This window comes from Nocardia beijingensis NBRC 16342 (assembly GCF_001612785.1).
GTDB lineage: Bacteria > Actinomycetota > Actinomycetes > Mycobacteriales > Mycobacteriaceae > Nocardia > Nocardia beijingensis.
Window position 1 is genome coordinate 56,819 of the sequence record NZ_BDBC01000025.1, and the last position, 56,934, is coordinate 113,752.

General features: G+C 68.6%; 53 protein-coding genes and 1 pseudogene (2 of these 54 only partly in view). 27 read left to right on the plus strand and 27 right to left on the minus strand.

Going from position 1 to position 56,934, the window contains the following annotated elements; translation table 11 throughout:
* A protein-coding gene (locus tag NB3_RS16175) for an indolepyruvate ferredoxin oxidoreductase family protein (RefSeq protein WP_067803396.1) crosses the window boundary here: on the minus strand, positions 1-2,286 show its 5' portion. 1,188 nt of this gene lie to the left of the window's left edge; 2,286 of the gene's 3,474 nt are visible here — the first part of the coding sequence; its start codon is at positions 2,284-2,286; its stop codon lies beyond the left edge, outside the window.
* A gap of 289 nt (positions 2,287-2,575) precedes the next feature.
* Between NB3_RS16175 and NB3_RS16180 the strand changes: the two genes are divergently transcribed.
* Positions 2,576-3,055: a hypothetical protein gene (locus NB3_RS16180; protein WP_067803399.1), complete on the plus strand. Its 480-nt coding sequence runs from the start codon at positions 2,576-2,578 to the stop codon at positions 3,053-3,055.
* A 396-nt stretch (positions 3,056-3,451) separates the two neighbouring features.
* Entirely contained in the window at positions 3,452-4,618 is a 1,167-nt protein-coding gene (locus NB3_RS16185; protein WP_434090537.1) for a lipase family protein, read from the plus strand.
* Positions 4,619-4,670: 52 nt separating this feature from the next.
* Here the strand turns inward: NB3_RS16185 and NB3_RS16190 are convergent, their stop codons facing one another.
* From NB3_RS16190 to NB3_RS16200, 3 genes are read right to left on the minus strand one after another with little or no spacing between them, the layout of a single operon-like run.
* Positions 4,671-5,507, minus strand: a complete 837-nt coding sequence (locus NB3_RS16190; protein WP_067803402.1) for an SDR family NAD(P)-dependent oxidoreductase — start codon at positions 5,505-5,507, stop codon at positions 4,671-4,673.
* Positions 5,504-6,451, minus strand: coding sequence for a patatin-like phospholipase family protein (locus NB3_RS16195; RefSeq protein WP_067803405.1), 948 nt, complete (start codon positions 6,449-6,451; stop codon positions 5,504-5,506). The genes NB3_RS16190 and NB3_RS16195 overlap by 4 nt, the downstream gene beginning before the upstream one ends.
* A gap of 60 nt (positions 6,452-6,511) precedes the next feature.
* Positions 6,512-7,057 carry a histidine phosphatase family protein gene (locus NB3_RS16200; protein WP_067803408.1) on the minus strand — a complete coding sequence of 182 codons (546 nt, stop codon included), beginning with the start codon at positions 7,055-7,057 and terminating at the stop codon, positions 6,512-6,514.
* Between the two features lie 96 nt (positions 7,058-7,153).
* Between NB3_RS16200 and NB3_RS34145 the strand changes: the two genes are divergently transcribed.
* From NB3_RS34145 to NB3_RS16225, 4 genes are all read left to right on the plus strand, one after another.
* Positions 7,154-12,034, plus strand: coding sequence for an ATP-dependent helicase (locus tag NB3_RS34145; protein WP_084486288.1), 4,881 nt, complete (start codon positions 7,154-7,156; stop codon positions 12,032-12,034).
* Between the two features lie 36 nt (positions 12,035-12,070).
* Positions 12,071-12,853, plus strand: a complete 783-nt coding sequence (locus NB3_RS16215) for a DNA-formamidopyrimidine glycosylase family protein (RefSeq protein WP_067803411.1) — start codon at positions 12,071-12,073, stop codon at positions 12,851-12,853.
* A 125-nt stretch (positions 12,854-12,978) separates the two neighbouring features.
* Complete coding sequence (gene hpnE, locus NB3_RS16220) at positions 12,979-14,340, plus strand: hydroxysqualene dehydroxylase HpnE (RefSeq protein ID WP_067803649.1); 1,362 nt, start codon at positions 12,979-12,981, stop codon at positions 14,338-14,340.
* A gap of 56 nt (positions 14,341-14,396) precedes the next feature.
* The gene (locus NB3_RS16225; protein WP_067803651.1) at positions 14,397-14,972 is read left to right on the plus strand and encodes a TetR/AcrR family transcriptional regulator; all 576 of its coding nucleotides are present in this window, start codon (positions 14,397-14,399) and stop codon (positions 14,970-14,972) included.
* Positions 14,973-14,979: 7 nt separating this feature from the next.
* Here NB3_RS16225 and NB3_RS16230 read toward each other — a convergent pair whose 3' ends face one another.
* The gene (locus tag NB3_RS16230) at positions 14,980-16,713 is read right to left on the minus strand and encodes a glycerol-3-phosphate dehydrogenase/oxidase (RefSeq protein ID WP_067803414.1); all 1,734 of its coding nucleotides are present in this window, start codon (positions 16,711-16,713) and stop codon (positions 14,980-14,982) included.
* 897 nt (positions 16,714-17,610) lie between these two features.
* Between NB3_RS16230 and glpK the strand changes: the two genes are divergently transcribed.
* Positions 17,611-19,110 (plus strand): glycerol kinase GlpK, encoded by a 1,500-nt coding sequence (gene glpK / locus NB3_RS16235; protein ID WP_067803417.1) that lies wholly within the window; start codon positions 17,611-17,613, stop codon positions 19,108-19,110.
* 45 nt (positions 19,111-19,155) lie between these two features.
* Here the strand turns inward: glpK and NB3_RS16240 are convergent, their stop codons facing one another.
* From NB3_RS16240 to NB3_RS16255, 4 genes are all read right to left on the minus strand, one after another.
* On the minus strand, positions 19,156-20,334 hold the full coding sequence (locus NB3_RS16240; protein ID WP_067803420.1) for an aminotransferase-like domain-containing protein: 1,179 nt from the start codon (positions 20,332-20,334) through the stop codon (positions 19,156-19,158).
* A gap of 303 nt (positions 20,335-20,637) precedes the next feature.
* Positions 20,638-21,660, minus strand: a complete 1,023-nt coding sequence (locus NB3_RS16245) for a DUF8176 domain-containing protein (protein WP_244891929.1) — start codon at positions 21,658-21,660, stop codon at positions 20,638-20,640.
* A gap of 72 nt (positions 21,661-21,732) precedes the next feature.
* Positions 21,733-22,713 (minus strand): hypothetical protein, encoded by a 981-nt coding sequence (locus NB3_RS16250; RefSeq protein WP_067803654.1) that lies wholly within the window; start codon positions 22,711-22,713, stop codon positions 21,733-21,735.
* 382 nt (positions 22,714-23,095) lie between these two features.
* On the minus strand, positions 23,096-24,499 hold the full coding sequence (locus tag NB3_RS16255; protein WP_067803425.1) for an NAD(P)H-quinone dehydrogenase: 1,404 nt from the start codon (positions 24,497-24,499) through the stop codon (positions 23,096-23,098).
* A gap of 175 nt (positions 24,500-24,674) precedes the next feature.
* Here NB3_RS16255 and NB3_RS16260 point away from each other — a divergent pair, with 175 nt between their 5' ends.
* Positions 24,675-25,148 (plus strand): gamma-glutamylcyclotransferase family protein, encoded by a 474-nt coding sequence (locus NB3_RS16260; RefSeq protein WP_067803657.1) that lies wholly within the window; start codon positions 24,675-24,677, stop codon positions 25,146-25,148.
* 227 nt (positions 25,149-25,375) lie between these two features.
* On the opposite strand, the gene NB3_RS16265 is transcribed toward NB3_RS16260, so the two are convergent.
* The 3 genes from NB3_RS16265 to NB3_RS16275 all read right to left on the minus strand — a co-directional run bounded on the left by NB3_RS16265 (position 25,376) and on the right by NB3_RS16275 (position 29,094).
* Positions 25,376-26,575, minus strand: coding sequence for a M20 family metallopeptidase (locus NB3_RS16265; RefSeq protein ID WP_067803660.1), 1,200 nt, complete (start codon positions 26,573-26,575; stop codon positions 25,376-25,378).
* Between the two features lie 59 nt (positions 26,576-26,634).
* Positions 26,635-27,876, minus strand: coding sequence for a M20 family metallopeptidase (locus NB3_RS16270; protein WP_084486289.1), 1,242 nt, complete (start codon positions 27,874-27,876; stop codon positions 26,635-26,637).
* 513 nt (positions 27,877-28,389) lie between these two features.
* Complete coding sequence (locus NB3_RS16275; protein WP_067803431.1) at positions 28,390-29,094, minus strand: enoyl-CoA hydratase-related protein; 705 nt, start codon at positions 29,092-29,094, stop codon at positions 28,390-28,392.
* A 410-nt stretch (positions 29,095-29,504) separates the two neighbouring features.
* On the opposite strand from NB3_RS16275, the gene NB3_RS16280 reads away from it, so the two are divergent.
* Positions 29,505-30,284 carry a purine-nucleoside phosphorylase gene (locus NB3_RS16280; RefSeq protein WP_067803662.1) on the plus strand — a complete coding sequence of 260 codons (780 nt, stop codon included), beginning with the start codon at positions 29,505-29,507 and terminating at the stop codon, positions 30,282-30,284.
* Positions 30,285-31,781 carry a phospho-sugar mutase gene (locus NB3_RS16285; protein WP_067803434.1) on the plus strand — a complete coding sequence of 499 codons (1,497 nt, stop codon included), beginning with the start codon at positions 30,285-30,287 and terminating at the stop codon, positions 31,779-31,781.
* A 12-nt stretch (positions 31,782-31,793) separates the two neighbouring features.
* Here the strand turns inward: NB3_RS16285 and upp are convergent, their stop codons facing one another.
* The gene (gene upp / locus NB3_RS16290; protein WP_067803437.1) at positions 31,794-32,417 is read right to left on the minus strand and encodes a uracil phosphoribosyltransferase; all 624 of its coding nucleotides are present in this window, start codon (positions 32,415-32,417) and stop codon (positions 31,794-31,796) included.
* Between the two features lie 144 nt (positions 32,418-32,561).
* Between upp and NB3_RS16295 the strand changes: the two genes are divergently transcribed.
* From NB3_RS16295 to NB3_RS16315, 5 genes are read left to right on the plus strand one after another with little or no spacing between them, the layout of a single operon-like run.
* Positions 32,562-32,882 carry a hypothetical protein gene (locus NB3_RS16295; RefSeq protein WP_067803665.1) on the plus strand — a complete coding sequence of 107 codons (321 nt, stop codon included), beginning with the start codon at positions 32,562-32,564 and terminating at the stop codon, positions 32,880-32,882.
* Between the two features lie 4 nt (positions 32,883-32,886).
* Positions 32,887-33,996, plus strand: a complete 1,110-nt coding sequence (locus NB3_RS16300; protein WP_067803440.1) for a C40 family peptidase — start codon at positions 32,887-32,889, stop codon at positions 33,994-33,996.
* Entirely contained in the window at positions 33,993-34,334 is a 342-nt protein-coding gene (locus NB3_RS16305) for a hypothetical protein (RefSeq protein WP_067803443.1), read from the plus strand. Before NB3_RS16300 ends, NB3_RS16305 begins: the two co-directional genes overlap by 4 nt.
* On the plus strand, positions 34,331-34,678 hold the full coding sequence (locus tag NB3_RS16310; RefSeq protein ID WP_067803446.1) for a YbaB/EbfC family nucleoid-associated protein: 348 nt from the start codon (positions 34,331-34,333) through the stop codon (positions 34,676-34,678). The genes NB3_RS16305 and NB3_RS16310 overlap by 4 nt, the downstream gene beginning before the upstream one ends.
* Positions 34,679-34,704: 26 nt before the next feature.
* Positions 34,705-35,961 carry a SatS C-terminal domain-containing protein gene (locus NB3_RS16315; protein WP_067803449.1) on the plus strand — a complete coding sequence of 419 codons (1,257 nt, stop codon included), beginning with the start codon at positions 34,705-34,707 and terminating at the stop codon, positions 35,959-35,961.
* Here NB3_RS16315 and NB3_RS16320 read toward each other — a convergent pair whose 3' ends face one another.
* The 4 genes from NB3_RS16320 to NB3_RS16335 form a co-directional block, all read right to left on the minus strand.
* Positions 35,962-36,618 carry a hypothetical protein gene (locus NB3_RS16320; protein WP_067803667.1) on the minus strand — a complete coding sequence of 219 codons (657 nt, stop codon included), beginning with the start codon at positions 36,616-36,618 and terminating at the stop codon, positions 35,962-35,964. It abuts the gene before it with no gap.
* A gap of 135 nt (positions 36,619-36,753) precedes the next feature.
* Positions 36,754-37,851: an adenosine deaminase gene (locus tag NB3_RS16325; protein WP_067803452.1), complete on the minus strand. Its 1,098-nt coding sequence runs from the start codon at positions 37,849-37,851 to the stop codon at positions 36,754-36,756.
* 529 nt (positions 37,852-38,380) lie between these two features.
* Positions 38,381-39,670 carry a thymidine phosphorylase gene (locus NB3_RS16330; RefSeq protein WP_067803670.1) on the minus strand — a complete coding sequence of 430 codons (1,290 nt, stop codon included), beginning with the start codon at positions 39,668-39,670 and terminating at the stop codon, positions 38,381-38,383.
* A 245-nt stretch (positions 39,671-39,915) separates the two neighbouring features.
* Positions 39,916-40,317: a cytidine deaminase gene (locus NB3_RS16335; protein WP_157111820.1), complete on the minus strand. Its 402-nt coding sequence runs from the start codon at positions 40,315-40,317 to the stop codon at positions 39,916-39,918.
* Between the two features lie 276 nt (positions 40,318-40,593).
* Here NB3_RS16335 and sdhC point away from each other — a divergent pair, with 276 nt between their 5' ends.
* Genes sdhC through NB3_RS16355 form a run of 4 tightly spaced genes read left to right on the plus strand, consistent with a single transcriptional unit; the run spans position 40,594 to position 43,985 of the window.
* A complete protein-coding gene (gene sdhC / locus NB3_RS16340) occupies positions 40,594-40,992 on the plus strand; it encodes a succinate dehydrogenase, cytochrome b556 subunit (RefSeq protein ID WP_083863252.1) in 399 nt (132 codons plus the stop codon).
* 2 nt (positions 40,993-40,994) lie between these two features.
* Positions 40,995-41,426, plus strand: coding sequence for a succinate dehydrogenase hydrophobic membrane anchor subunit (locus tag NB3_RS16345; RefSeq protein ID WP_067803455.1), 432 nt, complete (start codon positions 40,995-40,997; stop codon positions 41,424-41,426).
* A 16-nt stretch (positions 41,427-41,442) separates the two neighbouring features.
* Positions 41,443-43,212 carry a succinate dehydrogenase flavoprotein subunit gene (gene sdhA, locus NB3_RS16350; protein ID WP_067803458.1) on the plus strand — a complete coding sequence of 590 codons (1,770 nt, stop codon included), beginning with the start codon at positions 41,443-41,445 and terminating at the stop codon, positions 43,210-43,212.
* Positions 43,212-43,985: a succinate dehydrogenase iron-sulfur subunit gene (locus NB3_RS16355; RefSeq protein WP_067803461.1), complete on the plus strand. Its 774-nt coding sequence runs from the start codon at positions 43,212-43,214 to the stop codon at positions 43,983-43,985. The genes sdhA and NB3_RS16355 overlap by 1 nt, the downstream gene beginning before the upstream one ends.
* A gap of 271 nt (positions 43,986-44,256) precedes the next feature.
* On the opposite strand, the gene NB3_RS16360 is transcribed toward NB3_RS16355, so the two are convergent.
* Positions 44,257-44,448, minus strand: coding sequence for a hypothetical protein (locus tag NB3_RS16360; RefSeq protein WP_067803464.1), 192 nt, complete (start codon positions 44,446-44,448; stop codon positions 44,257-44,259).
* The gene (locus NB3_RS35040) at positions 44,445-44,705 is read right to left on the minus strand and encodes a hypothetical protein (RefSeq protein ID WP_157111821.1); all 261 of its coding nucleotides are present in this window, start codon (positions 44,703-44,705) and stop codon (positions 44,445-44,447) included. The genes NB3_RS16360 and NB3_RS35040 overlap by 4 nt, the downstream gene beginning before the upstream one ends.
* Positions 44,706-44,915: 210 nt before the next feature.
* Here NB3_RS35040 and NB3_RS16365 point away from each other — a divergent pair, with 210 nt between their 5' ends.
* Entirely contained in the window at positions 44,916-46,280 is a 1,365-nt protein-coding gene (locus NB3_RS16365) for an NsdA family TPR-like regulatory protein (protein ID WP_067803468.1), read from the plus strand.
* On the opposite strand, the gene NB3_RS16370 is transcribed toward NB3_RS16365, so the two are convergent.
* Both NB3_RS16370 and NB3_RS34150 read right to left on the minus strand, forming a co-directional pair.
* A complete protein-coding gene (locus NB3_RS16370) occupies positions 46,264-46,800 on the minus strand; it encodes an NUDIX domain-containing protein (RefSeq protein ID WP_067803471.1) in 537 nt (178 codons plus the stop codon). The genes NB3_RS16365 and NB3_RS16370 overlap by 17 nt on opposite strands.
* A gap of 358 nt (positions 46,801-47,158) precedes the next feature.
* A complete protein-coding gene (locus tag NB3_RS34150; protein WP_084486292.1) occupies positions 47,159-48,817 on the minus strand; it encodes a DUF262 domain-containing protein in 1,659 nt (552 codons plus the stop codon).
* A gap of 255 nt (positions 48,818-49,072) precedes the next feature.
* Between NB3_RS34150 and NB3_RS16375 the strand changes: the two are divergent.
* A pseudogene (locus NB3_RS16375) lies at positions 49,073-49,309 on the plus strand (succinate dehydrogenase iron-sulfur subunit); the annotation flags it as partial.
* A 112-nt stretch (positions 49,310-49,421) separates the two neighbouring features.
* Here the strand turns inward: NB3_RS16375 and NB3_RS16380 are convergent.
* Positions 49,422-49,913, minus strand: coding sequence for a winged helix-turn-helix transcriptional regulator (locus tag NB3_RS16380; protein ID WP_067803478.1), 492 nt, complete (start codon positions 49,911-49,913; stop codon positions 49,422-49,424).
* 94 nt (positions 49,914-50,007) lie between these two features.
* Between NB3_RS16380 and NB3_RS16385 the strand changes: the two genes are divergently transcribed.
* The 3 genes from NB3_RS16385 to NB3_RS16395 all read left to right on the plus strand — a co-directional run bounded on the left by NB3_RS16385 (position 50,008) and on the right by NB3_RS16395 (position 51,483).
* Positions 50,008-50,508 carry a tautomerase family protein gene (locus tag NB3_RS16385; RefSeq protein WP_067803480.1) on the plus strand — a complete coding sequence of 167 codons (501 nt, stop codon included), beginning with the start codon at positions 50,008-50,010 and terminating at the stop codon, positions 50,506-50,508.
* Positions 50,509-50,644: 136 nt separating this feature from the next.
* The gene (locus tag NB3_RS16390; protein WP_067803483.1) at positions 50,645-51,061 is read left to right on the plus strand and encodes a RelB antitoxin-like protein; all 417 of its coding nucleotides are present in this window, start codon (positions 50,645-50,647) and stop codon (positions 51,059-51,061) included.
* Positions 51,058-51,483 (plus strand): cytotoxic translational repressor of toxin-antitoxin stability system, encoded by a 426-nt coding sequence (locus tag NB3_RS16395; protein WP_067803676.1) that lies wholly within the window; start codon positions 51,058-51,060, stop codon positions 51,481-51,483. Before NB3_RS16390 ends, NB3_RS16395 begins: the two co-directional genes overlap by 4 nt.
* Positions 51,484-51,543: 60 nt before the next feature.
* Here NB3_RS16395 and NB3_RS16400 read toward each other — a convergent pair whose 3' ends face one another.
* Genes NB3_RS16400 through radC form a run of 3 tightly spaced genes read right to left on the minus strand, consistent with a single transcriptional unit; the run spans position 51,544 to position 53,947 of the window.
* On the minus strand, positions 51,544-52,557 hold the full coding sequence (locus tag NB3_RS16400; protein WP_067803486.1) for a MerR family transcriptional regulator: 1,014 nt from the start codon (positions 52,555-52,557) through the stop codon (positions 51,544-51,546).
* Entirely contained in the window at positions 52,551-53,237 is a 687-nt protein-coding gene (locus NB3_RS16405; RefSeq protein WP_218020585.1) for a HEAT repeat domain-containing protein, read from the minus strand. The genes NB3_RS16400 and NB3_RS16405 overlap by 7 nt, the downstream gene beginning before the upstream one ends.
* A gap of 38 nt (positions 53,238-53,275) precedes the next feature.
* Entirely contained in the window at positions 53,276-53,947 is a 672-nt protein-coding gene (radC, locus tag NB3_RS16410) for a RadC family protein (protein ID WP_084486293.1), read from the minus strand.
* A gap of 267 nt (positions 53,948-54,214) precedes the next feature.
* On the opposite strand from radC, the gene NB3_RS16415 reads away from it, so the two are divergent.
* A complete protein-coding gene (locus NB3_RS16415; RefSeq protein ID WP_067803489.1) occupies positions 54,215-54,514 on the plus strand; it encodes a DUF6881 domain-containing protein in 300 nt (99 codons plus the stop codon).
* A gap of 18 nt (positions 54,515-54,532) precedes the next feature.
* On the opposite strand, the gene NB3_RS16420 is transcribed toward NB3_RS16415, so the two are convergent.
* Positions 54,533-54,730 carry a type II toxin-antitoxin system VapB family antitoxin gene (locus NB3_RS16420; RefSeq protein ID WP_067803492.1) on the minus strand — a complete coding sequence of 66 codons (198 nt, stop codon included), beginning with the start codon at positions 54,728-54,730 and terminating at the stop codon, positions 54,533-54,535.
* A 107-nt stretch (positions 54,731-54,837) separates the two neighbouring features.
* Between NB3_RS16420 and NB3_RS16425 the strand changes: the two genes are divergently transcribed.
* Positions 54,838-55,359, plus strand: a complete 522-nt coding sequence (locus NB3_RS16425) for a DUF4396 domain-containing protein (protein WP_067803495.1) — start codon at positions 54,838-54,840, stop codon at positions 55,357-55,359.
* A 128-nt stretch (positions 55,360-55,487) separates the two neighbouring features.
* Positions 55,488-56,384 (plus strand): phenylalanine 4-monooxygenase, encoded by an 897-nt coding sequence (locus NB3_RS16430; RefSeq protein WP_067803498.1) that lies wholly within the window; start codon positions 55,488-55,490, stop codon positions 56,382-56,384.
* 21 nt (positions 56,385-56,405) lie between these two features.
* Here the strand turns inward: NB3_RS16430 and NB3_RS16435 are convergent, their stop codons facing one another.
* On the minus strand, positions 56,406-56,934 hold the 3' portion of the coding sequence (locus NB3_RS16435; RefSeq protein ID WP_067803501.1) for an acyl-CoA-like ligand-binding transcription factor. 83 nt of this gene lie beyond the right edge of the window; 529 of the gene's 612 nt are visible here — the last part of the coding sequence; its start codon lies off the right edge, out of view — the gene reads right to left on this strand; the stop codon is at positions 56,406-56,408.

The following is a 56,934-nucleotide window of genomic DNA, read 5'->3' on the forward strand; positions in this document are numbered from 1 at the left end:
CTTCTGGCTCATGCCGATCTGGTCCAGGCTCGCCACCTCGTACCCCGCGCGCATCGCGGCGGTCGCCAGGACCTGGTTCACGGTGACGATGCCGGTGCCGCCGATGCCGGCGAGGAAGACGTTCTGCGTGGTCGCCGGTGGTTCGTGCGGCAGTTCCCGCAGCCGCGGCGGCCGCGGCGCGCGACCGGCTCCGCGCGGCTTCCGCTCGGCCGGATCGGGCAGCTCCACCGTGACGAACGCGGGACAGTCGCCCTTCAGGCAGCTGTAGTCGGTGTTGCACGAGGTCTGGTCGATCCGCGTCTTGCGTCCGAACTCGGTGTCCACCGGCTGCACCGACAAGCAGTTGCTCTGGACCCCGCAGTCACCGCAGCCTTCGCACACCGCTTCGTTGACGACCACCCGGGTGCGGCGCACGGGCAGGGCGCCGCGCTTGCGCTGCCGCCGCGCGTCGGCCGCGCAGTGCTGGTCGTAGATGAGCACCGTGACGCCGGGGATCTCGCGCAGCGCGCGCTGCGCTTCGTCGAGCCGGTCCCGGTGCCACAGCGAGGTGCCGGGCGCGAGATCGCGCTTGCGGTAGCGCTCGGGCTCGTCGGCGCAGACGATGATGCGCCGGACGCCCTCGATCGCGAGCTTGTGGGTGAGCATCGGCACCGTGAGCGCGCCCTCGGCGTGCTGCGCGCCGGTCATCGCGACCACGTCGTTGTGCAGCAGCTTGAAGGTGATGTTCACGCCCGCGGCGACGCACGCCTGCACGGCGAGCTGGCCGGAGTGGAAATATGTTCCGTCGCCGATGTTCTGGAACAGGTGCGGCACGTCGGTGAAGGGCGCCTGGCCGATCCACTGCGCGCCCTCGCCGCCCATCTGGGTGAGCCCCGTGACCTTGCTGTCGACGCGGCCGGACATGGTCACCAACGTGTGACAGCCGATGCCGCCGCCCGCCAATGAGCCTTCCGGGACGGCGGTGGAACGGTTGTGCGGGCAACCGCTGCAGAAGTAGGCCGCGCGCTTGGCGGGCAGCACCGACAGCGACAGCGGCTGCGGCAGTGGACGTTTCAGTTCGAGGTGCCCGTCGAGCAGGCGGCGCAGCGGCGCGGCGATGCGCCCCGAGGTCAGTTCGCCGTCGGCGGCGAACAGCGGGCGGCCGGCGTGATCGCGCTTGCCGAGGATTTCGGGTGCGCCCGCGACGCCGTAGAGGATGTCGCGGATCTGGGTTTCGACGAACGCGGTCTTGTCCTCGACGACGATCAGCCGGTCGAGCCCGGCGGCGAATTCCCGGACCCGGTCCGGCGCGACGGGATACGGCATCCCGATGCGCAGCAGGCGGATACCCGCGCCGTACAGCGCGTCGTCGTCGGCGCCGAGGTCGAGCAGCGCTTGGCGGACCGCGTCGAAGGTGGTCCCGGTGGCGGCGATGCCGATCGTGGCGCGGGCCGGGTCGACCTCGATCACGTCCAGCCCGTTGCGCGTGCTGTAGGCGCGCACCAGCTCCCAGCGGGGACCGTAGAGGTCGGCCTCGGCGAGCAGGCTGTCGGCAGGCGCGGCCATCGGACGCTGCCGGTAGTGGAACGGTCGTCCTTGCCAATCGATTTCGGGCACGACGATATCGATGTCGCCGACCGAACCGTCCACGGTCCAGGCGCCGTCGGCGACGTCGGCGACGATCTTCAACGCCACCAGGCAGCCGGAGGCGCGCGACAGGGCGACTCCGTGCAGGCCCATGGTGATGACCTCGCGGGCGTTGCGCGGGAACAGCACGGGAATGTTCATCGCGGCCAGGGAGCGCTCGCTCACCGCGGGCACGGTGGAGGATTTGGCCGCCGGATCGTCACCGACCAGCAGCAGGACGCCGCCGCGCGGATTCACCCCGTACATGTTGGCGTGGCGCAGCGCGTCGGTCGCGCGGTCGAGGCCGGGGCCTTTGCCGTACCAGACGCCGACGACGCCGTCATGGGTCGCGGTGCCCGCGGGCAGGTCCGCCTGGCTGCCCCACACGGAGGTCGCGGCCAGTTCCTCGTTCAATCCAGGGACGAACGAGATGTCGTGTTCGGCGAGCACCTCCGGCATACCGGACAGCATCTTGTCCACGCCGCCGAGCGGACTGCCCTGATACCCGGACACGAACGTGCCCACCCGCCGCCCGGCGCGCAGATCGCGCACATGCTGCTCGACCAGCTGCCGCGCGATGGCCTGCACGCCGGTGAGGACAACGGTGCCCGAGCCGACGCGGTAACGGTCGGCGAGGTCGTAGGGAGCCGCGGTCAGATCGCGGTCGGCCAGCTCGGTCATACGGTTCCACCCGTCCGCCCGGCGCCGGTCCGACGCTGAGCTTCGTTGAGCACTTGTTGCCGATATGGTGGTCCCGAAGAACTGAACGCACAACCTTCACATGTCAAGTTGAGCAATATGACCAATCTGAAGGGATGGAGATGGGCACAAGCTAAGCACAGTGCGAGGTCTTTGTGACGATGCGCACACCCACGCGTCGCGCCGTCGGGTCGCCCTCCGGCCGAGCCGCACCCGTGCCACACCGCGCATCCTCCGCCGCACCCGCGCCCACCTGTGTGAAGGTGGGAAGGTGGCACTGCGCAGGATGGGCACGGCGATCGTCGCCGCCCTGACGTTCGGAACGCTGACCGCGTGCGGACAGCAAGCGGACCCGGCCGTGCCCGCCACCGCGGAGCGCACCGAGGAGGCGGCGGCGGGGATGCCCGCCGACCCTGGTCCCCGGCGATTCGCGGGCGGGACCATGGTCGTCGTCCCGCATGCCGCGGATCTGGAGTCCAGTTCGGCACTGCCCTTCTCCGAGTACGACACCGAGGACGGGACGGACAAGCTCGGGATCCACATCCCCGGCCCGGTCGGCTGTCCGAGCATCGGATTCACCGCGCGGGTGGAGGAATCGGCCGACCGGGTGAACGTGCGGCTGATCCACGGCCTGCATCGCGGCATGCCGCCGTGCCAGGGCGCGAACCCGGAGCAGAAGCGCGAGTACGGCGTGGTCGTCGTAGACCTGCAACGCCCGCTGGGCGGACGGACGGTGCTCAGCTTCACATGAGCCGCACGACGAGAAACTGGGCCGATGGGCGACCGGGTAGGCCGCCCCCCTTAGTGATCTTGTCGAAGGGCGGGCCGCGGGCATTGTGAGATGTCCGGTTCGTCTGTACCGATGCGGCGCCAGGCGGGGGCGGGCGCTATTTTCGCAGCGGATGGTGCCGCCTTCGCGGCTACCGGCGGTCCCGGAGTCGAAGGAGGTGCGGCAATCCGCCATGATCGACTCGGGGTCGCTGCGGCCGCGGTGCCTTCCGCTCTGCTCCGCAGCGAAGGTTCGCTGCGGCTTTCCGTGTAGTGCCGATCCGTCCGAAGCACCGGCGCCGCGGCCCGCAGGCCGCGCGACGGTGGGTCGGTGACGGCTGACTTTCGAAGGAAACCCGTGTCCAGAGTTCCGTTCCGGATCGCGATCCTGCTGGTGAGCATCGTCTCGCTCGGCCTGCTCGGCCTGCCAGCGACGGCTCAGCCCCTGTATCCCACACCCGATCCCGACCCCTTCTACGCTGCGCCGCCCGACCTGGGGGCGCTCGCCCCTGGCGACGTCGTCCGGGCCCGCAGGATCGACACCGGCATGTATGTCGGGACCGAGGGCTGGCAAGTGGCGTTCCGCTCCACGAATTCGCAGGGCAATCCCGTCATGGGCATCACGACCGTCCTGATGCCCGCCGGGGTGAAGAACCCGCCGCTGGTCTCCTACCAGGCGCTGATCAATTCGCTGGGCGCCCAGTGCAATCCGTCGCGCTCGCTGTTCAACGGCGAACTGCAGGACGCGGTCGGCGCGATGCTGCCCATCGGACGCGGATGGGCGATCTCGCTGCCGGACTACCTCGGCCCCACCTCCGCCTACGGCGCGGCGCGCCTGGCGGGCATGATGACCCTCGACAGTGTCAGGGCCGTTCGCAAGGTCGCCGAACTCGGGTTGTCCGACTCCCCCGTCGCCATCGCGGGCTACTCCGGCGGCGGCATGGCCACCGCGTGGGCCGCCGCCATGCAGCCCACCTACGCTCCGGAACTGAAGCTCACCACCGCCGTGGCCGGTGGCATCCCCGCCGACCTGGAAGAGATGGCGATGTCGCTCGGCTTCCAGCCGCACCCCGGCTTCGGCCTCGCCTTCGCCGCCGCCATGGGGCTGGAGCGGGAGTACCCCGACCGGCTGCCGATCTCGGATCAGCTCAACGAGAACGGTCTGTGGTTCCGGGAATTCACCCACGACGCCTGCCGCAGGTTCCTGCTGTTCCACGGCGCCTTCCGCAGCGCGGAGCAGATGGCGGCGTCCAAGAGCCTGATGGACAGCCCGGAGGCGCACGCCGTCCTGCGCGAGAACAGCCTGCGGTACTTCGACGGCGTGCCCGCCGTGCCGACCTATCTGTGGCAGGGCCGCTTCGACGAGCTCACCTTCTACAAACCCGTCGCCGAGGTCGCCGACCGGTACTGCAAGGCGGGTGCGCCGGTGACGTTCCACACCGTCGACATCTCCGAGCACATGACCGCGGCCGCCGCCGGATTCGCGGACGCGTGGAACTACGTGGAGGCCAGATTCCGCGGCGAACCCGCACCGACCAGCTGCTGAACCCGGACGAAAACGGCCCGAGGGCGCCTGCCCCCGGGCCGTTTTCGTTCCATCAGCTGATGGAGCGCACCGCTTTCTCGTACCGCGCACGGACCTTCTCGTCGGCCGGGTGCAAGGCGCGATCTCCGTCGAGCAGGCCGCGGATCAGGCGCACGGCCCGTTCCGGCGCGACGGCCAGCGCGATGTCCATCGGGCCGAGGTAGTTCGGCACGGCCACTTCGGCTCTGCGGGTCGCGCACGTGCGCACGATCGCGGCGGCGACGTCTTCCGAATCGACGGTCGGCATTCCGTGACCGAGCGCCAACCCCGAGGAGAGGCGGGTCCGTACGGCCGACGGCAGGACGCAGCTGACGCTGACGCCGTGCTCCGCGAATTCCAGGCGGGTCGCCGCCGAGAGGCCGACCGCCGCGAACTTGCTCGCGTTGTACACAGCCAGCCCGGGAATCGGGATCTTGCCCGCCAGCGAGGCGACATTGACGATATGGCCGCGACCGCGCTCGATCATGCCCGGCGCGACGGCGCGCATGCCGTGGATGAGACCCCAGACGTTGATGTCCAGCGTGGCCTGGCCGACCACGTCCGGTTCGTCCAGGAACGCGCCCGCAGGCATCACACCGGCGTTGTTGACCAGCACGTCGATTCCGCCGACCGCCGCGGCGACCGCGTCCCACTGGCCGCGCGAGCGCACGTCCAGCTCGAACGCGGTCGCTCCGATCGCCGCGGCCGCCTCGTCCGCGGCGGGCTTGTCCACGTCGGCGAGCACGACACGAGCGCCCTTGGCGGCGAAGGACTCCGCGGTGGCCCGGCCGATCCCGCGGCCGCCTCCGGTGATCAGGACGGTCGCCTCACTCAGGTCGATCGCGGGGTAGCCGGATCCGAGAAATCTCATACGAATGCTCCTTGCTCGAGCGCGCGGCGGGTACTGCGCAAGCTGTGTTCGAAGGCGGCGAGACGGCGGCGGCCGTCCATGAAGTTCGGTCCCATCACCGCGAGGTCGTCGGCGGTGGCACCCACGAACAGCACTCTCGTCCCCGCCGCGCGCAACCGCGCGATCTCCGCGTGGAGTTTGCCGCTCATCCGGTTGCGCAGCTGCCGTTCCAGCAGGTCCAAGGGGCCGGTGGGCGGAATCGGAGCGGCTGAGGCCATCGGAGCCAGCACCAGCAGCTCGTCCAAGCCCTCGCCGACGAGCAGGTCCACCGAGGCCGTCGAGCCTGCGCCGCCGTCGACGAAGCGGCGGCCCGCGATGGTGACCGGCGGAAACCAGCCGGGAACGGCCCACGACGCCCGCAGCGCCTCGCCGATGACGGCAGCGGGAGCGCCGGGCGCGCCGAACGCGACGCGCTCGCCCGTCGCGTAGTCCATCGCCACCAGGCGGGTCGCCGGATGCGACACCCAGGCCCGGCCGGGGTTCAGGCGCTCGGCCAGCCGTTGCAGCCAGCCCGGGTCGCCGCCGCCTTCCGGCAGCAGTCCGCTGCTCGCCGTCAGTAGCGCTTGGCCCGGCTCGTGGCGGCGCAGGGGCAGTCGGGGCGAGCCGAGCCGCAGGCGCGGCAACGGCGGGAATCGGCCGGGCTCGGCGGCACGGTGCGCACGCAGGATCGGATCGGTCACGGTACCGCGTTGCAGTGCGACCAGGTCGTCCACCGAGACGCCGCTGCCGAGCAGCGTCACCGTCTCCGCGCCCGCGGAGGTGCCGAGCAGCACCTCCGCCTCGCGCGGATCCCAAGCGAGCACGTCCCTGGCGGCGGCGAGGGCGGCGACGATCCACGCCGCGCCCACCGTGCCCCCGCATCCGATGGCCAGGCCGCGACGCTTCGACCCTTTCTTGTTACCCATAGTCTCAGACACTAGCCCCGCGCGGCCCGAAAGCCACCCCCCGGAAGGTCCCGCACCGGCTCAGGCCGTGAAATGCAGTGTCCATTCGCCGCGATAGTGCAGGCGGGTGACGCTGCCGGGAGGGATGTCGATCCGCCAGAACGATTTCGGCGGGGCGTCCAGTGTCACCAGCAGCGCGGCCCGCACGACCGCGGGGTGGGTGACCGCGATGGTGGACACCGAGCGCGCGGCGACCTCGGCCATCCACAGCCTGGTCCGTTCGATCACGTCCAGCACGGATTCGCCGCCGTGCCCGCGGAACGCCGGGTCGGTGAGCCAGGCGTACAGCTCGTCCTGGGGGACCGACATCAGTTCGCCGCCACGCCAGGCGCCCGCGTCCAGGTCGCGCAGCCGGTTGTCCTCCTCGCCCGGCAATCCCAGCAACGCGGCGGTCTCCACCGTCCTGCGTTCCGGGCCGGTGAGCACCCGCTGGGCGGTGAGCGGCCCGCACCCGGCCACCGCCCGCCTGCCCGCCTCGGTGAGCGATTCGTCGACCGGGAAACGTGCCTTCCGCATCGCCTCGGTCATGCCGTGGCTGACCAGGTCGAGTCTGAGCACCTTTTGCACCTGTCGAAGCGTACGGCCCGGCGTCGGCGGACGCTGTTCGTTTGCTCGCGGATCGGTACCGGCGTGCCTGTCGGTGCGCCGGTGCACACTGAATCCATGGCTCAGTTCTCCCGCGCGACCCAGGAGTGGTTCGACGGCGCGTTCCCCGCGCCGACCTCCGCTCAGCTCGGGGCGTGGAAGGCGATCGCGGCCGGCGAGCACACCTTGGTCGTCGCGCCCACCGGGTCAGGCAAGACCCTCTCGGCGTTCCTGTGGGCGATCGACCAGCTGGCGGGCCGGGAGCAGCGGCCGGAGCGGGCGGGCACCTCGGTGCTGTACGTGTCCCCGCTGAAGGCGCTGGCGGTGGACGTGGAACGCAACCTGCGGGCGCCGCTGGTCGGCGTCACGCAGACCGCCAAGCGCCTGGGTCTACAGCCTCCTGAGCTCACCGTCGGAGTCCGCTCCGGCGACACCAGCGCGTCCGATCGCCGGTCCATGCTGCGCACCCCGCCGGACATCCTGATCACCACGCCGGAGTCGCTGTTCCTCATGCTCACCTCGGCCGCGCGCGAGACGCTGCGCGAAGTGCGCACGGTGATCGTGGACGAGGTGCACGCGATCGCCGGTTCCAAGCGCGGTTCGCACCTGGCGCTGTCGCTGGCACGACTGGATCTGCTGACCGAGCGGCCCGCCCAGCGCATCGGGCTGTCGGCGACGGTACGGCCACCGGAGGAAGTCGGGCGGTTCCTGGTCGGCAACGCGCCGATCACACTGGTCGCGCCGCCCGCGCCGAAGACGTTCGACCTGTCGGTGCGCGTGCCGGTGGCGGACATGACCGAGCCGGGTGACTCCGACCAGCCCGGATCGATCTGGCCGCACGTGGACGAGGCGATCGTCGACCTCGTGCTCGAGCACCGGTCCTCGATCGTGTTCGCGAACTCCCGCAGGCTGGCCGAGCGGCTCACCGCCCGGCTCAACGAGGCCTACGCGGCGCGGCTGGGCGAGCCGGTGGAGACCGAGCACAAGCCGCCCGCCCAGCTCGGCCCGTCCACCGAGGTGATCCACGGCGCCGGGCCGTTGCTGGCGCGCGCGCATCACGGTTCGGTCAGCAAGGAGCAGCGAGCGCTGATCGAGGACGATCTCAAGAGCGGGCGGCTGCGCTGCGTCGTCGCGACCAGCAGCCTGGAACTCGGCATCGACATGGGGGCGGTCGACCTGGTTGTGCAGGTGGAGGCGCCGCCGTCGGTCGCGAGCGGGTTGCAGCGGATCGGCCGGGCTGGGCATCAGGTCGGCGAGATCTCGCGCGGGGTGATCTTTCCCAAGCACCGCACCGACGTCATCCACTGCGCGGTGGCGTCGCGGCGGATGACGGCGGGGCAGATCGAGGCGATCCAGATCCCGGCGCATCCGCTGGACATCCTCGCGCAGCAGACCGTCGCGGCGTGCGCGCTGGAGCCGATCGACGTCGACGCGTGGTTCGACGTCGTGCGCGGCACCGGCAGTTACGCGTCGCTGCCGCGCTCGGCCTACGATTCGGTGCTCGACCTGCTCTCCGGGCGGTACCCCTCCGACGAGTTCGCCGAGCTGCGTCCCCGACTGGTCTGGGATCGCGACGCGGGCACCCTCACCGGGCGGCCCGGCGCGCAGCGGCTGGCCGTGACCTCGGGCGGAGCGATTCCCGATCGCGGCATGTTCGCGGTGTACATGGTGGGCGAGAAGGCCTCCAGGGTCGGGGAACTCGACGAGGAGATGGTGTACGAATCCCGGGTCGGCGATGTGTTCGCGCTCGGAGCGACGAGCTGGCGGATCGAGGAGATCACCTTCGATCGGGTGCTGGTGACGCCCGCGTTCGGGCAGCCGGGCCGATTGCCGTTCTGGCACGGTGACGGACTGGGTCGCCCCGCCGAACTCGGCGCGGCGCTCGGCGAGTTCGTCCGCACGGTCGCGCAGGACCGCGCCGCGGGACCGGAGAGTGCGGAGAAGACGTCGCGGCGCGACGGTGCACCGCCGAAAACGTCCAAAACAACTCGCGCGCAGTCGGATTCGAAGAGCATCGACACGGGCGCGGCCGCCGGAGCCGTGCGGGAGCGGGTCGCGGACCTCATGCTCTCCGCCGGTCTGGACGACAACGCGACCGCCAATCTGCTCACCCTCCTGGACGAACAGCGCACCGCGACCGGCCACCTGCCCACCGATCGCACCCTGGTGGTGGAGCGGTTCCGCGACGAACTCGGCGACTGGCGGCTGGTGCTGCACTCGCCCTACGGGCTTCCGGTGCACGCCCCGTGGGCGCTGGCCATCGGCGCGCGGTTGCGGGAGCGGTTCGGCGTCGACGCCGCGCCGAACGCCTCCGACGACGGCATCGTCGTGCGGCTGCCCGACACCACCGACGATCCGCCCGGCGCCGAACTGTTCGTCTTCGAGTCCGACGAGATCGATGACATCGTCACCGAGCAAGTGGGCGGCTCGGCGCTGTTCGCGTCCCGGTTCCGCGAATGCGCCGCGCGCGCACTGCTGCTGCCGCGCCGCGACCCGGGCAAACGAGCCCCGCTGTGGCAGCAGCGGCAGCGCTCGGCCCAGTTGCTGGACGTGGCGCGCAAGTTCCCCGAGTTCCCGATCCTGTTGGAGACGGTGCGCGAATGCCTGCGCGACGTGTACGACCTGCCGTCGCTGCGGGAGCTGCTCGGCCAGGTGGGGCGGCGGCGGATACGGCTGGTCGAGGTGGAGACCGCGACGCCGTCACCGTTCGCCAACGCCCTGTTGTTCGACTACATCGGGCAGTTCATGTACGACGGCGACAGCCCGCTGGCCGAGCGGCGCGCCGCGGCGCTCTCGCTGGATTCCGGTCTGCTCGCCGAACTGCTCGGCCGGGTCGAGCTGCGCGAACTGCTAGACGCCGCGGTCATCGAGCAGACCGAGCGGGAACTGCAGCGGCTCACCCCCGAGCGGCACGCGCGCGACGCCGAGGGTTTGGCGGACCTGCTGCGGCTGCTCGGGCCGCTCACCGCCGCCGAGGCCGCCGAGCGCTGCGACGAGAACCCCGTCGCCTGGTTCGAGAGCCTGGTGTCCGCACGCCGTGCGCTCCAGGTCTCCTTCGCGGGGCGAACCTGGTGGGTGGCGGTCGAGGACGCGGCCCGGCTGCGCGACGCGCTCGGGGTTCCGCTGCCGATCGGCACGCCGTCGGCGTTCATCGAGCCGGTGGCCGATCCGCTCGGCGATCTGATCGGCCGCTACGCCCGCACGCACGGCCCGTTCGGCACGGAGGCGGTGGCGGCCAGGTTCGGCCTCGGCACCGCGGTCGTCGCTACCGCGCTGCACCGGCTCGCCGCGGAGAAACGCGTGGTGGAGGGCGAATTCACGCCGGGGGCGGCCGGGTCGGAATGGTGCGAAGCGCAGGTGCTGCGCCGGTTGCGCCGCAGGTCGCTGGCCGCCGCAAGGCATGAGGTCGAGCCGGTCTCGACCGCCGCGTTCGGGCGTTTTCTCCCGGCCTGGCAGCACGTGGGCAGCGGCGAGCTGCGCGGCGTCGACGGCGTTGCGGCCGTGGTGGAACAGCTCGCGGGCGTGCCGATCCCGGCGTCGGCCTGGGAATCGCTCGTCCTGCCCGCGCGGGTGCGCGATTACACCCCCGCCATGCTCGACGAGCTCATGGCGACCGGCGAGGTGATCTGGTCCGGGCACGGCGCGATCACCGCCAAGGACGGCTGGATCGCCCTGCATCCGGCCGAGCAAGCGCCGTTCAGTCTCGCGCCACCGGACGACATCGACCTCACCGACGTCCAGTTGCGCCTGCTCGCCGCGCTGGGCGCGACCTTCGTGCCGTGGACGCCGCCCGGCCGAGCTGAAGATCGAGTGCCCGTGCCGTTGGACGAGCCGGATCCGTCTTCCGGCAGCGCGGCCGACGGCGCGCACCGGCGATCCGAGGAGGCCGAACCCTCTGGTAGCGCCACACCGAACGGGTCGGGCGACGGCCGACGTGGAAGACGATCACCGGCCGGTCCGGAAGACGGCGCCGATGTGGGGAATTCGATCTCCGGCGCTCTCACGGAACGCCTGATACCCGTGCCACAGGGCGGTGGCGCGTACTTCTTCCGGCAGCTCTCCGACGCCACCGGCCTGCTCGACGACAGCGCGGCGGCCTCGGCACTGTGGGAATTGGTCTGGGCCGGAATGGTTTCCGGCGACACGTTCGCACCGGTGCGGGCGCTGCTTTCCGGCACCACCCGGACCACCACGGCCCACCGCACGCCCCGGCGCGCGCCGCGGGGGCGCGCCTACCTGCCCCGCCCGAGTATGCCCACCCGTTCCGGTCCGCCCTCGGTCGCCGGGCGCTGGTCCCTGCTCCCGGAGCGGATCTCGGACAACACGCTGCGCGCGCACGCGACCGCGGATCTGCTCTTGGAGCGGTACGGCGTGCTGACCAGGGGCTCGGTGCAGAACGAGGGCGTGCCGGGCGGGTTCGCGCTGATGTATCGGGTGCTCACCGAGTTCGAGGACCGCGGCCGCTGCCGCCGCGGCTATTTCGTCGATTCGCTCGGCGGTGCGCAGTTCTCCACCACCGACGTGGTGGACAGGCTGCGCTCCTTCGACCCCGAACGCGCCCGTCCCGAGTCCAGGGAGCCCACCGGCACGGTGCTGGCGCTGGCCGCCTGCGATCCGGCGAACCCGTACGGCGCCGCACTGGCCTGGCCGAAGAGCGACGTCGACGGCGGGCATCGCCCGGGACGCAAAGCCGGCGCGCTGGTCGTGCTCGTCGACGGCGAACTGGTCCTGTACCTGGAGCGGGGCGGCAAGACCCTGCTCACTTTCACCGAGGACCCCGAGGCCCGCCGCGCCGGCGCCGCCGCGCTCGCCGACCTGGTCCGCCGCCGGAGGGTGGACTCGCTGGTGATCGACCGGGTCAACGGCGACACCGTGCACGGCAACACGTTCGCCGGGTTCCTCACCGAGGCGGGCTTCTCCGCCACCCCGCGCGGCCTGCGCCTGCGGAGCCGCCCGTGAGCCCGCGATCCTACGCCGACGCGCCGGAGCCGCCCGATGCCTGAGGGAGACACCGTCTTCCTGGCCGCGAAACGGCTCCGCGCGGCTTTGGCGGGGAAAGAACTGACGCGCAGCGACTTCCGGGTGCCGCGATACGCGACGGTGGATCTGCGCGGACAGGTGGTCGAGAGCGTCGGCAGTTACGGGAAGCACCTGTTCATCCGGACGCCCATCGTGAGCGTCCACACCCATTTGAAGATGGAGGGGAGCTGGCGCGTATTCCACTGCGGTCAGCGCTGGACGAAACCCCGCGTCGCCGCGCGGGTGGTGTTGAGCACCGCGGATGTCGAAGCCGTCGGTTTCTCCTTGGGCACCGTCGAGGTGGTGCGGGCACGTGACGAGCACCTCGTCGTGGACCATCTCGGCCCCGACCTGCTCGGCCCGGATTGGGATGCGGCCGAAGCGGTCCGGCGACTGGAACGGTATCCGGATCAGCCCATCGGCGTCGCCTTGCTCGACCAGCGCAATCTGGCCGGTATCGGGAACATCTTCCGCAGCGAGGTCTGTTTTCTGCGCCGCGTCCACCCCGCGACCAGGGTCGGGGATGTCCCTGACCTGCTGGCCATGGTCAACGAAGCGCACCGCATCCTGACCGAGGCGGTGGCGAAGCCTCCCCGGCGCCCACTGGCCTATGGCCGTACCCATCGCCCGTGCCAGCGCTGCGGCACCCCGCTCGTCGCCGACCTGCTCGGGGACAGCGCGCCAGACTACGACCGGGTGGTGCAGCGAGAACGCGGCATCTTCTTCTGCCCTCGCTGTCAGCCCGCCCCGCCCGGATGATCGAACGTTCCGGCATCCGAACGCGGCGGGAATTCCCTGTCCCCCAGCTGATATCAGCCGACGGCTCTTGACGCGCATCGCCCGCCCACCTAACTTACAAATTGTCAGTTATGGCGGGAGGCGGCATGAGCGACCCACGGCGCTACGTGGTGATCGGTAGCGGACTGGCCGGGCTCGCCTCGGCGGTCTGGCTGGCGGAGGCGGGCAAGCAGGTCACCCTGCTCGAGCGCAGGGGCAGGCTCGGCGGACGCACCCACGCCATGCGCGCCGAGGCGGTGGACGATCCGCCGGACAACGGTCAGCACGTGATCGCCAGCGGATACGACCACCTGTTCCGCTATCTGACGAGTGTCGGCACCCGCCGATACGTCGCTTTCCCGCATGGCGGCACACTGCGCTGGCCCGGCGGCCGCAGCGTCACCATGCGCACCAAAGGAATCGCCGCGCTGCGCACGCTGTCCGGCGCGCATCCCGACGCGAACCCGCTCGAGCGCGTGCGCGCGACGATCGCCACGCTCCGGCTCGGCTGGCAGTGCCTGCGCCAGCCCGCCGACCTGGCCGACCTCACCACCGCACAATGGTTCGACCGGGTCGGCATGCCCGCCAAAGCCCGCGAGGCACTGTGGGATTGGCTGGCGCTGGGCATCGCGGCGGAGCCGGTGCAGCGGGAGTCGGCGAAGGTGTTCGCCGATGTGCTGGCCACCGGCATCCGGCTGGGCCTGCGCCACCGGCAGGCCGTCGACATCGGTTACCCCACCACCGATCTGGACACGTTGTATGTCACCGGGGCGCTGCGGCTCTTCGAGAAGCACGGTGTCCAGGTGCGCTACCGGGCCGTGGCCCGCCGTATCCATATCGCGGACGGCAAGGTGACGGGCGTCGCGTTGGCCGACGGCAGCACCATCCCGGCCGACGCGGTGGTGTGCGCCGTGCCCAACTCGAACATCGGCGGCCTGCTCGACGAGCTGCCCGAGCACGCCGAGATATACGCGGCGGCCGACAAATTGGGCTATACGCCGATCGTCAGCACCAACCTGTATCTCGATCGCCCGCTGGGGACCACGGCCGAGTTCGAGGCGCTGATCGGCGGCACCGGCGTCATCGACGAGGTCTTCGATCGCCAGCGGATGACCGGGCGCAGCACCGAGAAGGCGTGGCTGTACTGCCTGACCACCAGTGGCGCCTACGAGCAGATCCACAAGTCCAGTGAGGAGATCGTCGCCGAGCAGATGGCGCTGCTGCGCCGCTACTATCCGGCGGCGCGAGCGGCGAACGTGGTGCAGGCCCAGGTCGTGCGCATGCCCAAAGCCACCTTCTCGCAAGTCGTCGGCAACCACGCATTGCGACCGGCCCAGCGCACGTCGGTGCCCACGTTGGCGCTCGCGGGCGACTGGACCGCCACCGACTGGTCGGCGACGATGGAAAGCGCGGCGCAGAGTGCGGCGCGGGCGGTCGAACTGCTGCTCGAGCTACCTTCGACGGCGTGACCACGGATCGCTCCACGGCCGAGCGCGGCATCACCGAGGCGCGGCCGAAGCGCAGGATGTCCGCCGCCGACCGCCGCACCCAACTGCTGAACGTGGCGCGCGACATCGTCGCCACCGAGGGCTTCGGCGCGGTGAGCATCGACCGGGTTGCCCGCGAGGCGCGGGTGGCACGCGCGCTGGTGTACCAGCAGTTCACCGATCTGTCCGGGCTGACATCGGCGCTGCTCGACCGCGAATCGGCCATCGCGTTCGCCGGTGTGCGCAGCGTGGACTGGGAGCACGGTGACGTGGACCGCGTCGGCCGCGGCATCCTCGCGTATCTGCACGCCGCGCCGACCAGTTGGCGCATCATGCTCAGCCCGTTCGACGGCGGGCCGCCGGAGTTGCGCGAACGGCTGGCGCTCGGTCGCGCCTACGCGCGTGCGATCGGCGCGCGCCATCTGTCCAGATATCTCGGGGCGACCGTGGATCCGAATGGGCCGACAGAGCGAATCCTGTTGGCCGCCATGGAGGAACTGGCCCGGCTGCACCTCACAGATCCGATCGAGTACCCCGACGAGCTGGTACTGCGCTATCTGCGCTCGCTGGTCGCCTGGGCGATGGGCATGGAAGCGCGCGCAGGCCAGGATTGACCACCGCTCAGCCCTCCGACGGCACCGGCTCCAGAATCTGCGGGCGCGGCTCGGGCGCGGCGATCCGCAGGGCATCTGCGGAGGCGTCGTCCGGTTGGGTCTGCGAGAGGATCTCCGCCTCGACCCGCGCCTGATAGGTGCGGACCTCCCGGTCGATCTCGTCGTCGTCCCAGCCGAGGACCGGGGCGACCAGCCGGGCCACCTGCTCGGCGCAGTTGGCTCCGCGATGCGGATACTCGATCGAGATCCTGGTCCGGCGGGCCAGGATGTCGTCGAGATGCAGCGCGCCCTCGGCCGCCGCCGCGTAGACCGCCTCCACCTGCAGGTAGGACGGCGCGTCCGTGATCGGCTGCAGGAGTTCGGGTTTGTCCTCGGCGAAGGCCATGACGTCGGCGATCAGCGAGCCGTACCGGTCCAGCAGGTGCTTGATCCGGTACGGATGCACCCCGTAGCTCTCGGCCAGCTGCACCGTCTGATTGACCAGCGCGAAATAGCCGTCGGCGCCGAGCAGCGGCACCTTGGCGGTGATCGACGGCGAGACGCGAGCCGGAATGTCTTGCGCCGCTTCGTCCATCGCGTCGATGGCCATCACGCGATAGGTGGTGTACTTGCCACCCGCGATGCCGACCAGGCCGGGCGCGACCCGGGCGACGGCATGTTCGCGTGAGAGCTTGGACGTCTCGTCGCTCTCTCCCGCCAGCAGCGGGCGCAGGCCCGCGTACACGCCGTCGATGTCGTCCGGCGTGAGCGGCTGGACCAGCACCTCGTTCACCCGTTTTAGCAGGTAGTCGATATCGGCCTTGGTCGCGGCCGGATGCGCGAGGTCGAGATTCCAGTCGGTGTCGGTGGTGCCGATGATCCAGTGCGCGCCCCAGGGGATGACGAACAGCACCGAGGTCGCGGTGCGCAGGATGATCGCGGCGTCGCTCACGATGCGGTCGCGGGGCACCACGATGTGCACGCCTTTGGAAGCCCGCACATGGAACCGGCCGCGCTGATGCGACAGAGCTTGGACTTCGTCGGTCCATACCCCGGTCGCGTTGATCACCACATGTCCACGGACCTCGCCCACGCGCCCGTCCTCGGTGTCGCGCACCTTCACGCCGACCACCCGGTCCGCCTCGCGCAGGAACCCCACCACCTGGGTGGACGTGCGGATCACCGCGCCGTAGTGCGCGGCTGTGCGCGCCACCATCATGGTGTGGCGTGCGTCGTCGACGACGGTGTCGTAGTAACTGACACCCCCGATCAGCGAATCGCGCCGCAATCCCGGCGCCAGCCGCAACGCGCCCGCCCGCGTGAGATGCCGCTGGCCCGGAACGGATTTCGCCCCACCCATGGTGTCGTACAACATCAGGCCCGCAGCCACGTACGGACGCTCCCACACCCGGTTGGTCAGCGGATACAGGAAACGCAACGGCTTGACCAGGTGCGGCGCCAGCATGGAGAGCGTGAGCTCGCGCTCGCGCAGCGCCTCGCGCACCAATCCGAACTCCAGCTGCTCGAGGTAGCGCAGCCCGCCGTGGAACATCTTCGATGATCGGCTGGATGTCCCGGACGCGAAATCGCGGGCTTCGACCAGCGCGACCTGCAAGCCCCTGGTCGCCGCGTCCAACGCGATGCCCGCCCCCACCACGCCCCCGCCGACGACGACCACATCGAAATGATCCTTGCCGAAGCGCTCCCAGGCCGCCCTGCGCTGCTCCGGCCCGAGAAGCTGCGGTTCCGGTTTCTTGGCCATGCTCGACTCCTCCAGCCGACGCGGATGTGTCCGATCGAGCGTTCAGCTCCAGGCTAGGCGAACAGCCGCGAATCGACCGCCCGCGCCCCGATCCGTGTCGCCCCGTCCTACTCATCGGTAACAAGTCCAACCCTAACCGAGCGACGAACCATTCCCCGGCCCAGTGAGCTACCCGACACCGCGCCCCACGCACCACCGAAGCCCATCGACCGGATATCCGCGCCCACGCCTCAGCGGTCACCGCACATCGAGTCACGGGCCGCCACCGCACCAGACGAACCCCGTGCGACCGGATCGAGACCGAGCATTGCTCGATTCGCAGCCAAAGCAGTCCGAGCGACTTGCACGAAGTCCTCGCCGTGGAGCGAGCGGGCCGCGGACACGCAGAGCACCACCAACCCGACTCGCACCCAGCAGCCAACACGCACAGACCACCGATGCGGCCTCCCAACCCACCCATGCGCCTACAGACCACCACGGCCCTGCTCCCCACGGCCACCGCGCACGCCATGAGTCCCAGAACGGTCGAGCCGACACCCGACCGCGCAGCGCATGACGTCCAACGAACCAGGCACCGACGCCCCAGCTCATCCCCACCACGTTGCTGAGCGAAGCCAGACCGAGCGTGCGCCGTTCGCGGCCCGGCTCGCGTCCGAGCCGATACCGGGCCACCACAGACCGCGTGCGCTCGATACCGGCCTTCGACACCTACGCGCCCAACACACCGCAACCACGTCTTCGAGCGAAGCGAGACCGAGCATCCGCCGTTCGCGGCCCGGCTCGCGTCCGAGTGACCGCCGCGTCCGCGACGAAGTCGCCAGCGGCGGTCACTCGGACGCGAGCCACAAAGGGGCCGCGAACACGCCGCGCCGAAGGCGCGGCCAATAAACTCAGCCCATGCGTCGCTATGTGGCCGCCATCGACCAGGGCACGACCTCCAGTCGGTGCATCGTCTTCGACCGGCAGGGGCGCGTCGTCGGCGTCGCCCAGCGGGAGCACGAGCAGATCTTCCCGCGACCGGGCTGGGTCGAGCATGATCCCGAAACGATCTGGCGCAATACCGAACTCGTTCTCGGCGAGGTCCTGGAGCGCGGCGGCCTCGGCGCCGACGACATCGCCGCGGTGGGCGTCACCAATCAGCGTGAGACGACCGTGGTGTGGGACCGCGAGACCGGCCGTCCGGTGTACAACGCGATCGTCTGGCAGGACACCCGCACCGACCGGCTGTGCGCCGAACTGGCCGGCGACGCGGGACCGTCCCGCTATCAGGACCGCACCGGCCTGCCGTTGTCCACCTATTTCGCCGGGCCGAAGCTGCGCTGGATGCTGGACAACGTGCCGGGCGTGCGGGAGCGCGCGGAGGCGGGCGAGCTGTGCTTCGGCACCGTCGACAGCTGGGTGCTGTGGAAGCTCACCGGTGAGCACATCACCGACGTCACCAATGCCTCCCGCACCATGCTGCTGGATCTGCGTTCATTGCAATGGGATTCGGCGATCTGCCGGGAGTTCGGCGTGCCCGAGTCGATGCTGCCGCGAGTGCGCAGTTCCTCGGAGGTCTACGCGCCGATCGGTTCCGGACCGCTGGCCGGGGTGCCGGTGGCAGGCATCCTCGGCGACCAGCAGGCCGCCACGTTCGGCCAGGCGTGCCTGACGCCCGGCGAGGCCAAGAACACCTACGGCACCGGCAATTTCATGTTGCTGAATACCGGGACCACGCCGGTGTTCAGTAAGCACGGTCTACTCACGACGGTGTGTTACCGCCTGGGTGACGCGGACGCGGTGTACGCCTTGGAGGGCTCCATCGCGGTCACCGGCTCGCTGGTGCAGTGGCTGCGCGACAATCTCGGCATCATCTCCTCCGCCGACGAGATCGAGCCGCTGGCCCGCAGCGTCGACGACAACGGCGGCGCCTACATCGTGCCCGCCTTCTCCGGGCTGTTCGCTCCGCGCTGGCGCCCCGACGCGCGCGGCGTGATCACCGGGCTCACGCGCTTCGTCACCAAAGCGCACCTGGCACGGGCGGTGCTGGAATCCACCGCCTTCCAGACCCGCGAGGTGGTCGACGCGATGCGCGCCGACGCCGAGTCCCAGCGACTCGGCCTGGAGCTGACCACGCTGAAGGTGGACGGCGGCATGGTCGCCAACGACCTGCTGATGCAGTTCCAATCCGACGTGCTCGACGTGCCCGTGGTGCGCCCGGTGGTCAGCGAGACCACCGCGCTGGGCGCGGCGTACGCGGCCGGGCTGGCTGTCGGCTACTGGTCGGGCACCGACGACATCCGCGACAACTGGACCGCCGACAAGACCTGGCATCCGACCATGCCGGAGGCGGAGCGCGCGGAGCGCTTCGCCGCGTGGAACAAGGCGGTCGAGCGCACCTACGGCTGGGTGGACTGACGAGCGCAGCGAGTCGGTCCACAATCGAGAGTCGCCGCCCCGGATCTATTCGCCGATCGCGCGCGCCAAGCGCGCGACCGCCTCACGCAGCGTCGCCGCGTCGGAAGTGGTGAAGCACAGGCGCATAGAGTTCCGATGACCGCCCGACACCGCGAACGCCTCGCCCGGGACGTAGGCGACGCCGAGATCGATGGCGTGGGGCAACAACTGCACGGTGTCGGTCCCGTCGGTGAAATCGACCCACACGAACATGCCACCGGCGGCATCGGTGCTCACCAGCCGGTCGCCGAAGCCGGTGCGCAGCTCGTCGACCAGGACCCGCGCACGGGCACCGTAGACCTGCCGGATCTGTTCGACCTGCCCGGTCAGCCAGTCCGCGTCGGCGAGCAGATCGGCGGCGATCTGCTGGGTCAGGGCCGAACCGCACAGGTCGGCGCCCTGCTTCAGCAACTCCACGCCCCTGCACACCGCGTTCGGCGCGGTCATCCAGCCCACCCGCAAGGTCGGGGCGAGGGTCTTCGACACGCTGGACAGCCGGATCACGTTGGGTGAATACGTCGCGATCGGCTCCGGTGACGGCCGGTCGAACCACAGCTCACCGTAGGGATCGTCCTCGATCACCCAGAATCCGTACCGGCCGGCGAGCTCGGCCAGTTCCCGTCGACGCCGCGAGCTCATGGTGACACCGCGCGGGTTGTGGAAATTGCTCACCGTGTGCACCACCGCGGGCCGCTCGCCGCGGCCGAGCAGTTCGGCCAGCGCGTCGACCCGCATCCCCTCGGCGTCCAGCGGCACCGTCACGATGCGCGATCCGGCGGCGCGGAACACCTGCAACGCGCCGACGTAGGCCGGATCCTCCACCACGACCAGCGCGCCCGGATCCAGCAGCACCTCGGCGAGCAGCGACAACGCCTGCTGCGAGCCGTGGGTGACGAACACCTCCTCGAGCGGCACCGGCCGACCCAGCCGCTGGGTCTCGCGCGTGGCGAGCACTTCACGCAGCGGGCCCCAGCCCGCCGATTCGGTGTACTGCAGTCGCGCGCGGTCCGCCAGCGCCGACTCCGCCGCCTCGGCGATCCGGTCCCTCGGCATCAATTGCTCGTCGGGCAGCCCGCCGGCCAGGCTGATGATGTCGTCGCGCGCGGCTACCTTCAGCAGGTCCCGAATCGCCGAGCTCGTCAGGCCGTCGAGACGCCGGGCCAGTGGTGGAGTGATCGCCGACATGAAACCTCCAGAAGGACGCCACGGTACGCGTACCCTCACTGTTTCACAGTGGCTACCAAAATATGAAATTCAATTCTCAATATGTGAGAAACAATCATCCCGTGAGGACATCCGGCCGATCAGTCCGATGCACCTATGTGCGAGGCCCAGCCCCAGGAACATGCCACGCGTTCGCTCGGAGTGATGCGCGTCGCCCGGGAACGGTCTACGCACCGTCGCCGTCGGATCCACGGACAGATCGACGCGCGCAGCCGGAATCGCGGAGAGGACCCGGCGGCCAGGTCCCGATTCCGCGAAGCGAACTCAATCGATCAGATAGATGAGGGTCCGCCCGTCCAGATTCACGGTCGTGATCACCGGGAAGTACTGGGCTTCGGTGCCATCGGGACGGTGCTCGGTGATCTCCACGTTGAAGCGGTCGGGGGTGATCTCCGCGATCCGAAGGCAATAGGCCGTGCCCTGCGGAATGTGCTGATCAATGGTCTTCTGCAGGTCCGCGGGCGGCTCGACATTCGCGCCCGGCGCCACGAACGTGTGCGCGCGGGCGGCGCTGCGCTCGGAATAGTAGGCATGCTCGAAGCCGAGAATCGCCCGGATCCCACTGCTCGTGTCACCCGGACCGTTGCCGAAGGTGACCTTGCCCTCGGTGCGGGTCGGGCAGTTCACCGCCACGGTGCTCGGTCCGGCCGACGCGGACGTGCCGTCCTGGTCCTCGTCGCTGCCGCTGGACACGATGATGGTCACCGTCAGCGCGATCAGCACCGCGACCGCGGCGACCACACCGAGCACGATCCATCGCGGCGAGGGGCCCTTGCGCCGGGCCGGCGCCGGTGCGGTGGGCACGCGCAGCGCCAGCCGCATGGCGATCGGGTCCTCGGCCCAGGACAAGCCCGATTCGGAGGGCGCGGGAGGCTTCGGCACGCCCCCCTCGGCGGTCGGCTGATTCCACCAGGATTCCTGCGGCTCGCCACCCGTGGGCTGCGAGCGCTCGGCTGCGGCGGGAGGCGGCTCGGGCGCGGCGGGAGGAGGTCCGGTGTAGACGGTGGAATCCGGCGCGCGGAATTGCGACGGCAGCGCGGGTGTCGTCTCCGGCTCGCCCGCGGGGCGCCAAGTCAGTTCCGGGTGATCGGTAGGCTGCTGCGGCACCTGCCAGCGAGGGCCGGTGCCGGCCACCGTCGGCGGACCGAATTCCGAAACAGGCGGACCGAATTCCGAGACGGGCGGTCCGAACTCGGAAACCGGCGGCCCGAACTCCCCCAACGACGGACCGAATTCCGAACCGGACTGGTCGGATTCGTTCTCCCTCGCGTCACCCTCGGAGGTCACACCCAATCCTTTCCCAGGACACACAAGTGGGGCGGCCGTGAACGACCGCCCCACCCGCCGAAACTGTACGTGTCAGTACTGGAGTGAGCCACCCCACTGGGTGGTGACACCACCCACGTCGACGGTCTGCGGAGCGAAATCGCCCGGCTGAAGCGGAAGCTTAACCTGTGCGGCGGCATCCAGGGCAGCGGCTCCGCCCGGCTGCTCGCGGATCCAGTCCTCCACCGCGGCCTTGGCCTGGTTCAGCTGGGTGGTGTCGAACACCGTGGTGGTGTTGTTCGACGCCAGGCCCTCGCCACCGGTGTAGGTGGTCAGCTTGACGGTGTTCTTGTCGACGAACTCCACCGAGACGCCCGCTTCACCGGAACCGGTCGGCGTGCGGTAGCCGATGGTGCCGACGTAACCGGCCTCGTTGCTGAAGTGGTGGGTGTTGGCCACGTGGCCCGGCAGGATCGCGCCGCCGTCGATGTTGGCGCCGATCTCCGCGTGCGGGCCGGTCATCTCCACGACCGGCGCGGCCGGAGCCGACTCCAGCCGCGGCGCCTGCCAGCGCGGCTGCGCCTGCGGCTGCACCAGCGTGGAGCTCTCCGGCTGCCGCGCCTGGGCGTTGTCGTTCTGCGCGCCCTGCTGCGGAGCGGCCTGCTGTCCTGGCTGCGGCGTGGCCTGCTGCCCGGACTGCTGACCCGGCTGCGGCGCCGCCTGATCCGGCACGACCGCGGGCAGCGGCTCGCCCGGCTTCTGCTGACCGGGGACCGGCAGCGGCGCGACCCGCGGCGGGGTCACACCCGGCTGGGTCGGCTTGGCCAGCTTCGGATCCTTCTGTTCCGGCGCGGCGTGGTCCGACTCCGGGGTGGTGACGCCCGGCTGGCTCGGCGTCGGCTTGCTCTCCGGCTTCTGCGCATCCGGCTTGGATTCCGGCTTGTTCGGCTCCGCCTGGGTGGTCTCCGGAGTGCTCGGCGACTCGTTCACGCCCGGCTGCGCCGGAGCGGGTGTCGCCGGAGTGGCCGGATCGTTGGGAGCCGCCCCCGCCGGCGCAGCGAAGAGAGTGGCCACGGCAGCCGCTGTGGCCAGTGGCAACGAGGTGCTCGCCATCGCTCGCTGCGCCCGACTCGGCTTACGATGTTTCACTTTTCGCAATTCCCTTCCCGGGTGCGACCGGACCGGCCGCATGCAGTTGTCCCTGGGTGAGACGCCTGATCGTCGAACGACCCTGGCCGTTCGCACGTGCCGATCTGGAAAGAACCCATCCCCCCACACCGAACTCCGCGACCGTCCAGCCGATCGCATCTCTGCCGAGAGTGAACCACATGTGCGCACGATGGGCAACGCAGCGAATAGCCAAGGGTGGCAAGAGCGCCCGCCTCCCGCGTGCGCACCGACTTCACCGGGCCCGATGTCCGGGATCGGACACGGCACCTGGTGCGCCGAACCGGGTTCAGTCCAAGTCGTCGTGCCGCATCAGCAAACGCGCTGCCTCGGTCACCGAACCGGTGAGCGATGGATACACCGAGAAGGTCTGGGCCAGGTCGTTGACCGTCAGATTGTTCTGTACCGCAAGCGCGATCGGCAGGATCAGCTCCGAGGCGATCGGCGCGACCACGACGCCGCCGATCACCACGCCGGTCGCCGGACGGCAGAAGATCTTGACGAAACCCCGTCGCAGCCCGGACATCTTGGCGCGCGGGTTCGTGTTCAGCGGCAGCATCACCGTGCGCGCGGGCACCTCGCCATTGTCGATCGCGGTCTGGCTGACGCCGACGGTCGCGATCTCCGGCCTGGTGAACACCGCGGAGGCGACGGTCTTCAGGCGGACCGGGCTGACGCCTTCCCCGAGCGCGTGGTACATCGCGATGCGTCCCTGCATCGCGGCCACCGAGGCCAGCGGCAGCAGGCCGGTGCAGTCGCCAGCGGCGTAGATGCCCGGCACCGACGTGCGCGACACCCGATCCACCCGCAGATAGCCGCCGCGATCGAGTTCGATGCCGACTTTCTCCAGCCCGAGGCCGGTGGTGTTGGGTGTGGAGCCGACGGTCATCAGCGCGTGCGAGCCCGAGACGGTGCGACCGTCGGAGAGCTTGACCACGATGCCGTCGGCGGTGCGCTCCACCGCGTCGGCACGCGCGTGCTTGACCAGTTCGACGCCGCGCTCGGCGAGCGCGTCCTCCAGCACGAGCGCCGCGTCGGCGTCCTCGCCGGGCAGCACCCGGTCGCGGCTGGAGACCAGTTTCACCCGCACGCCCATCTCGGTGTAGGCCGAGACGAACTCCGCACCCGTCACACCGGAACCGACGACGACCAGAGTCTCCGGCAACTCCTCCAGGTCGTAGAGCTGACGCCAGTTGAGGATCCGCTCACCGTCCGGTTCCGCGCCGGGCAGCACCCGCGGGCTGGCTCCGGTCGCGATCAGCACGACCTCGGCCTCGATGATCTGCTGCGCGCCGTCGGCCAGCTTGGCCAGCACCCGGTGCGCGGCCAGGCCGCTGCCGCGATCGATCAGCTCACCGTAGCCCGCCAGCACGGTCACCCCGACGGTCTGCAGCTTGGAGCGGATATCGGAGGACTGCGCCAGCGCCAGCGCCTTGACGCGCGCGTTCACCTCGGACAACTGCACCTGCGCCTGGGCCGGGTCGAGCGTGATCCCCAGATCGCGAGCGCGGCGCAGATCGGTGCGCACGCCGGTCGAGGCGATGAAGGTCTTGGAGGGGACGCAGTCCCACAGCACGCACGCTCCGCCGATGCCGTCGGAATCGACCAGCGTCACCGACGCTCCGTGCTGGGCCGCCACCAGGGCCGCCTCATAGCCGGCCGGTCCGCCACCGATGATCGCGATGCGGGTCATGGATACCTCCGCTCCGTGCTTCGCGCCGGGATCTCCGGCACGGGGTCAACGTTATCCGGCAACCGCCTCGCACCACCGACCGCGTCACCGGTGCGCAACGGTTCCCCACCGGGCGGCGCGCCGCAGGTGCGGCAATCGAACGCGGTCTGCGAAGGTTATTGGCTACCCTTTGCTGGTGCCGATCTATGCCGCCTATGGGTCCAACATGGACTCGACGCAGATGCTCGAGCGCTGTCCGCACTCCCCCATGTCCGGGACGGGCTGGTTGGAGGGCTGGCGGCTCACCTTCGCCGGTGACGACATCGGCTGGGAAGGGCCTCTCGCGACGGTCGTCGAGGACCCCGGTTCCCGGGTGTTCGTTGTGCTCTACGACGTGTCCCCGGAGGACGAACAGCGGCTGGACCGCTGGGAGGGCTCGGACTTCGGCATCCACAAGAAGATCCGCCTGCGCGTCACCCGCAACGGCGACGGTGGCGAGTCCACGCTGGCCTGGCTCTACGTGCTCGACGCCTACGAGGGCGGCCTGCCATCGGCCCGCTACCTCGGCGTGATCGCCGACGCCGCCGAGAAAGCCGGCGCGCCGGAGGATTACGTCCACGCCCTACGCACTCGCAACAGCCGCAACGTCGGCCCGGGCAACTTCGGCTGACCGCGCGCCGCAACGCAGGCGGCATGGGCCGTACCTCTGGGCCGGGCTGGGCCGGGCTGTGCCGCTGTCACACTCCCGGTCGAGCCGAGTGCGAGGCCATCGAGCACGGTTCGCGGCCCGGCTCGTGTCCGAGTGGGCGAAGCGCATGCGCCGCAGGCGCGAGTCTCGCCCGCTCGGACGCGAGCCATAAGAGGGCCGCGAACACCCAGCGCCGCAGGCGCTGGAAATCAGACAGAGCCGAGCGCGAGATTGCTCAGCACCCGGACGCCGACCGCGAGCGCCCGCTCATCGATGTCGAAGGTCGGCTGGTGCAGATCCAGCTGCTCGCCCTCGCCGGACCAGACGCCGAGGCGCGCCATCGCGCCCGGCACCTCCTCCAGATACCAGGAGAAGTCCTCGCCGCCGCCGGACTGCGGGGTGTCGGCCAGCGCGTCGGGGCCGAGTGCGCGGATGGCGTCCTCGAAAAGGCGGGTGGAGTGCTCGTCGTTGACCACCGGCGGTACGCCGCGCCGGTAGTTCAGCTGGTAACGCACGCCCGTCGGAGCGAGCAGGCCGTCGACGATCTCCCGCACCATCGGCTCCAGCAACGACCACGTCGCGTGATCTCCGGTGCGAATGGTGCCGGTGAGCATGCCGGTCTGCGGAATGGCGTTCGGCGCCTTTCCCGCGCTCACCGCGCCCCACACCATCACGGTGCTGGTGCGCGGGTCGATCCGGCGGCTGAGCAGGCCGGGCAGGCCGGTGATGACCGAGCCGATCGCGTAGACCAGGTCACTGGTCAGGTGCGGACGCGAGGTGTGGCCGCCGGGCGAGTCGAGCACCAGCTCGATGGTGTCGGCGGCGGAGGTGATCGCGCCGACGCGGATGCCGACCCGGCCCACCTCCAAGCGCGGGTCGCAGTGCAGCGCGAAGATCCGCTCCACGCCCGTCATCGCGCCCGCGGCGACCACGTCGATCGCGCCGCCGGGCATGACCTCCTCGGCGGGCTGGAAGACCAGCCGCACGCCGACCGGCAGCCGCGGCACCTCGGCCAGCGCCAGCGCCGTGCCGAGCAGGATGGTGGTGTGCGCGTCGTGGCCGCAGGCGTGCGAGACGCCGGGGACCGTCGAAGCGAAGGGCAGTCCGGTGAACTCCTGCAGCGGCAGCGCGTCCATGTCGGCGCGCAGGCCGATCCGCGGTCCTTCCGGCCCGATGTCACAGAGCAGGCCGGTGCCGCCGGGCAGTACCTGCGGCGTCAGCCCCGCCTTGGTCAGCCACGCCGAGACGAACTCGGTGGTGCCGAACTCGGTACGGGACAGTTCCGGATTGGCGTGGATGTGCCTGCGCCATTGGACGAGATCGACCGTGTGGTCGGCCAGCCACGACTCCACCGCTTCCCGCCCTGATCCCCCGGTCTCCGACACTGCGGAGCTGCCGTGGCCCTCCATGGCCACACGGACGCCCACTTCCGGGCCCGTCGCCGGCGCCGCAGAACGGCCGGTTGTGCTCACCGAATGTCCTCCTGTCGTTGAACTAGCCGTTGCAACAACCTGTCTCTATGGATGTCATCGCGGGCGACGGCGATTGCGGTACGCGCGAGCGCGAGCGCACCGTCGAGGACCGCACGATCCGCCGAGGCGTTGACGCTGGCCGCGGCGAAGCCTGGCTGATGTGTCACCGCTCCACCGGCATCGATGCCGATGACCGGGTGAATGCCCGGAATGACATTGGTGACGTTCCCCATATCGGTGCTGCCCAGCGGCCGCTGCGCCTCGAACTCCGGAGCGAGCGGCACGCGTCCCAATCCGGCGAGTTGCTCGCGATAGACGAGCAACAACTCCGGATCCGGGGTCAGCTCGGTATACGTCGGCGCGAGCGTCCGGATCTCGTGGGTGCAGCCGGTCGCGAGGGCGCCCGCCTCGAAGCAAGCCGACGCTCGTCGCATCAGATCGTCGAGGGATGCGGAGTCGACTGCGCGTAGGTAATACAGCAGTTCCGCACGTCCGGGCACGATGTTGGGAGCTACGCCACCGTCGCCGACTATACCGTGCAGTTGCTGGCCGGGCAGGAGATGTTGCCGCAGCAACCCGAGGGCGACCTGCGCGACGGTGACCGCGTCGCCCGCGTTGCGCCCCTGCTCAGGGGCCGCGCTCGCGTGCGCCTCGCGCCCGTGGAAGACCACCGAGACGTCGGCCAGAGCCAGCGAGCGGGCGCCGACGATGTCGAGCGGACCGGGATGCACCATCATCGCCATCGCGACGTCGTCGAACACGCCGCGTTCCAGCATGAGCACTTTCCCACCGCCGCTCTCCTCGGCGGGCGTGCCGAACACCAGCACCGTGAGGTCCAGCGCGTCGGCGACCTCGGCCAGACCGAGCGCGGCGCCCACCGCGGACGCAGCGATGATGTTGTGCCCGCAGGCGTGGCCGATCTCGGGCAGCGCGTCGTACTCGGCGCAGAGGCCGACGGTCAGCGAACCGCTGCCGTAGCGGGCGCGGAAAGCCGTGGGCAGCTCCGCGACGCCGACCTCGATCTCGAAGCCGCGCTCGGCGAGCGGTGCGATGGTCTTGGCGACGCTGCGGGTCTCCTCGAACGCCAGCTCCGGTTCGTCGTGGATCGCGTGCGAGAGCGCGATCAACTCGGCGGACGCGGCACGGATCGCGGCGTCCCCCCGCGCGACAGCGTCGACCCCGCACACGGCGTTGCCGTCGTGTTGCGTTCCCTGAGGCCCGCCGCGCGGTGATGACATGCAACACAGTCTCGCACTGTGTTTGATTTGCCGCGCTTTCGCGCGGCGTGTTCGCGGCCCCTTTGTGGCTCGCGTGTGCGCGACCGCCGCTTGCTCCTTCGTCGCCTACGCGGCGGCCGCGCACACGCGAGCCGGGCCGCGAACGGCGCATGCTCGGTCTCGCTTCGCTCGAAAGTCGTGGTTGCGGTGGGCTGGGCGCGTCGGTGTCGAACGCTGCGACACAGGGCGCGCGGTTCAGAAGGCGGTTTGTTCGGCCGGGCCTCGCACTCGGTGTTCGCGAAGCTCTTGGGGTTCATGTCCAACGGCGCGCACGCGAGCCGCGGCGGATGGCTGGTCTCGCTTCGCTCGAAAGACGTAGTTGCGGTGCGCTGGGCGCGTCGGTGTCGAACGCCGGGACACAGGGCGCGCGGTTCAGAAGGCGGGTTTGTTCGGCCGGGCCTCGCACGCTGGGCGCGTCGGTGATCGAGCACCAAACAGTGCCGAGACGGTGTGCTTTGCTCTCCTCGTCGACGGTCAGCTGGTGGCGAAGGCCAGGTTTTCCGGGGTGGTCGGCACTGCTAGGCCGGCCAGCGCCTTCGCGTGCAGGGCGCGCTTGATCACCGGCAGGTTGGGCTTGCGGTTGCTCGCCAGCGCCGCCGCGCGCTGGACGGCGGTCGCGAGCAACTGGTCGGCTTCGGCTTTGCCGTCCACGATGCCCGCGGCGATCGCCTCGTCGGCCGGGTAGCGGTGGCCGGTGGTCATCGCCTGCACGCACACCTGGTTGGTCAGCCGCTCGGTGAGCAGAGCGTTCATCCCGATGGTGAACGGCATGCCCAGGTGCACCTCGGGCAGGCAGTAGAAGCCGCGATCGGCGCGCATCACCCGGAAGTCGTGCGAAGTGGCCAGCATGGCGCCCGCGCCGAAGGCATGGCCGTTGATCGCCGCGACGGTCGGCAGCGGGAAAGCGAGCAGGCGGGTGTAGAGCGAGTGCACGCGATCGAGATAGCCGTGCATCTTGTCCAGATTGCCGAACAGCCAATCCGTATCGAGACCGTTGCTGAAGAACTTCCCCGTCGCCGTCGTCACCAGCGCGGCAGGCCCCGTGGAACTCTCGACCTCGTCGAGCAGCCCGTGAAACGCATCGATCCAATCCGGGTGGAATCGGTTCTCGCTGTCCGTCTGCCCCTCGGCCCCGAGGTAGACGACGAACACTTCACCTTGGCGTTCCAGATACGGCATGCGGTGCAGCGTAACGGGCCGCGCCCGACGCCCCTACTCACGGGTAGCACTCACCCCGCAGACCACGACGCCAACCGCTCCCCGGTGATCACCGGTCCATCGCAGGCTTCCAAGCCGCCCGTTGCAACCCACAGGAGCAGTCGAACCCCCGACGCGCCCAGCGCACCCACAAATCAGGCTTTGGACCGCGCGGCCTGTGGCCCAGCGTTCGACACCGACGCGCCCAGCCCACCGCAACCACGTCTTTCGAGCGAAGCGAGACCGAGCATGCGCCGTTCGCGGCCCGGCTCGCGTGTGCGCGGCCGCCACGTACGCGACGAAGGAGCAAGCGGCGGTCGCGCACACGCGAGCCATAAGTGGGCCGCGAACACCCAGCGCCGCAGGCGCTGGAATCCACTATCGTGACGATCATGCTTGCCGAACAGGCCGCTGAGGCGATCGCCGAACGTACGGGAGTGTCACGTCACCGGGTCGCGGTGGTGCTCGGGTCCGGCTGGCAGGACGCGGCCGCGGAGATCGGGGCGCCGCGGGCGTCGGTGCCGATGCCGGAGTTGCCCGGGTTCGGGACGCCGACCGCGCAGGGCCATGTCGGCGTGATCCATTCCGTTCAGGTGGACCACAACGACGTGCTGCTGCTGATGGGCCGTCAGCACCTCTACGAGGGATATCAGCCCGCCGACGTGGTGCACCCGGTATCGGCGGCCGTGGCGGCCGGCGCGGAGATCGTCGTGCTGACCAACGCGGCGGGCGGTATCCGATCCGGCCTCCGGGTTGGTGAGCCGGTGCTGATCAGCGACCATCTCAACCTGACCGCCCGCACGCCGCTGGCCGGTGCGACCTTCGTCGACCTGGTCGATGCCTGGGATCCGCAGTTGCGGGCGTTGGCCAGGGAGATCGATCCGAGCCTGACCGAAGGCGTCTACGCGGGCCTCACCGGGCCGCAGTACGAGACGCCCGCCGAGATCCGGATGCTGCGCACGATCGGCGCGGATCTGGTCGGCATGTCCACGGTGCTCGAGGCCATCGCCGCTCGCGCGCTCGGTGCGCGGCTGCTGGGCATCTCGCTGGTCACCAACTTGGCCGCGGGGGTGACGGGCGAACATCTGTCCCATGCGGAGGTGCTCGCCGAAGGGCATGCCGCCGCGCCCCGGCTCGGCAAACTGCTGCGCGGCGTGCTGGAACGGGTCTAGATGCTGCGCTTCGGCACGGCGGGCCTGCGCGGGCCGCTGCGCGACGGTCCGGACGGCATGAACGTCACCACGGTGAGCCGGGCGACGGCGGGACTCGTGGCGTGGCTGCGTGACCGCTGCCTCGGCGGCGGCGTGGTGGTCGTCGGCCGCGACGCCAGGCACGGGTCCGCCGAGTTCGCCACCGCGACCGCGGAGATCTTCGCCGCCGCCGGCTTCCGCGTGACGCTGCTGCCGCGTCCGCTGCCGACGCCCGTGGTCGCGTACGCGGTGCGTGAATTGGGCGCGGTCGCGGGCGTGCAGATCACCGCCTCGCACAATCCGGCCACCGACAACGGCTACAAGGTCTACCTCGACGGCGGAGCACAGCTGATCGCCCCGGCCGACGCCGAGATCGAGCGCTGCATCGAGGCCGTCGGCGAGCCGATCGACCGTCTTCCGCTCACCCCCGCCGACGACGACGTGGTGCGGCGCTACCTGCGCCGCGTCGCCGAACTGCCCGCCTGGATCGGCGGATCGGGCGAGCGCGCGAACGTCCGGATCGCGCTCACCCCGCTGCACGGCGTCGGCGGCGAACTCGCCGTCGAAGCGCTCCGCGCGGCGGGCTTCTCCGACATCCATGTGGTCGAGGAGCAGTTCGCACCGGACCCCGACTTCCCGACCGTCGCGTTCCCGAACCCGGAGGAACCCGGCGCGGCCGACCTGCTGCTCGCGACGGCGGCGCGGGTCGGCGCCGACGTGGCGATCGCGCTGGACCCGGACGCGGACCGATGCGCGGTGGGCGTCCCGCGGCCGGACGGCACCTGGCGGATGCTGCGCGGCGACGAGACCGGTGTGCTGCTCGGCGACTGCGTGCTGCGCACCGCCCCGGACGGCGCGCTGGTGGCGACGACGATCGTGTCCTCGCGGCTGCTGTCGAAGCTGGCCGCGGCGCGCGGCGGCCGCTACGCGGAGACGCTCACGGGCTTCAAATGGCTGGCCCGCGCAGGCGACGGTTTGGTCTACGCCTACGAGGAGGCGATCGGCCACTGCGTCGACCCGGCGGCGGTCCGCGACAAGGACGGGATCTCCGCCGCCGTGCTGGCCGCGGACCTGGTGGCCCGGCTGAAGGCGGCGGGCCGCGACCTGAACGACGAACTCGACGACTACGCGGTGGAATTCGGCCTGCACGCGGGCGACCAGGTGTCGTTGCGGCTGGCGTCCTCGGCCGAGGCGGCGGCCGCGGTCGAGCGGTTGCGGGCCGATCCGCCGCACGAGATCGCGGGCGAACCGGTGAAGTACACCGATCAGCTCTTGGTGCGGGGCCGGATGCGGACCGACGCACTGATCTTCGAGGGTGTTTCGTCCCGCGTGGTGGTCCGCCCTTCCGGCACCGAGCCGAAGCTCAAGTGCTACTTGGAGGTGGTCGAACCGGTCGGCTCGCGCGCCGATCTTCCCGCCGCGCGAGCCGCGGCACGCGAACGTCTCTCGGCGCTGCGTGACTTCTGCCGGAAGTTCTGACGCGGAAAGGGTTCAGCGCGGGCCGAATTGCCTGTCGCCCGCGTCGCCGAGGCCGGGCACGATATAGGCGTGCTCGTTCAGGCCCGCGTCGACCACGGCGGTGACCAGCCGCACCGGCAGGCTGGAATCCGCCAGCGTCGCAATGCCTTCTGGAGCGGCGACGACGCACACCGCGGTGATGTCGGTGGCGCCCCGCGCCGCGAGCAGTTCCAAGGTGTGCCGCATGGAGCCGCCGGTGGCGAGCATCGGGTCGAGCACGAAGACCGGCAGCCCGGCGAGATCCGCTGGCAGCGATTCCATGTAGGGCACCGGCAGGTGCGTGTCCTCGTCGCGGGCGATTCCGACGAATCCGATTCTTGCGTCGGGGATCAGCTCGGCGGCCGCGTCGACCATGCCGAGTCCGGCGCGCAGCACCGGGACCAGCAGCGGCGGGTGGGCCAGCCGGACGCCTTCGGTGGGCGCGACCGGTGTGGTGATCGCGAAGCGCTCCACCTCCGCGTCGCGTAGCGCCTCGTAGATCAGGATTCCGGTCAGATCACGCAGTGCGGCACGGAAAGCCGGATTCGGCGTACGCTCGTCCCGCATCGTGGTGAGCAGGGCGGCGACGAGTGGATGGTCCACGGTGTGGGTGCGCATGAGGGAACGATAAAGTCGGTCGCGGACGCGCCGCCGGACGCCACCGAAGTTTTTCTCGATGCGGCGGAACCGAAACGGAACAGCGCGCGTCGAACCAAGTGGATGACGTACTCTGCCTGGGAACAACAGATGGGGGAAGCTCTGATGCGAAAGATGTCGGCGGACACCGATGGCATCGCGGCCTACGGCGCGACCGCCCATGTCATGGCCGGTGAGATGGCGGCGGCAGGGGTGAGCGCGGCGGCCGCCGAGCCCGCGTTGCTCGGCCCGATCATGGGGCTGATCGGCGGTGACTTCATGGCGGCCTACGCCGCGGCGCACGCCGGGCACGTCGCCTCGATCGGTCAATTGTCGGCGGTGCTGACCAGCATGGGCGGCGCTGCCACCGGTGCGGCGGCCGTGCTCACCGAGACCGACGCCGCCCACGCCGGCGCGCTGCGGAGCGCGGCCGCCGAGCTGGAGTGAGCGCGTGATCGATGTCAACGCACTGGCCCAGCCGATCCTGGACCTGCTCGCCAGCTTCGGCAGCGGTGTGCTGCCCTCCGGCGGTCCCACCGACGCGCTGCGCAGCACCTCGGCCGCGGTCGACCAGATCCATCGGATGGGCCGCGACAGCATCAACGGGATGAACGACGCGTGGGACGGCCGCGCCGCCGACGCGGCCACGGCGAAGGCGCTGCGGGTGCAGACCTCGGCGGCCACCATCTCCGATCGCGGCAACGAGATGGCCACGGTCGTGAACCAGGCCGCAGGCGAGGTCGAGACGGGTCAGAAGGAACTCACCGATATCGCGCAGTCCTTCGTGAACACCGCGGCGAGCATGGGCCCGGTCCTGGCGACGCCGGAAGGGCTGACGGTGCTCGTCGGTTCGGCGATCGACCATCTCAATCAGGCGCTCAATGTCGTCGGCCGGGTGCAGAACGAGTTGCAGACGCACACCGCGTCGATGAACGACCTGACTCCGCCGCCGCCGACGCCGTCGCTGGCAGGCGTGCCCGCCGCAGGCGTGCAGCAAGCGGCGTCCGCCGCGTCCGGCGTGCTCAACGGTGCAGGCTCGTTGCTGAGCACCGTGATGGCCACACCTACCCAGTCGCAGTCCTCGCGCAGTTCCCGCGGCACACCCGGCACCTCGGGCACGCCGCGGCCGGACACCGGTTCGTCGGGGGCGCCCGACGACGGCAAGGGCGTGAAGATCACGCTGCCCGACGGCAGTGTCGTGGAGGCCCCCAACGAGCAGGCCGCCACGGCGGTCCGGTCGGCGATCGGCGCCGTCGGCACGCCCTATGTCTGGGGCGGCAACAGCCCGGGCGCGGGATTGGATTGCAGCGGGCTCACCAAATACGCCTACGGCGAGGCCGGCGTCGACCTGCCCCGGCTCGCGTGCGACCAGGGCAACGGGGCCACACCGGTGTCGGCCGGTGACCTGATGCCGGGCGACCTCGCGATCTGGGACGGCCACGTGGCCATGGTGATCGGCAACGGACAGTTCGTCGAGGCGGGTGACCCGGTCCAGATCAGCTCGATTCGAACGGAGAACTCAGGCATGGACTTCTACGGTTTCTACAGGCCGACGGCATGACCCGACCGCAAGTCCCCAATGTCACGGTGGCGGCGAGCAGCAACCGCTCGGGCACCATCTCGGTGCGCGCCACCGATCAGGGCATGCCGGTGGAGATCAAGTTCGAGCGCAGCGAATACCGTTACGGCGCACAGTCGCTCGCGAACGAGATCCTGCGGCTCACCCAGCGTTCCGCCATCGCGGCGCGGGCGCGGCGGCGCGAACTGCTCGCCGAGGCGGGCATGCCATCGGACATCCTCGACCGGCTCGGCCTGCCCACCCGCCAGCAGGCGGTGGACGAGCTGGACCGGATCGACGACGCGGACACGGGACCGACGAGCTGGATGAGGCCGGTATGAGTGCGGAAATGGACGCCCTCGTCGCGTCGGCCACCCAGAAGCTGGAGGCGCTGGAAGCCGCGCTGTACGGGTTGAAGCAGGTGCGTGGGCGGTTCACCTCCCCGGACGGCGCGGTGAGCGTCGAGGTCAACAGCGACGGCGCGCTGGTCGGCCTGACCTTGGCGGAGTCGGTCACCTCGCTGCCGCCCGCCGAGGTCGGGCAGCTGATCGTCTGGGCGTGCAGGCAGGCCGCCGAGGACGCCGGCGCGCAGCGATCCAAGGTCGTTGCGACACTGAACGAGTCGTTCGTGCCCGCCGCGGAGCCGCCCGCGGGCACGAATGGGGGCGGGCCGGATAGTGCCTGACGCGGAAGGTCGATAGGCTTCCGCACATGGCTTCTGGAGACATCGTCCCGATCGAGCTCGGCCTGACCGACGGCGATCTCGTCACCCTGTGGGCACCGCGCTGGCGAGACGGTGACGACGAGTGGGAGGCGTTCCTCGGGCACGAGGACGCCCTCTACGGTTTCGAGTCCGTTGCGGAGCTGGCCGCGTTCATCCGAACCAACGCCGACAACGACCTCGTCGACCATCCGGCCTGGAAGGTCGTCGCGGGTCTGTCCGCGGTCGAGCTGGAGCCGGAGGAGAACTTCTCCTTCGATCTGGTCGCGGTGCCGGAGCTGGCGGCGGGTGAGCCCGACGTCGACACCGTCGCCGAGCTGGAGGACACGCTCAGCATGGTGCGCAACATCGGCGAGGTGTGCGAACTGGAGACGGTGACCAAGTTCTTCGGTTCGCATCCGGTGCTCGGCGCGTTGCCCGGCGGCGTGAGCGCGTTCGTCGGTCGCGACGGCGAGGAATTGTGGGACCAGATCGGCGCGGCCATCGCCAAGGGCTGGGACGACGTACTCGACGCCATCGACTCCGTGGTGCAGACGCCCGAGGTCGACGCCGAGGCGGTGGCGGTGGCCGAGGCCGAGTTGCTGGCCGCCGAGGAGAACGTGGTCGACGCCGACGACGCGGCCGACAGCGACGAGGACGAGGAGTTCGAGCCGGTCGACCTCGACGAAGAAGACGAGGACGACGAGGAAGACGAGGACGAGTCGTTCTGGCACGAGGTCGGCATCGACCCGGTCAAGATCATCACGTCCGAGGGCAGCGTCTTCACGCTGCGGTGTTACCTCGACGACGAGCCGATCTTCCTCGGTTCCAAGGGCTCGATCACCGTGTTCTCCTCCGAGCGCGCGCTGGCCCGCTACCTCGCCGACGACCACGAGCACGATCTGGCCCGCGTGAGCACCTTCGCCGACGTGCAGACCGCGGCGGTGGACGGCTCGCTGGAGGTCGAGGTCACCGACGAGAACGTCTACGTGCTGCCCGGCCTGGCCGAGGACCTGGCCGAAGGCCCGGAGGCGGTCGACATCGAACAGCTGGACCTGGCGGTCGAACTGTTCACCGACGCCGCCGACTACGCCGACGACGACACGGTGGAGCAGGCCCTGGCCCAATCCACCCCGCTGGGCTGGTATGTCTCCTACCTGCTGAATCCCGACCCCACCCGGTTGGCGCCCAACCCACCGTTCACCGCCGAGGCCCAGGCGTGGCGGGAACTGGAACGCAATCTGGAGTCCCGGCTCGACAAGCAGTAACTAGGCCAGCCGGATCCAGACCTGCTCGGCCTGCCCGAGCAGGCGTTGGTCCGCGCCGTAGACGGCGGTCGAGGCCCAGCATTTGCGGCCCTGTTCGCCGTGGAATTCGCCCACCACGACGCAGCGCTCGTCGACCTGCGGAATGCCGTGCACGGTGGCGGTCATCGACCCGAGCAGCGCGGGACGTTGGAGCATGCCGGGCAGCGACCAGCCGCCGGGGCAGTCCATCGCGGCCCACAGCAGGGGCGGACCCAGCGGCACGGTGGCATCGGGCACCCACGGCGCGGCCACTCGGTTCTCGTCGATGCGGCCGGGTTCGATGCGCAGCCCGTCCGCTCGGGCGCTGCCGCAAACGAAGCAGGACGCGAACATGTCGATGCTCGTGTAACTGCGCGTCGCCTCTACCGCGTCGTCGAACGCGACCTGGTTCGGGGCGTCGCGTTCGAGTTCACCGCTCTTGGACTCGGCGATCAGCGTGTCCCCGTCGTAGAGCCGTTCGTCCCGCACGGCCAACGGCGTCTCCAGCGGCGGCGGACTGCGCAGGATCACGGTGACGGTCTGCTCGTCGCGCTGGTCGGCGAGCAGACCGGCCACGTAACCGCCGTTGCCGGAGTCGGGCGGACCGTTGAACCGGCGGGGGATGCGCAAAGTCGCCATGATCGCCACGCTAGCGAACCGTTTGCCGACCGGGCCGCGGAACCTTACCGCCGACCGCTTCCGTAGCGAACCAGTTACCGGCCGCTTGTTCGTTGCCGCACGGTGATCCGCGACCGCCTCCGGCGCGCGTGCCCGCTATCCGATGAGCACCGCGTATCCGGGCTTGATGATGTCGTCGATGATCCGCAGCCGCTCGGGGAACGGGATGAACGCCGACTTCATGGCGTTGATGGTGAACCGTTCCAGGTCGCTCCAGCCGTAGCCGAACGTCTCGACCAGCTTCAGCATCTCCTGGCTCATGCTGGTGTCACTCATCAGCCGGTTGTCGGTGTTCACCGTGACGCGGAAACGCAGGCGGGCCAGCAGGTCGAACGGATGCTTGTCCAGCGAGGGCACCGCGCCGGTCTGCACGTTCGACGACGGACACAGCTCCAGCGGTATGCGCATGTCCCGGACATAGTTGGCGACCAGGCCGAGCTGCGCGTCCTCGATCGCGCCGGGCACGCTGATGTCGTCGGTGATCCGCACGCCGTGGCCGAGCCGGTCACACCCACAGAACGCGAGCGCCTCGTGGATGGACGGCAGACCGAAGGCCTCGCCGGCGTGGATGGTGAAGTGCGCGCTGTTGGCGCGCATGTATTCGAACGCGTCCAGATGCCTGCTCGGCGGGTAACCGGCCTCCGCGCCCGCGATGTCGAAACCGCCGACCCCGCGATCGCGGAAGCGCACCGTCAGCTCCGCGATCTCCCGGGAGCGCGCGGCATGCCGCATCGCGGTGAGCAGGCAGGTCACCACGATCGGGTGTCCGCTCTCGGCGGCGGCCGCCTCGCCTTCGCGGAATCCGGCCAGCGTGTGCTCGACCACCTCGTCCAGGGTGAGTCCGCGCTCCAAGTGCTGTTCGGGGGCGAACCGGACCTCCGCGTAGACGACGCCGTCGGCGGCGAGGTCCTCGGCGCATTCGCGGGCGACCCGGCGCAGGCCCTCCGGGGTCTGCATCACGGCGACGGTGTGCGCGAAGGTTTCCAGGTACCGTTCCAGCGATCCGCTGTCGGCCGCATCGCGGAACCAGGCCGCCAGCGACGCCTCGTCGTCGGCGGGTAGCTCCTGGTAGCCGCAGTGCGCGGCGAGTTCCAGCACCGTCGCGGGCCGCAGGCCACCGTCGAGGTGGTCGTGCAGCAGCGCTTTGGGCGCTTGGCGGATCGAGGCGAGAGTCAGAGGCATCGGTCCAGTCATGTATCGACGGTAGCCGCAGCGCGCCGAAACGGCAGCCGACTCGGGCCGTAACCCCCATCTCGTTGCCCGCCGGATGCGGGCCGGTCCACAACCGGACACCGCCAGGTTCTGCATCACACCCGTCGGCCCCATTCCGCCCCCGCGCCGAATGCGTGCGGACGCCACCAGGCGTCCGGCACGATCAGAGTCGTACGACAAGCTCCGTCGCCGAACACTCCCTCGCGCGTGAAATCCGACTCTCGCCGCGCGGACGAGCTACCGGGCAGCCGTGGCTGAGAACCACGACTGGTGTGTCGTCGCCCGCGCTGCCTCGATGCTCAGCGGGGGCGCGAGCCATGCGGTGCGTGTCTGACCTGGCATCGGCTCGTGCTGCTGCGCCTTGCACGCGAATGCGGCACGACCTGCCGCTGCGTGCGACGGTCGCAGACCGGCAATGCCCGGGCGATGCTCGGCAGCCGCGGGGTCAGCGCGGAGGCAGAGACCGGGCGAGCGATTCGGGACACCATTGCCCGCGACAACCCCGGATGACTCAGGACAAGATGCGGTCGAGAACCAACGAGTCCGGAGCGGGCGCGGCGCCGGTTCCGATCGTGACGGCGTCGCGCAAGGCCGCGATAGCCCCGGGAAACGCCTCGGGCGTATCGGTGTGCAGGGTGAGCAGCGGCTGACCTGCTGTTACGGCGTCACCGGGCTTGGCGTGCATCTCGACACCCGCACCGAACTGCACGGGATCGCCCTGACGCGCGCGGCCAGCGCCGAGGCGCCAGGCGGCGATACCGACCCCCATCGCGTCCAGCCGGGTCAGCACGCCGTCGGCGTCGGCGCGCACGGTTTCGGTGTGTTTCGCGATAGGTAGCTTCGCGTCCGGGTCGCCGCCCTGTGCCCGGACCATCGCGCGCCAGTGATCCATCGCCCTGCCGTCGGCCAGCGCGTCGGCGGGGTCGGTGTTCAGACCGGCCAGCGCGACCATCTCGCGAGCCAACGCGATGGTCAGCTCGACGACGTCGGCGGGGCCGCCGCCCGCGAGCACCTCCACCGATTCCGCGACCTCCAGGGCGTTGCCCGCGGTGCGGCCGAGCGGGGTATCCATGGCGGTGAGCAGGGCCACCGTCCGCACGCCCGCGTCGGCGCCGAGCTCGACCATCGCGGTGGCCAGCTCGCGCGCACCCTCCATGGTCTTCAAGAAAGCGCCGGAGCCCACCTTGACGTCCAGCAACAGCGCCGCGGTGCCTTCGGCGATCTTCTTGCTCATGATCGAGCTGGCGATCAGCGGGATCGATTCGACCGTGCCGGTGACGTCGCGCAACGCGTAGAGCCGCCGGTCGGCGGGTGCGAGATCGGCGCCCGCCGCGCAGATCACCGCACCGATGCCGGGATCGGCCAGCAGCTCACGCATCCGCGCCGCGGGCACGTCCGCCTGCCAGCCGGGAATCGATTCCAGCTTGTCCAGGGTGCCGCCGGTATGCCCGAGACCGCGCCCGGACAACTGCGGCACCGCCGCGCCGCACGCCGCGACCAGCGGCGCGAGCGGCAACGTGATCTTGTCGCCCACCCCGCCGGTGGAGTGCTTGTCCACGGTCGGACGCGGCAGGCCGGTGAGGTCCATGCGCCGCCCGGAGGCGATCATCGCGGCGGTCCACCGCGCCGTCTCCCGCCGCGTCATTCCGCGCCAGACGATCGCCATGGCCAGCGCGGACATCTGCTCGTCGGCCACCGCGCCGCGGGTGAAGCCGTCGATCACCCAGTCGATCTGCGCGTCCGACAGCTCGCCGCCGTCGCGCTTGGCAGTGATGATCGAAACCGCGTCCAGTGCCGTCACGGTCGACAGTCTGGCACGGTCCTGCGCGCGCCCGGGTTCTCGCCGATGGGACGAAACCACCATCCGGCACCTTTCCAGGCGCGCCGGACCCGCCCGGTCGGACGGGTCGATTGCGCCGGGAGGCCCGCGGCCGCAGAGTCCGGGGCCAGGTCGATGTCGGTGTGGCGGCGGTCGATGCGGGGCAGCCCGCAGCCGCGAGCCAGGGGCAACACCGGCGGCAGAACACGCGTCGCCGGCGTACTCGCTCAGACCTGCCCGGCGTCCAAGTCGTCGGGACCGAAAGCGTCCGGCAGCAGCGTGCGCAACGGCACCGGCCCGGACTTGTGATCGACCAAGAGATCGGCTCCGCCGTGCTCGTGCAGCAATTGGCGGCAGCGCCCGCAGGGCATCAAGATTTCGCCCCGAGAATCCGTCACGGAGATGGCCCGAAGACGCCCTCCGCCCCCCGAAATCAAGTTACCGATGAGTACACATTCGGCGCACAGGCCCAAACCGTATGAGACATTTTCCACATTGCAACCCCTCACCACGCGACCGTCGGCACTGAGAGCCGCGGCGCCGACCGGAAACCGCGAGTACGGCGCATAGGCGTTGCGCATGACTTGAAATGCGTTGTCGCGCAGGAATTTCCAGTCGATTTCCGCCACAAGGAACCCCTCTCGGACCGACCCGATCACGGCCGCGCGAAGGCCACGACGGAACCCCGCACCCATCAAGAAAGGTAAGCCTAACCCGATCCGGTGTCGCGCAACGCACGGTACGCCGAATTAGTTCCGGGATTGCTGGAGGATTAGAGTCCAGAACAGATCGGTTCAGGTTCCCTGCGACGGGCCGGAGTACAGCCACCTGGGCATTCGCCCGCCACGCCGTCGGCGTCGGACCTGCGACCGGGTCCATCAACGACGTTGGAGGCACCGCACTCTATGACCACGATTGAAGCTCCGGCCCAGCCGAAGCGGAAGACGCTGTACCGAGGCGACCCTGGCATGTGGTCGTGGGCGCTGCACCGGATCACCGGCGTCACCATCTTCTTCTTCCTCTTCGTCCACGTGCTGGACACCGCCCTGGTGCGCGTGAGCCCGGACACCTACAACGAAGCGATCGAGACCTACAAGACGCCCATCGTGGCGTTGATGGAGATGGGCCTGGTCGTCGTCGTCCTGTTCCACGCGCTCAACGGCGTCCGCGTGATCCTGGTGGACTTCTGGTCCAAGGGCCCGAAGTACCAGCGCCTGATGCTCTGGATCATTCTCGCGATCTGGTTCCTGCTGGCCGTTCCCGCCATCGGGCGCCAGTTCTTCTACCTGTTCACGGAGCACTGACAATGAGCGCACCTGTCATCGGTAAGTCGTACGACCGCCCGGCCAGCCTGGACCTGCCGCGCTCGCCGCGCGCGCGCTCGAGCAACAACTTCGAGAAGTACGCCTGGCTGTTCATGCGCTTCTCCGGCCTGCTGCTGATCGTGCTGGTACTCGGCCACATGGCGATCATGCTGCTGCTCGACGGCGGCGTGAAGCGACTCAACTTCGCCTTCGTCGCGGGCCGCTGGTCCAGCCCGTTCTGGCAGTTCTGGGACCTGACCATGCTCTGGCTGGCACAGCTGCACGGCGGCAACGGCCTGCGCACGGTCATCGACGACTACTCCCGCAAGGACTCGACCCGCTTCTGGCTCAAGACCCTGCTGGCCGTGTCGATGATCCTGATCATGGGCGTGGGCACCTACGTCATCTTCACCTTCGACCCCAACATCAGTTAGGAACAGGCCCCCTCGCATGAGTGAATCTCGTCCTGTCCAGGAGCACCGCTACGACGTCGTCATCGTCGGCGCGGGCGGCGCGGGCATGCGCGCCGCGATCGAGGCCGGCCCGCGGGTTCGGACGGCGGTGCTGACCAAGCTGTACCCGACGCGCAGCCACACCGGCGCGGCGCAGGGCGGCATGTGCGCCGCGCTGGCCAACGTCGAAGAGGACAACTGGGAATGGCACACCTTCGACACGGTCAAGGGTGGTGACTATCTGGTCGACCAGGACGCCGCGGAGATCATGGCCAAGGAGGCCATCGACGCGGTGCTCGACCTGGAGAAGATGGGCCTGCCGTTCAACCGGACGCCAGAGGGCAAGATCGACCAGCGCCGCTTCGGCGGGCACACGCGCGATCACGGCAAGGCCCCCGTCCGCCGCGCCTGCTACGCCGCCGACCGCACCGGCCACATGATCCTGCAGACGCTGTACCAGAACTGCGTCAAGCACGACGTGGAGTTCTTCAACGAGTTCTACGTGCTGGACCTGGTGCTCAGCGAGACCGATCGCGGCCCGGTCGCGACCGGCGTGGTCGCCTACGAGCTGGCTACCGGTGAGCTGCACGTCTTCCACGCCAAGTCGATCGTGTTCGCCACCGGCGGCTCGGGCCGGATGTACAAGACCACCTCGAACGCGCACACCTTGACCGGCGACGGCATGGCGATCGTGTTCCGCAAGGGCCTGCCGCTGGAGGACATGGAGTTCCACCAGTTCCATCCGACGGGCTTGGCCGGGCTCGGCATCCTGATCTCCGAAGCGGTTCGCGGCGAGGGCGGCATCCTGCGCAACGCCGACGGCGAGCGGTTCATGGAGCGCTACGCTCCCACCATCAAGGACCTCGCGCCGCGCGACATCGTCGCCCGCTCGATGGTGCTCGAGGTGCTGGAGGGCCGCGGCGCGGGTCCGAACAAGGACTACGTCTACATCGACGTGACCCACCTCGGCGAGGACGTGCTCGAGGAGAAGCTGCCCGACATCACCGAGTTCTCCCGCACCTACCTGGGCGTCGACCCCGTGAAGGAACTGGTGCCGGTGTTCCCGACCTGTCACTACGTGATGGGCGGCATCCCGACCCGCATCCGCGGCGAAGTGCTGCGCAACAACAGCGACATCGTCCCCGGCCTGTACGCCGCGGGCGAGTGCGCGTGCGTCTCGGTGCACGGCGCGAACCGTCTCGGCACCAACTCGCTGCTGGACATCAACGTGTTCGGCCGCCGCGCCGGCATCGCGGCCGCGGAATACGCGCAGCGCAGCGAGTTCGTCGAGTTGCCGGAGAACCCGGCGCGGATGGTGCAGGACTGGCTGGCCCAGCTGCTGAGCGAGCACGGCGACGAGCGGGTGGCCGACATCCGCACCGAGCTGCAGCGGTCGATGGACAACAACGCCTCGGTGTTCCGCACCGAGGACACGCTCAAGCAGGCGCTCACCGACATCCACGCGCTCAAGGAGCGTTACGCGCGGATCACCGTGCAGGACAAGGGCAAGCGCTACAACAGCGACCTGCTCGAGGCTGTCGAGCTCGGCTTCCTGCTCGAGTTGGCCGAGGTCACCGTGGTCGGCGCGCTCAACAGGAAGGAATCGCGCGGCGGCCATGCCCGCGAGGACTACCCGGACCGCGACGACGTGAACTTCATGCGCCACACCATGGCCTACAAGGAAGGCTCGGAGCTCCTCTCGGACATCCGCCTGGACTTCAAGCCGGTGGTGCAGACCCGTTACGAGCCGATGGAGCGTAAGTACTGATGACTGCTGTTGCCGAAGCACCCTCTTCGCAGACGCCCGCTCCGGTCCCCGAGGGCTCGGTGATGATCACGGTCAAGGTGGCCAGGTTCAACCCGGAGGACGACAAGGGCGCGCACTGGGAGTCCTTCCAGGTGCCTGCCCTGCCGACCGACCGCTTCCTGAACCTGCTGATCTACATCAAGTCCTACCTGGACGGCACGCTCACCTTCCGTCGTTCCTGCGCGCACGGCGTGTGCGGGTCCGACGCCATGCGGATCAACGGTGTCAACCGGCTGGCCTGCAAGGTACTGATGAAGGACATGCTGCCCAAGAACGGCAAGTCGATCACCGTCACCGTCGAGCCCATCCGCGGCCTGCCCGTGGAGAAGGACCTCGTGGTGAACATGGAGCCGTTCTTCGACGCGTTCCGCGCGGTGAAGCCCTACCTGATCACCTCGGGTAACGAGCCAACCCGCGAGCGCATCCAGAGCCAGGCCGACCGCGCCCGGTTCGATGACACCACCAAGTGCATCCTGTGCGCCTGCTGCACCACCTCCTGCCCGGTGTACTGGAGCGACGGCAGCTACTTCGGCCCGGCCGCGATCGTGAACGCCCACCGCTTCATCTTCGACAGCCGCGACGAAGGCGCCCGCGAACGTCTCGACATCCTCAACGACGTCGAAGGCGTCTGGCGCTGCCGCACCACCTTCAACTGCACCGACGCCTGCCCCCGTGGCATCGAGGTCACCAAGGCCATCCAGGAAGTCAAGCGAGCGCTCCTGTTCACTCGCTGATTTCACAGCTCGGTCGTAAACGAAGGCCGCTTTCACCACCCGGTGAAGGCGGCCTTCGTAATTCCTGGAGCGGACCGCATTCATCACGGCCGCTCGTTCGCCGGAGATCGTCGGCCTTCGTCTTCTGCTGGCACCCGAGGTGGCAGGTAATCCGCTGTTGCGTCGCAATCGTCGACAGCTTCTGAGTCATCGGCACCGATCGGATGCGGGATTCCGTACTCGTCGACCGCAGCCCAGGTCCCGTCATCCCAGTGCAGCCAACCGATGCGGGTCATGCCAGCGCCTCGTCCGCCAAGCCGCTGCTGTACGCCGAGGCAGCGAGATATTGCAGGCAGTTCGGGCCGTGCCCCGAATGAACGTTGAGGACGAACCTGGCCTCGTCGAGGGAACGAAAAGCGCCCTCCACGTAACAGTTGCGATGGAAATGGCGCCACTGTTCGACGTCCGCCGAGGTAATGGTCATCGGGCGATCCGTTCCGCCCGCAGCGACGGCGCGATGTGTCCGGCGTCGACCAATGTCCAGTAGGCAAGCCGCTTGATGTCACAGGTTTCGGCCGGGCAATCGCGATACTGCTGCATGATCCGGTGTGCTTCGGCGACGGAGACAGGAGGAAAGAGGTCCGTAATTCGTTCCGTCGCAGCAGAGGGTTCATCCTCGCGCTCAAGGTAACGCAAACCCAAACAAAAGGCGGCGGTAGTCGCAAGGATTGCAACGACCAAGATAGGAACAAAAGGGTGCATGACTGACCTCGAGTGTTGTGAGCAATGTGATGCGACGTGGACAAAGCCGTACGGCGCCGGACAGTTACAGGAGACCGTGCACATACCCTCATCGGTAAGACGCGCAACTCGGGCAGGTGTGTGCAATGGGTGTGTGAACGCGGGCGTGACCATGGCGTCCGTGCTGTTGTCCGTGCCACACTCCCGGACATGGGACGTCAGCCAAAGCAGCCGAACAGGCACCTCGCGGAACTGTTGGAGGAAGCCGGTCTGAGCCGAAAAGGTCTCGCGCGCCGCGTAGTCGAGCACGGTAGCGCGGTTGGGGTCGCACTCCGCTACGACCACACCGCAGTAAGTCGGTGGCTGGCCGGCGAGCAGCCGAAGCCGCCGGGGCCGGAACTGGTGGCTGAAGTACTCACCGAAGTAGTGGGCCGCCGTGTAATCCCGTCCGACTGTGGAATGTCCGGTGGGCCGAGCACTGCCGATCTCGGATTGGAATTTTCATTGAGCCTGTCTGAGGCAACGGCTGCCGCGACTGCACTATGGAGGAGCGATGTGGAGCGACGACGTTTCCTGAAAGGAGCGTCCTACGCTGCTGCGGTCTATCCGGCCGCCTCGATGCGGTGGCTGACCATGCCCGCGCCGGACCATCCAACTTCATGCTCGGGTCTTCGCCGGATCGGCCAGTCCGATATCGACGCGGTGCGAAAGATGAACGCCGCCTTCCGCGACTTGGACAATCGTGTCGGTGGCGGAAAGGTTCGCTCGACCATCGTTCAATACCTCCACAGTTCGGTGGCACCACTACTGCGTGGCAGCTACACCGAACTGATCGGGCGTCAGTTGTTCGCTGCCGCTGCTGAACTCACCAAGCTCGCAGGGTGGGCCGCGTATGACTTGGAAGAGCATGGCCTCGCACAGCGCTATTTGATCCAAGCCTTACGGATGTCCCGCGCCGCAGGAGACACCGGACTCGGCGCTGAAATCCTCGCCGCGATGAGTCATCAAGCGATCTATGTTGGCCGACCGGGCGACGCGATCGACCTCGCTCGAGCGGCGCGCATCTCAGCGCGGACCGCTGGACTGGCGGCTCTGGAGTCCGAATGCCACGTGATCGAGGCACATGGTCATGCGGCGCGCGCAGACAGCTCCTCGTGCGCCTGTTCCCTCAATGCGGCGGAACGTGCCTTCGACCGTGCTGAAAGTGTGCGTCCTTCCTGGCTGGAGTACTTCGATGACGCCTACTTGTCCGCCCAGACCGCACATTGCTTCCGTGATCTCGGCGACACTGCCCGTACGGCCCATTTCGCCGAACGGTCATTGAACATGTCAGACGGCTATGTCCGAGGGCGCGCGTTCAACCTGTGCCTTCTGGCATCCGCCCACGCCGATGACGACCCACGAGAAGCAGTACGGATCGGCGCTGAGGCCCTTGAGATCGCCAACGGCCTGGAATCACAGCGGACACTCGCATACCTGCGAGAACTTCGCCATCGACTCGCTCCGTACGCCACGCTCCCGGAAGTCAGCAAATTCCGACAGCAGGTGCTCTCGATCGCTAGGCGGGCAGACTGAGCGCCCGGTACACCGCCACTACTGTCGCCGCGCCGACAATCTCGCCGCGATCAATCATCGCGGCCGCTTCCTCAAGCGGAATCCATCGAATGTCCTCGGCCTCGTTGATATCTGGTTCGGTGTCGGTCAAGTCGGCACCGCGCGCAAGGTAGACCTCCTGCGGCTGATCCAAGGTGCCAATCGCAGGCTGATAGGTAACCAGCCGTTCCATTGACCGTGGACGCCAACCCGTCTCTTCTTCCACCTCCCGCGCCGCAGCGGCGGCGACGTCCTCGGCATGATCCACATAGCCGCCCGGTAGTTCCCACACCCAGCGGTCGATGATGAACCGGTGGCGGTACATGAGCAGTGCCTCGCGTCTTTCGTTGAGCACCAACGTCATCGCGCACCTCGGCATCCGTGCCACATACTGGGTGAACTTCACTCCATCGGGTAGCTCGACATCGACGGTCGACAACTTGATATGGCGATTCTCGTCCACGACGTGCTCATCGTGGATTGTCCACTGGGTCCGGGCCACGGTTCGACCGTATACGCAGACGCCCACCTTCGGAGAGCAGCCCACGCCTTGCCCCCTCGGAGACTTAGGTGCGACAGCGCAGCCCCCGCGAACCTGAACACCCACCGCTTCATCGTCGATAACCGCGACGAAGGCGCCCGCGAACGCCTCCGCGGCATCGAGGTCACCAAGGCAAACGAGCGCTCCCGCTCACTCCCTGACATCACGAGCGAACTGATCGAAAGCCGCCCGCATCTTTCGAGGAGGCGGCCATCGTCACTCCTGAGCTGCGCCACCCAAACGTCCCAGTCAGCGACGCGACCGGTAATAAATGCAGGGGCCCTCTCTCATCTGGCCAGCCCAAGCGGCGGTCAGGGAGTCAGTTCGGTTCTTCTGCAATGTCATCGTAGCTTGCAACCTGTCCGCGCTGATCGATCTTCCGTTCGATGAGTCGCTTGCGGAGTTCCCCGCTGACACGCTCCGCACGCTTCCTAAGAAACACTTCGTAATCGTTGGACCATGAGCCGAACCTCTTATACGACCCAATGAGGTGCGACTCCAGCGCCTTCTCGAGATCAGCGTTGCCAGCAGAGAAGCGTTTCAGATATACCGACGGCGGGTCGGTGCGAATTTGCCGCTTATTCAGATATTCGTCTACGATGGTAATATTCAGGACACTATTAGAATCACGATCCGTAAAGCCTTTCTTCTTAAGATACGCCTTGGGGAAGAAATGGTGATAGTTTCGACTGTTGGCCTGCTTCAGCCATGCATTTCCTATATGCACCTTAGCGTTATCCTCAAAAGACTTCGGCTCATGGTATGCATATATACACAGGATCGCTTTGACAAAGGACCGATTGGGCGAGAACAATCCATTTTGAATCAGGAATTCAGGGCTGACGTCCACTCCCCAATCATATTCAGGCGACTTGCCTTCTAGTATCGAATCGATGCGATACCTGTCCTGCGCCAGGCGAGATTCGACGGATACAGAATACCTGCGCCCGAGCGAGCATCGCCAGAAGAAATCCTCAAGGAGGCGCTTCTGAGTCGAGTTCGGCCTCTCGTTCTTGCGATAGAAGAAATAGGCGAATGGAACCAGTAACGCATTAAAGGGCAACAGCTTTGACGCCGGTATTCTGTATGTAGTCCGAAAGTAGTCGACGGCAGACTCCAGCGCATCCACGGCGCTAGGCCAACATTTGATGAACTCATACTTGTCGAGCCGCAGGATGGACTTCTTGCCACACTCACCATCGAGGATTAGGGAGATCAGCTGGAGCGGTATCGCATCGGAAACAGTCTCATATTCAACATCCTCCAGGCGATTACGCAAATCATGTAACTTGTCGGCGAGATCGAATTCTTTCGCTTCATCATAGGTTTTGGCAGCCATTATTTCAAAGGTAGTCAGAGGCTTCCCGCCCACGTTTATTCGCGTGAAGATCTCGGTCGCGACGTCAATCTCAGCGTCAGTTACTTTCACGATAGGGAAGTCATACGCAGCAAGTCGACTGCGATACTTGTCAATATTATCCAAATATTTGTCATCATAGTGGCGTGCTATCTTAGTGCCACCGTTAATCAGATCCCCCAAGCTGATCCACGAGCCTTTTGGCAGCTCGGCGACATCCGTTACGACGATTGAATCATGTTCAGTAGCAGAAAGGTTGACAAAAATCTGGGAGAAATCATCCACCGCCCCGGATGCGCGGACTATCTTCGCCCCCTGAATCGCCGCATAAAGACTGGTAAGCCTTTGTTGGCCGTCGAGCACAAAGGCCGTCTCCGTTCCGGGCGGAACGTCAGGGAAGGACATGCCACCTATATCTCGGACCGCCCGAAGCCGGTCACGAGTAATCCACAGAATGAATGTACCGACTGGATAGCCCTTGATGATGCTGTCAAGTAGCTTCGCCGAATTCTGCAAAGTCCATACAAAATCACGCTGAAACTGTGGAATCTGTATGGTTCCACGTCCAATGTCAGCCAGAAGGCCCTGATACTTTTCATGGGTAGGTGTCGTTGCGACCAACGGTTGTCTTCCTTGCAATCGAAAAGGATATGGCTTCGATCTGTGTGGCACCCCAGGCGCGAACGCCGTTGGCGCTCACCATAATCGAAGTCTCCGACAACTGGTGGCAAAGTTGTGCGGCGATCTTCCACCGCCGAGTCACCACAGGTGGGTGGCTCAGGCCCCCGGTCGCTGACCGCCCGCTGGGGCTACCAAGAGCGCGACAGGCCAAGTCGTGCTACAGCCAGGGCGGCGCACCGAGAGGCGTACCACCTCTGCCCCGTGTACTGGAGCGACGGCAGCTACTTCGGCCCGGCCGCGATCGTGAACGCCCACCGCTTCATCTTCGACAGCCGCGACGAAGGCGCCCGCGAACGCCTCGACATCCTCAACGACGTCGAAGGCGTCTGGCGCTGCCGCACCACCTTCAACTGCACCGACGCCTGCCCCCGTGGCATCGAGGTCACCAAGGCCATCCAGGAAGTCAAGCGAGCGCTCCTGTTCACTCGCTGATTTCACGGACCCAGCCGCACCGAAGGCCGCCTCCATCACTGCGATGGAGGCGGCCTTCGCCGTTTGTGAGGTGGGCTGCTTCCACCGGCGGTCGCGGCATGCTCAGCCCAGGTCAGGCCGGGTTCACGAGATGCGCCCCAGGTCCGGGTGTGCGACGGATCGCCGAGGGTGGCAGATGGGTGTGGCCGCCGGCGCATTCGAGGACGATGCGAACCGGCTCCTGGCATTCCTCGCCGCTTTCGGTCTGGTGGCGGACCACCACCGAGGGGCCCTGCGGATCTGCCAGGTACTTGTCGCCCCATTCGAGTAAGGCGATCAACGTCGGTCGCAGATCCAAGCCGCGCGGGGTGAGGCGGTACTCGTAGCGCTGCCGAGCGCCCGGTTCCCGATAAGGGATTTTCTCCAGCACGTCGGCTTCGACGAGGCTGTCGAGCCGGGCCGAGAGCAGATTGCTGGCTATGCCCAAGCGGTCGCGGAATTCGCTGAACCGTCGCGCGCCGTCGAGCGCCTCCCGCACGATCAGTAGCGACCAGCGTTCTCCGATCACCGACAGCGCACGTGCCACTGAGCAGTTGACGGGGTCGATGCGCGGTGCGGACGTCATGCGGCCACGATACCCATCTGAGTTGACTTTTTATATCCAGGGTCATACGGTGCCGCCATCTGAGTTTCATAACTAAACCTAGGAGGCGGTCGGCATGCCCATGCTCGATGTCTACATCCTCGCGGGCACCTTCACTCCCGAGCGCGAAGCAGCCCTGCTGAACCGAATCACCGAAATCCTCATCCGGCATGAGGGTTTCGACCCGTCGGACCCGATCACACGCTCCGTGTCGTGGGCCTTTCTGCACCGGCCTGCCGCCGTGTTCGTCGGCGGCGCGCCCGCGGAAGCCCCACGGTACAAAGTGGTGCCGTCCGTACCGGAGGGACAACTCGACGCGGTGCAACGGGCCGGCGTCGTCCGGGAGATCACCGAGGCCATCCTCGACGCCGAGGACGGCGCGTGGCCGCGCGACCCCAGCCGCATCTGGGTCTTCCCCACCGAGATTCCCGAAGGACACTGGGGCGGTTCCGGCGAAATCAAAACCTTGAAGGACATCCTGGCCCGATTGACCGGCGGCAACCTCGACCAAGCCTCGGCACTGGCCGCCGAACGAATCACAGCCAGCCGACTTGAACGCGACCGCGCTCCGCGATGACTACGAGTGGCACACCAGCGAGAGCGCTACTCGACGTTTGCCACAGTCATGCGCCCGTAACGGTCAGTACGTGGCGTACTTGACGTACTTTTAGGAGGGCGGGATTATGGAGACGCAGCGATTCTGGAGGTGACCGATGTCAGCGGTGCACTACGACAGCTACACCGACGCACGCGCCCATCTCAAAGAGTTGTTGGATGCTGCCGTACGAGGACGTGTGGCGACTGTACGGCGCGACGCCGAGTACGCCGCGGTGGTCGATGCTGAACGGCTCCGCTCCATGCTTGCGAAGGTTTGCCCGTCCGGTGCGGAAGTGGTTGCCGAGAACGGGGGATGGTCGGTGTTCCTGCCGGGGTTGCCGGTGGCCGCCGACGGCGGCACGCTCGATGAGGCCATAGACGAGACGATCGCCGCATTGCGCGAATACGCCGAGGACTGGCAAACCAGGCTGCGCGACGCACCGAACCATCGGGAGAACTGGGGCCTCATTCAGCTGATCGGCCTGAGCAACGACGCCCAACTTCGGGAATGGCTGGTCGGAGCCGCCGGATGACCTGGCCGCAGCCGACTCGCAAGCGTCACGAACAGTTTTGCGAGATCGAGGGGTGGGAGCGGATACGGGATGCACGAGGCCGCACTGGAACCCACCACGTCACTTATGAATTGGGCCTAGCGGACGGCCGAATTCTGCGCACCCGCATCTCCCATCCCGTCGATCGCACAACTTACGGCCCCTCCCTGTGGGCGCACATCTTGCGGGACCAACTGGACGTAAACGAAGATTCGTTCTGGGAATGCGTCTTGAACGACGTGTTGCCGAACCGCGGTCTTCCAGAGAAGCCCAAGTCATCATTGCCCATCGACCTCGTGCACTTGCTGATTCAGCGAGTGGGTCTCACCGAGGACGAAATCGCCCTGATGACCCGGGAGGAAGCGATCACTCGCATACAGCGGTTCTGGACCGAAGGCCGCTGAAACCAGCTCGCCGACCAGGGCGCTCGGGAATGCTCGAGCAAGAAGCCGAGCGAGCGTCCTTCATTCGTCGGGGTGGGGTTCGAGTGCTGCCGCGAGGGCCGAGGCGAGGGCGGCCACGGCGCGATCGTCGTCGCGGGTCAGGTGCCGCAGGGTATCGAGCGCGATGGTGTCCGGCATCTCGGCGAGCGCTTGGGTCAGGCGTAGCCGCACCGCCGAATCACCCTTGTGTTCGTTCAGCTCGTCGACCAGCGCGCTGATGATCCGGTCGGCCCACTCCGGGTCTCGCGCCAGCGTCCCCAGGATCTCGGCCGCCTCGACATCGTTCGGGCCATCGACCACTGTGCCGACGAGCGCGGGCACGGCCAGGGTCATGCCGCGCGCGCCCAAGGAGAGAGCGGCGCGTCTGCGGACCGTCGCGTCCGGGTCATCGAGCGCGCTCGTGAGCGCCGCCGTCGTCTCGTCGCCCGGTAGTTCGGCGAGCGCCAGGACCGCGCGCCGCCGGATGTCGACGTTGTCGGAGGCCAGGCCGGCCGCCACGCTCGCCACACTGTCACCGCCCGCTCGCGCGAGCGCCCACCGCAGTGCCCCGGCCACGTACGGATCGGATTCGGTGAGCACCGCCTCGGCCAGCAGTTCGGCGGGCACCGATACGTCCTCGGCCGGGGCCAGGACCGCCTGCTGGCGTTGGGCGGCGTCCGGCGAACCGAGTCCGCGCAGGAGTTCGACGATGCGCAGGGCGTCTTGCCAGCCGGAGGGTTCGGCGGCATCGACCCTGCGCAGTCGATCGAGCAGCTCCCGCTCTCGGTTCAGTCGTTCTTCGGTCTTCCGGATGAGGTCGCCGACCAGTGCGGACGGCGTGAATCCCGCGTCGTCGAGCGCACGAGCGATTTGGCTCAGCGACATTCCGAGGGACCGCAGCCCTTCCACATGGAAGATGCGCCGGATGTCCTCCGGGGAGTATTCCCGGTAGCCGCCCACGGTGCGGCCGGTCGGTCGCACCAGCCCGAGGGAGTCGTAATGCCGGAGCATCCGCGCGCTCACCCCCGAGCGGCGCGCCACCTCACCGATCAGCACGCAGTTGTCTCCTCCCGATCCGGACCGAGCGCGACGACCCGTCTGGCCGCGTCCACGGCGAGGTCGAATCCGGCATCCGGGTCGCGCAGGAGCCGCTCGGTGGCACCCGCGTGCGCGCGCACCACCGGGTCGTCACTCGCCATCGCCGCCCGGAGGACCGGCTCGACCACGTCACCCAGCGCGACGAGAGCGCGGCTCAGGCTCAACCGTACGTCCCGGTCACCGCGGCCGAACTGCGTGGCCAGCTCCGCGGCCAGACTTTCCTTCTCCCCCTCGGGCACGAGAACGACGGCGGCGCGCCAAGCGCTGCGCGCGACCTCGTCGTCGGCATCGTGCAGCAAGGACCGCGTGATCGCAGGCCAGGCGTCCTGGTCCCCGATCTTGGACAACGTGTGCAGCGCTTGACTGCGCGCCTGAGGACGCTCCGAACCCAGCTCCGCGCGGAGTTTCGGCACCGTGATCGCCGATGGCAACCGCGTCAGCGCCCACGTGAGCATGTCGCGCACGAAGAAGTCCGGCTCGATCGCGCAGCGTTGGATCAGCGCGTCGAGGAAACCGGGATCGGGATGCGTGCCGATCGCCAGCGCCGCCTCGAGCCGCGTGGACGAGTTCCGCGCCGCCAGGGCGTCGAGCAGTCGCGTGTGTTGTGGATTGCTGTGTGTCGAATTGATGGGGACCACCTCCGACAGCCAGTGAAGGCCTTCACACAGTGAGAAGGTCAAGCGAACCTCGGGGCGCTCGTCCACTTCTCCCCCGCGAGCACCACGTGGTCGAGGAAGCGGAGGCCGACGGTGCGGGCCGCTTCGATGAGGAGGGTGGTGGTGTGGCGGTCGTCGGAGCTGGGGGTCGGATCGCCGGAGGGGTGGTTGTGCACGATGGCGAAGGCGCGGCCGTCGTGCCGCAGGACGGTGTTCAGGACTTCGCGGACGGGGACGGACACCTGATCGACAGCGCCTTCGGCGACGAAGACCTTTTGACGGAGGCGGTTCTGCGCGTCGCAGACCAGCACGAGCAGACGCTCGACCCGGCAGCCCGCGAAGAGCGGAATGGCGGCGGCGGCCACGTCGGCGGGACCGGCGAGCCGGACCGACGTGTCCGGCCTGCCGCGTGCGCGCGCGCCGAGGTGGAAGGCGGCGATGATCGCCGCGGCCTTCGCCACGCCGATGCCCGCGCGGCGCGACAACTCCTCCGGACGCGCCGAGGCCAACCCGGTCAGCCCGCCGTGCTCGACCAGCAGCTCCACCGCCAGGTCCAGCGCGCTCGCACCGCGCCTGCCGTGCCGCAGCAACAATGCGAGCAACTCCGCGTCGCTCAGTGCTTGCGGTCCGAGCGCCAGCAACCGCTCACGCGGCCGCTGCGTCACCGGCACGTCGATCAGAGAGACCGCCATGACTCCCACCCCTCGGTCACGTCAACAGTGCCCCGGATTCTGCCAGGGACCACCGACAGTCCGGCCGGCACCGGAACCGGATCGCACTCGCCTCGGCGGACCGATCCGCGGGCTCAGCAGCAGGACGCCGCCCCGTGCCGAGGCACGTCCGCCCCGCGTCTTCCCGCCGGCCGTGCGGACAACTCGGCAGCAGGACGCCGCACCCATATGCTGGCTGATGTGCGGTTCGGTAGCCGAGTCGGTCGCGAGCTGGGGAGCTGATGGGCGATGTGGTACCTGAAGGCGCAATGGCACCACGATTTCGACGACGAGCCGGTCGAACTGTTCAGCGAGATCGGCGACGACGGTTTCGAGGTGCGCAAGGTCGAGGTGTTCCGCGACGGGCACCGCGACTGGGCCGATTCGAGCAGCGGCACCGGCACGACCGAACTCGGGCAGATCCCGGTTCCGACGCCGGACGAGCTGAGCGCCGAGACCGAGTTCACCGCGCTGCAGATCGACGCCGAGGAGTTCGACGAGGTCTGGCGGCACGCCCTCGACGAGCAACGGCCTACCTCTCCGAGGTAGCCCGCAGCAGCGGAGCCGCTAGCGGTCCATCACCGCGACGTCGGGTAGCCCGACGAACGCCTTCGCGGCCAAGCGCTGCAGATTGTGCAGCTGGCGCTCGTGCACGACGATCCGGCGCAAGGCCTCGTTGACGGTGGCGGCGCTGGACGACGTGCCCATGATGGCGGCGGCCGCGGCGAGCAGGTCCTGGTCGAGATCGATCCGCACGGATTTCATGCGCCCTCCTTCATACTTTCGCCATCTTGCGGCATAACGTCCGCTCATGTCCGGCAAATCGCCAACTCGGCCTTGCATAAGTACCCTACGGGGGTATAGTTCCTCCCATGGAACACAGGCACCACCCGGCGGGCGAGCACGTCTCGCACGCCACGCACGCCGGACATCACACCGGGCACCACTCCCCCGCTACCTGGCGGATGGCGGCCATGGCCACGCTGCACTGCCTCACCGGCTGCGCCATCGGCGAAATCCTCGGCATGGTGATCGGCACCGCACTGGGCTGGAACAACACCTCGACGATGGTGCTGGCCATCGTGCTGGCGTTCGTGTTCGGCTACGCGTTGACCATGCGCGGCGTGCTGCGCGCGGGCCTGCCGCTCTCGGCCGCCATCGGCACCGCGCTGGCCGCCGACACGGTGTCCATCACGGTGATGGAGATCGTCGACAACGCCGTGATCCTCGCCGTCCCCGGCGCGATGGACGCCCACCTGGACACCTTCCTGTTCTGGATCACCCTCGCCTTCGCCTTGGTGGTGGCCTTCGTGCTGACCACGCCGGTCAACAAGTGGATGATCGGACGCGGCAAAGGCCACGCGGTGGTGCATTCGCTGCACGGCGCGCACTGATCAGCACGCCGCCCGATCGCGGGCTTCGACTGACACGACGGCCCGGCCGCAGCCCGTTCAGCTAGGCAGATTGCCCAGCTGAACGGGCTTTTGTTGTCGACGGCTGCCTGCGGTGCTTGCATCGAGTCATGTTCAGTGAGGCGCAGTTGTACTCGCCGGTGACCCGCACCGGCGACGGCGACGTGACCGTGCACCTGAGCGATGAGCACCCCGGTGTGCACGATCCGGAATATCGGGCCCGGCGCAACGCCATCGCCGCGCTGGCACTGGACCACGCACCGGGCAAGCCGCCGCCGCAGATCGCCTACACCGACGAGGAGCAGCAGGTGTGGCGGATCGTGTCGGCCGAACTCGCACGCAAACATCGCACCTATGCCAGCGCGGAGATACTGGCGGCCGCCGAGGCGCTGTCGTTGCCCACCGATCACATCCCGCAGTTGGACGAGGTGTCCGCGGCGCTCGCACCGCTGACCGGATTCCGCTACGCACCGGCCGCGGGGTTGGTGCCGCTACGGGAGTTCTTCGGTTCCTTCGCCGATCGGATCTTCCACTCCACCCAGTACATCCGGCATCATTCCGCACCGCTGTACACCCCGGAGCCGGACGCCATCCACGAGATCATCGGCCATGCCAACCAGATCGCGAGCCCGCGCTTCGCGGCGATCTACGCGACCGTCGGCGCGGCGGTCGCGCGCCTGAGCACCGATCGCGCGCTGAAATTCCTCGCCGACGTCTTCTGGTTCTCGATGGAATTCGGCGTCGTCCGGGAGCGCGGCGAAGTGCGGTGCTACGGCGCGGGCCTGCTGTCGTCCTACGGCGAGATCGAGGAGTTCCGGCACGCCGAGCTGCGCCCGCTCGACATCGCTCGGATGGGCACCGCCACCTACGACATCACCCACTATCAGCCGACGCTCTACTGCGCGGACTCGATCGCCGAGATCGAGGACGTGATCGGCGGTTTCTTCGCGACCATGGACGACGACACACCCGACCGGCTGCGGCACGGCAGCCCTGTCGGCGCGTAGCGGTGCGGCCGGATCGAGATGTCAGGACTCGCGCTTCGGCCGGAGCGGCATGCCCGCGTCCAGGAAATCCAATGTGCGAGTGATGTTTTCGACGTTCAAGGGCGTCATCGTCGCCATGCCGAGTGCCGCGCCCGCCATCGCGCCCGCCGCCACGCGCACCTCGAAGTCGTCGGCGGGTCTGCCGAGATGGTCGGCAAGCAGGCCCGCGATGAGGTCGATGCTGCGAATGATCTCCAAGCCGATGGCCGACCGCAGCTCCGGCACGTGATAGAGCAGCGCCTGCCGCTCCTGCTCGAATGCCAGCTCGGCGGCGGGCAGATTGCCGAAGACTTCGAGCACCGCGTTGCGGAAGGCCGCCATCGGCCCGATGTCGCGCGGCTGACGCCGCAACGCTTCGATCATCGCCGGATCGAGATCGTCCGCGAGCACCAACTGTTCCTTGGACGGGAAGTACCGGAAGAAGGTGCTCGGCGAGACATCGGCGGCCGCGGCGATCTGCTCGATCGTCGTCTCGTTGTACCCCTGCTCGCGGAACAGCCGGAAAGCCTCG

Bases quoted from the DNA above. Each gene is read 5' to 3' on its own strand.
- radC (WP_084486293.1), bottom strand. From the start codon at position 53,947: ATGGCGGTCTCTCTGATCGACGTGCCGGTGACGCAGCGGCCGCGTGAG.
- NB3_RS16310 (WP_067803446.1), top strand. From the start codon at position 34,331: ATGAGTGCGGAAATGGACGCCCTCGTCGCGTCGGCCACCCAGAAGCTG.
- NB3_RS16255 (WP_067803425.1), bottom strand. From the start codon at position 24,499: ATGACCCGCATCGCGATCATCGGTGGCGGACCGGCCGGCTATGAGGCG.
- NB3_RS16395 (WP_067803676.1), top strand. From the start codon at position 51,058: ATGACCTGGCCGCAGCCGACTCGCAAGCGTCACGAACAGTTTTGCGAG.
- NB3_RS16385 (WP_067803480.1), top strand. From the start codon at position 50,008: ATGCCCATGCTCGATGTCTACATCCTCGCGGGCACCTTCACTCCCGAG.
- NB3_RS16240 (WP_067803420.1), bottom strand. From the start codon at position 20,334: ATGTCGGCGATCACTCCACCACTGGCCCGGCGTCTCGACGGCCTGACG.
- NB3_RS34145 (WP_084486288.1), top strand. From the start codon at position 7,154: ATGGCTCAGTTCTCCCGCGCGACCCAGGAGTGGTTCGACGGCGCGTTC.
- NB3_RS16280 (WP_067803662.1), top strand. From the start codon at position 29,505: ATGCTTGCCGAACAGGCCGCTGAGGCGATCGCCGAACGTACGGGAGTG.
- NB3_RS16265 (WP_067803660.1), bottom strand. From the start codon at position 26,575: ATGGAGGGCCACGGCAGCTCCGCAGTGTCGGAGACCGGGGGATCAGGG.
- sdhA (WP_067803458.1), top strand. From the start codon at position 41,443: ATGAGTGAATCTCGTCCTGTCCAGGAGCACCGCTACGACGTCGTCATC.
- NB3_RS16270 (WP_084486289.1), bottom strand. From the start codon at position 27,876: ATGTCATCACCGCGCGGCGGGCCTCAGGGAACGCAACACGACGGCAAC.
- NB3_RS16360 (WP_067803464.1), bottom strand. From the start codon at position 44,448: ATGACCATTACCTCGGCGGACGTCGAACAGTGGCGCCATTTCCATCGC.
- sdhC (WP_083863252.1), top strand. From the start codon at position 40,594: ATGACCACGATTGAAGCTCCGGCCCAGCCGAAGCGGAAGACGCTGTAC.
- NB3_RS16305 (WP_067803443.1), top strand. From the start codon at position 33,993: ATGACCCGACCGCAAGTCCCCAATGTCACGGTGGCGGCGAGCAGCAAC.
- NB3_RS16190 (WP_067803402.1), bottom strand. From the start codon at position 5,507: ATGAGATTTCTCGGATCCGGCTACCCCGCGATCGACCTGAGTGAGGCG.
- NB3_RS16315 (WP_067803449.1), top strand. From the start codon at position 34,705: ATGGCTTCTGGAGACATCGTCCCGATCGAGCTCGGCCTGACCGACGGC.
- upp (WP_067803437.1), bottom strand. From the start codon at position 32,417: ATGCGCACCCACACCGTGGACCATCCACTCGTCGCCGCCCTGCTCACC.
- NB3_RS16425 (WP_067803495.1), top strand. From the start codon at position 54,838: ATGGAACACAGGCACCACCCGGCGGGCGAGCACGTCTCGCACGCCACG.
- NB3_RS16430 (WP_067803498.1), top strand. From the start codon at position 55,488: ATGTTCAGTGAGGCGCAGTTGTACTCGCCGGTGACCCGCACCGGCGAC.
- NB3_RS16275 (WP_067803431.1), bottom strand. From the start codon at position 29,094: ATGCCGTATCTGGAACGCCAAGGTGAAGTGTTCGTCGTCTACCTCGGG.
- NB3_RS16365 (WP_067803468.1), top strand. From the start codon at position 44,916: ATGGGACGTCAGCCAAAGCAGCCGAACAGGCACCTCGCGGAACTGTTG.
- NB3_RS16420 (WP_067803492.1), bottom strand. From the start codon at position 54,730: ATGAAATCCGTGCGGATCGATCTCGACCAGGACCTGCTCGCCGCGGCC.
- NB3_RS16320 (WP_067803667.1), bottom strand. From the start codon at position 36,618: ATGGCGACTTTGCGCATCCCCCGCCGGTTCAACGGTCCGCCCGACTCC.
- NB3_RS16225 (WP_067803651.1), top strand. From the start codon at position 14,397: ATGTCCGCCGCCGACCGCCGCACCCAACTGCTGAACGTGGCGCGCGAC.
- NB3_RS16390 (WP_067803483.1), top strand. From the start codon at position 50,645: ATGTCAGCGGTGCACTACGACAGCTACACCGACGCACGCGCCCATCTC.
- NB3_RS16295 (WP_067803665.1), top strand. From the start codon at position 32,562: ATGCGAAAGATGTCGGCGGACACCGATGGCATCGCGGCCTACGGCGCG.
- NB3_RS16215 (WP_067803411.1), top strand. From the start codon at position 12,071: ATGCCTGAGGGAGACACCGTCTTCCTGGCCGCGAAACGGCTCCGCGCG.
- glpK (WP_067803417.1), top strand. From the start codon at position 17,611: ATGCGTCGCTATGTGGCCGCCATCGACCAGGGCACGACCTCCAGTCGG.
- hpnE (WP_067803649.1), top strand. From the start codon at position 12,979: ATGAGCGACCCACGGCGCTACGTGGTGATCGGTAGCGGACTGGCCGGG.
- NB3_RS16380 (WP_067803478.1), bottom strand. From the start codon at position 49,913: ATGACGTCCGCACCGCGCATCGACCCCGTCAACTGCTCAGTGGCACGT.
- NB3_RS16325 (WP_067803452.1), bottom strand. From the start codon at position 37,851: ATGACTGGACCGATGCCTCTGACTCTCGCCTCGATCCGCCAAGCGCCC.
- NB3_RS16345 (WP_067803455.1), top strand. From the start codon at position 40,995: ATGAGCGCACCTGTCATCGGTAAGTCGTACGACCGCCCGGCCAGCCTG.
- NB3_RS16415 (WP_067803489.1), top strand. From the start codon at position 54,215: ATGTGGTACCTGAAGGCGCAATGGCACCACGATTTCGACGACGAGCCG.
- NB3_RS16355 (WP_067803461.1), top strand. From the start codon at position 43,212: ATGACTGCTGTTGCCGAAGCACCCTCTTCGCAGACGCCCGCTCCGGTC.
- NB3_RS16230 (WP_067803414.1), bottom strand. From the start codon at position 16,713: ATGGCCAAGAAACCGGAACCGCAGCTTCTCGGGCCGGAGCAGCGCAGG.
- NB3_RS16285 (WP_067803434.1), top strand. From the start codon at position 30,285: ATGCTGCGCTTCGGCACGGCGGGCCTGCGCGGGCCGCTGCGCGACGGT.
- NB3_RS16195 (WP_067803405.1), bottom strand. From the start codon at position 6,451: ATGGGTAACAAGAAAGGGTCGAAGCGTCGCGGCCTGGCCATCGGATGC.